The sequence below is a fragment of the Mycolicibacterium grossiae genome, assembly GCF_008329645.1.
Lineage (GTDB): Bacteria > Actinomycetota > Actinomycetes > Mycobacteriales > Mycobacteriaceae > Mycobacterium > Mycobacterium grossiae.
Window position 1 is genome coordinate 5545046 of the sequence record NZ_CP043474.1, and the last position, 55306, is coordinate 5600351.

At 70.2% G+C, this 55306-nt stretch carries 61 protein-coding genes and 1 tRNA gene (2 of these 62 cut by a window edge); 31 read left to right on the plus strand and 31 right to left on the minus strand.

All coding sequences use genetic code 11. The annotated features are described in order from the left end of the window. Positions 1–203, minus strand: the beginning of a protein-coding gene (locus tag FZ046_RS26490; protein WP_070351761.1) for a (2Z,6E)-farnesyl diphosphate synthase. The gene continues 592 nt to the left of window position 1, outside the view; the window shows 203 of its 795 coding nt (coding positions 1–203); it begins with the start codon at positions 201–203; the stop codon falls past the left edge of the window. A gap of 140 nt (positions 204–343) precedes the next feature. Between FZ046_RS26490 and trhA the strand changes: the two genes are divergently transcribed. After that, a complete protein-coding gene (trhA, locus tag FZ046_RS26495) occupies positions 344–1018 on the plus strand; it encodes a PAQR family membrane homeostasis protein TrhA (RefSeq protein ID WP_170292539.1) in 675 nt (224 codons plus the stop codon). Between the two features lie 5 nt (positions 1019–1023). Here the strand turns inward: trhA and FZ046_RS26500 are convergent, their stop codons facing one another. The 3 genes from FZ046_RS26500 to mca all read right to left on the minus strand — a co-directional run bounded on the left by FZ046_RS26500 (position 1024) and on the right by mca (position 2647). Next, the gene (locus tag FZ046_RS26500; protein WP_070351821.1) at positions 1024–1398 is read right to left on the minus strand and encodes a nuclear transport factor 2 family protein; all 375 of its coding nucleotides are present in this window, start codon (positions 1396–1398) and stop codon (positions 1024–1026) included. Positions 1399–1481: 83 nt separating this feature from the next. Next, positions 1482–1784 (minus strand): hypothetical protein, encoded by a 303-nt coding sequence (locus FZ046_RS26505; RefSeq protein ID WP_070351763.1) that lies wholly within the window; start codon positions 1782–1784, stop codon positions 1482–1484. Continuing rightward, positions 1781–2647: a mycothiol conjugate amidase Mca gene (gene mca, locus FZ046_RS26510; protein WP_070351764.1), complete on the minus strand. Its 867-nt coding sequence runs from the start codon at positions 2645–2647 to the stop codon at positions 1781–1783. Before mca ends, FZ046_RS26505 begins: the two co-directional genes overlap by 4 nt. A 129-nt stretch (positions 2648–2776) precedes the next feature. Between mca and FZ046_RS26515 the strand changes: the two genes are divergently transcribed. From FZ046_RS26515 to FZ046_RS26525, 3 genes are all read left to right on the plus strand, one after another. Then, the gene (locus tag FZ046_RS26515) at positions 2777–3220 is read left to right on the plus strand and encodes a DUF4307 domain-containing protein (protein ID WP_070351765.1); all 444 of its coding nucleotides are present in this window, start codon (positions 2777–2779) and stop codon (positions 3218–3220) included. Positions 3221–3475: 255 nt separating this feature from the next. Further along, positions 3476–3970, plus strand: coding sequence for a transcription elongation factor GreA (gene greA, locus FZ046_RS26520; RefSeq protein ID WP_070351766.1), 495 nt, complete (start codon positions 3476–3478; stop codon positions 3968–3970). Between the two features lie 81 nt (positions 3971–4051). Continuing rightward, positions 4052–4702, plus strand: a complete 651-nt coding sequence (locus FZ046_RS26525; RefSeq protein WP_070351767.1) for a GOLPH3/VPS74 family protein — start codon at positions 4052–4054, stop codon at positions 4700–4702. Between the two features lie 10 nt (positions 4703–4712). Here the strand turns inward: FZ046_RS26525 and FZ046_RS26530 are convergent, their stop codons facing one another. Then, entirely contained in the window at positions 4713–5891 is a 1179-nt protein-coding gene (locus FZ046_RS26530; RefSeq protein WP_070351768.1) for a cystathionine gamma-synthase, read from the minus strand. 32 nt (positions 5892–5923) lie between these two features. Here FZ046_RS26530 and FZ046_RS26535 point away from each other — a divergent pair, with 32 nt between their 5' ends. Further along, entirely contained in the window at positions 5924–7102 is a 1179-nt protein-coding gene (locus FZ046_RS26535; protein ID WP_099045821.1) for an acyl-CoA dehydrogenase family protein, read from the plus strand. On the opposite strand, the gene FZ046_RS26540 is transcribed toward FZ046_RS26535, so the two are convergent. From FZ046_RS26540 to FZ046_RS26560, 5 genes are all read right to left on the minus strand, one after another. Continuing rightward, positions 7086–7577, minus strand: coding sequence for an RDD family protein (locus FZ046_RS26540; RefSeq protein ID WP_070351769.1), 492 nt, complete (start codon positions 7575–7577; stop codon positions 7086–7088). The genes FZ046_RS26535 and FZ046_RS26540 overlap by 17 nt on opposite strands. Before the next feature lie 92 nt (positions 7578–7669). Continuing rightward, positions 7670–8722, minus strand: a complete 1053-nt coding sequence (locus FZ046_RS26545) for a DUF2189 domain-containing protein (RefSeq protein ID WP_070351770.1) — start codon at positions 8720–8722, stop codon at positions 7670–7672. Between the two features lie 69 nt (positions 8723–8791). Beyond that, on the minus strand, positions 8792–9367 hold the full coding sequence (locus FZ046_RS26550) for an Rv1078 family RDD domain-containing protein (RefSeq protein WP_070351771.1): 576 nt from the start codon (positions 9365–9367) through the stop codon (positions 8792–8794). 173 nt (positions 9368–9540) lie between these two features. Next, the gene (locus FZ046_RS26555) at positions 9541–10935 is read right to left on the minus strand and encodes a cystathionine beta-synthase (protein ID WP_070351772.1); all 1395 of its coding nucleotides are present in this window, start codon (positions 10933–10935) and stop codon (positions 9541–9543) included. Between the two features lie 29 nt (positions 10936–10964). Further along, positions 10965–12002 (minus strand): alpha/beta hydrolase fold domain-containing protein, encoded by a 1038-nt coding sequence (locus tag FZ046_RS26560; protein WP_070351823.1) that lies wholly within the window; start codon positions 12000–12002, stop codon positions 10965–10967. 279 nt (positions 12003–12281) lie between these two features. On the opposite strand from FZ046_RS26560, the gene FZ046_RS26565 reads away from it, so the two are divergent. Both FZ046_RS26565 and FZ046_RS26570 read left to right on the plus strand, forming a co-directional pair. Beyond that, entirely contained in the window at positions 12282–13160 is an 879-nt protein-coding gene (locus tag FZ046_RS26565) for an SGNH/GDSL hydrolase family protein (protein ID WP_083298025.1), read from the plus strand. A gap of 59 nt (positions 13161–13219) precedes the next feature. Continuing rightward, entirely contained in the window at positions 13220–14437 is a 1218-nt protein-coding gene (locus FZ046_RS26570; RefSeq protein WP_070351774.1) for an acetyl-CoA C-acetyltransferase, read from the plus strand. A gap of 60 nt (positions 14438–14497) precedes the next feature. Here FZ046_RS26570 and FZ046_RS26575 read toward each other — a convergent pair whose 3' ends face one another. Both FZ046_RS26575 and FZ046_RS26580 read right to left on the minus strand, forming a co-directional pair. After that, positions 14498–15343, minus strand: a complete 846-nt coding sequence (locus FZ046_RS26575) for an endonuclease domain-containing protein (RefSeq protein WP_070351824.1) — start codon at positions 15341–15343, stop codon at positions 14498–14500. A 188-nt stretch (positions 15344–15531) separates the two neighbouring features. Then, positions 15532–16392, minus strand: coding sequence for a Bax inhibitor-1/YccA family protein (locus FZ046_RS26580; protein ID WP_070351775.1), 861 nt, complete (start codon positions 16390–16392; stop codon positions 15532–15534). 184 nt (positions 16393–16576) lie between these two features. On the opposite strand from FZ046_RS26580, the gene FZ046_RS26585 reads away from it, so the two are divergent. The 3 genes from FZ046_RS26585 to FZ046_RS26595 all read left to right on the plus strand — a co-directional run bounded on the left by FZ046_RS26585 (position 16577) and on the right by FZ046_RS26595 (position 20197). After that, positions 16577–17623 (plus strand): enoyl-CoA hydratase/isomerase family protein, encoded by a 1047-nt coding sequence (locus tag FZ046_RS26585; protein WP_070351776.1) that lies wholly within the window; start codon positions 16577–16579, stop codon positions 17621–17623. 81 nt (positions 17624–17704) lie between these two features. Beyond that, positions 17705–18478 carry an enoyl-CoA hydratase gene (locus tag FZ046_RS26590; protein ID WP_070351777.1) on the plus strand — a complete coding sequence of 258 codons (774 nt, stop codon included), beginning with the start codon at positions 17705–17707 and terminating at the stop codon, positions 18476–18478. A gap of 51 nt (positions 18479–18529) precedes the next feature. After that, positions 18530–20197, plus strand: coding sequence for an alpha/beta hydrolase (locus tag FZ046_RS26595; protein ID WP_070351825.1), 1668 nt, complete (start codon positions 18530–18532; stop codon positions 20195–20197). Here the strand turns inward: FZ046_RS26595 and FZ046_RS26600 are convergent, their stop codons facing one another. Beyond that, positions 20198–20593: a rhodanese-like domain-containing protein gene (locus FZ046_RS26600; RefSeq protein ID WP_070351778.1), complete on the minus strand. Its 396-nt coding sequence runs from the start codon at positions 20591–20593 to the stop codon at positions 20198–20200. Position 20594: 1 nt separating this feature from the next. Further along, a complete protein-coding gene (locus FZ046_RS26605; RefSeq protein ID WP_070351779.1) occupies positions 20595–21128 on the minus strand; it encodes a cysteine dioxygenase in 534 nt (177 codons plus the stop codon). A gap of 115 nt (positions 21129–21243) precedes the next feature. Between FZ046_RS26605 and lpqV the strand changes: the two genes are divergently transcribed. Both lpqV and FZ046_RS26615 read left to right on the plus strand, forming a co-directional pair. Further along, positions 21244–21693: a lipoprotein LpqV gene (gene lpqV / locus FZ046_RS26610; RefSeq protein WP_070351780.1), complete on the plus strand. Its 450-nt coding sequence runs from the start codon at positions 21244–21246 to the stop codon at positions 21691–21693. A 34-nt stretch (positions 21694–21727) separates the two neighbouring features. Further along, entirely contained in the window at positions 21728–22216 is a 489-nt protein-coding gene (locus tag FZ046_RS26615; RefSeq protein WP_070351781.1) for a MarR family winged helix-turn-helix transcriptional regulator, read from the plus strand. On the opposite strand, the gene FZ046_RS26620 is transcribed toward FZ046_RS26615, so the two are convergent. Continuing rightward, on the minus strand, positions 22213–22959 hold the full coding sequence (locus FZ046_RS26620) for an SDR family NAD(P)-dependent oxidoreductase (RefSeq protein WP_070351782.1): 747 nt from the start codon (positions 22957–22959) through the stop codon (positions 22213–22215). The genes FZ046_RS26615 and FZ046_RS26620 overlap by 4 nt on opposite strands. Before the next feature lie 210 nt (positions 22960–23169). Between FZ046_RS26620 and FZ046_RS26625 the strand changes: the two genes are divergently transcribed. Next, on the plus strand, positions 23170–23394 hold the full coding sequence (locus FZ046_RS26625) for a hypothetical protein (RefSeq protein WP_070351783.1): 225 nt from the start codon (positions 23170–23172) through the stop codon (positions 23392–23394). 57 nt (positions 23395–23451) lie between these two features. Beyond that, positions 23452–24486 carry a patatin-like phospholipase family protein gene (locus FZ046_RS26630; RefSeq protein ID WP_070351784.1) on the plus strand — a complete coding sequence of 345 codons (1035 nt, stop codon included), beginning with the start codon at positions 23452–23454 and terminating at the stop codon, positions 24484–24486. 62 nt (positions 24487–24548) lie between these two features. Here the strand turns inward: FZ046_RS26630 and FZ046_RS26635 are convergent, their stop codons facing one another. After that, entirely contained in the window at positions 24549–25403 is an 855-nt protein-coding gene (locus tag FZ046_RS26635) for a patatin-like phospholipase family protein (RefSeq protein ID WP_246182867.1), read from the minus strand. Positions 25404–25533: 130 nt separating this feature from the next. On the opposite strand from FZ046_RS26635, the gene FZ046_RS26640 reads away from it, so the two are divergent. Next, the gene (locus tag FZ046_RS26640) at positions 25534–26577 is read left to right on the plus strand and encodes a zinc-binding dehydrogenase (RefSeq protein ID WP_070351785.1); all 1044 of its coding nucleotides are present in this window, start codon (positions 25534–25536) and stop codon (positions 26575–26577) included. A gap of 44 nt (positions 26578–26621) precedes the next feature. On the opposite strand, the gene FZ046_RS26645 is transcribed toward FZ046_RS26640, so the two are convergent. Further along, positions 26622–27677, minus strand: coding sequence for an NAD(P)H-dependent amine dehydrogenase family protein (locus tag FZ046_RS26645; RefSeq protein ID WP_070351786.1), 1056 nt, complete (start codon positions 27675–27677; stop codon positions 26622–26624). A 192-nt stretch (positions 27678–27869) separates the two neighbouring features. Here FZ046_RS26645 and FZ046_RS26650 point away from each other — a divergent pair, with 192 nt between their 5' ends. Together FZ046_RS26650 and FZ046_RS26655 are read left to right on the plus strand one after the other, a co-directional pair. Beyond that, positions 27870–29651 (plus strand): serine/threonine-protein kinase, encoded by a 1782-nt coding sequence (locus FZ046_RS26650; protein WP_070351787.1) that lies wholly within the window; start codon positions 27870–27872, stop codon positions 29649–29651. 66 nt (positions 29652–29717) lie between these two features. Beyond that, positions 29718–30917 (plus strand): lipid-transfer protein, encoded by a 1200-nt coding sequence (locus FZ046_RS26655; protein ID WP_070351788.1) that lies wholly within the window; start codon positions 29718–29720, stop codon positions 30915–30917. Here FZ046_RS26655 and FZ046_RS26660 read toward each other — a convergent pair. Both FZ046_RS26660 and FZ046_RS26665 read right to left on the minus strand, forming a co-directional pair. Further along, positions 30914–31246 (minus strand): DUF8129 domain-containing protein, encoded by a 333-nt coding sequence (locus FZ046_RS26660; RefSeq protein WP_070351789.1) that lies wholly within the window; start codon positions 31244–31246, stop codon positions 30914–30916. The two genes, FZ046_RS26655 and FZ046_RS26660, sit on opposite strands and share 4 nt — an antisense overlap. Continuing rightward, a complete protein-coding gene (locus FZ046_RS26665; RefSeq protein WP_070351790.1) occupies positions 31243–31665 on the minus strand; it encodes a hypothetical protein in 423 nt (140 codons plus the stop codon). The genes FZ046_RS26660 and FZ046_RS26665 overlap by 4 nt, the downstream gene beginning before the upstream one ends. Before the next feature lie 70 nt (positions 31666–31735). Between FZ046_RS26665 and FZ046_RS28210 the strand changes: the two genes are divergently transcribed. Continuing rightward, positions 31736–31864 (plus strand): hypothetical protein, encoded by a 129-nt coding sequence (locus FZ046_RS28210; RefSeq protein ID WP_256277764.1) that lies wholly within the window; start codon positions 31736–31738, stop codon positions 31862–31864. 4 nt (positions 31865–31868) lie between these two features. Here the strand turns inward: FZ046_RS28210 and FZ046_RS26670 are convergent, their stop codons facing one another. Then, positions 31869–33497, minus strand: a complete 1629-nt coding sequence (locus FZ046_RS26670; RefSeq protein ID WP_070351827.1) for a fatty acid--CoA ligase — start codon at positions 33495–33497, stop codon at positions 31869–31871. A gap of 141 nt (positions 33498–33638) precedes the next feature. Between FZ046_RS26670 and FZ046_RS26675 the strand changes: the two genes are divergently transcribed. Beyond that, entirely contained in the window at positions 33639–33959 is a 321-nt protein-coding gene (locus FZ046_RS26675; RefSeq protein ID WP_070351791.1) for a hypothetical protein, read from the plus strand. Positions 33960–34026: 67 nt separating this feature from the next. Next, positions 34027–34344, plus strand: a complete 318-nt coding sequence (locus FZ046_RS26680; RefSeq protein WP_070351792.1) for a hypothetical protein — start codon at positions 34027–34029, stop codon at positions 34342–34344. 70 nt (positions 34345–34414) lie between these two features. On the opposite strand, the gene FZ046_RS26685 is transcribed toward FZ046_RS26680, so the two are convergent. Continuing rightward, on the minus strand, positions 34415–35797 hold the full coding sequence (locus FZ046_RS26685; protein ID WP_070351828.1) for a cation:dicarboxylate symporter family transporter: 1383 nt from the start codon (positions 35795–35797) through the stop codon (positions 34415–34417). A gap of 121 nt (positions 35798–35918) precedes the next feature. Here FZ046_RS26685 and FZ046_RS26690 point away from each other — a divergent pair, with 121 nt between their 5' ends. Then, complete coding sequence (locus tag FZ046_RS26690) at positions 35919–37475, plus strand: sensor histidine kinase (protein ID WP_070351793.1); 1557 nt, start codon at positions 35919–35921, stop codon at positions 37473–37475. Beyond that, a complete protein-coding gene (locus tag FZ046_RS26695; RefSeq protein ID WP_070351794.1) occupies positions 37472–38158 on the plus strand; it encodes a response regulator in 687 nt (228 codons plus the stop codon). Before FZ046_RS26690 ends, FZ046_RS26695 begins: the two co-directional genes overlap by 4 nt. Before the next feature lie 4 nt (positions 38159–38162). On the opposite strand, the gene FZ046_RS26700 is transcribed toward FZ046_RS26695, so the two are convergent. The 4 genes from FZ046_RS26700 to FZ046_RS26715 all read right to left on the minus strand — a co-directional run bounded on the left by FZ046_RS26700 (position 38163) and on the right by FZ046_RS26715 (position 42756). Next, positions 38163–39107, minus strand: coding sequence for an MmpL3/TtfA transport complex stabilizer (locus FZ046_RS26700; RefSeq protein WP_246182868.1), 945 nt, complete (start codon positions 39105–39107; stop codon positions 38163–38165). 570 nt (positions 39108–39677) lie between these two features. After that, positions 39678–40451, minus strand: a complete 774-nt coding sequence (locus FZ046_RS26705) for a DUF3060 domain-containing protein (RefSeq protein WP_083298019.1) — start codon at positions 40449–40451, stop codon at positions 39678–39680. A gap of 68 nt (positions 40452–40519) precedes the next feature. Next, complete coding sequence (locus FZ046_RS26710) at positions 40520–41293, minus strand: amino acid ABC transporter ATP-binding protein (RefSeq protein WP_070351797.1); 774 nt, start codon at positions 41291–41293, stop codon at positions 40520–40522. Further along, a complete protein-coding gene (locus tag FZ046_RS26715) occupies positions 41290–42756 on the minus strand; it encodes an amino acid ABC transporter substrate-binding protein/permease (protein ID WP_070351798.1) in 1467 nt (488 codons plus the stop codon). Before FZ046_RS26715 ends, FZ046_RS26710 begins: the two co-directional genes overlap by 4 nt. A 219-nt stretch (positions 42757–42975) precedes the next feature. Here FZ046_RS26715 and FZ046_RS26720 point away from each other — a divergent pair, with 219 nt between their 5' ends. Together FZ046_RS26720 and FZ046_RS26725 are read left to right on the plus strand one after the other, a co-directional pair. Next, complete coding sequence (locus FZ046_RS26720; RefSeq protein WP_070351799.1) at positions 42976–43269, plus strand: hypothetical protein; 294 nt, start codon at positions 42976–42978, stop codon at positions 43267–43269. 64 nt (positions 43270–43333) lie between these two features. Then, positions 43334–44212: an LLM class F420-dependent oxidoreductase gene (locus FZ046_RS26725; RefSeq protein WP_070351800.1), complete on the plus strand. Its 879-nt coding sequence runs from the start codon at positions 43334–43336 to the stop codon at positions 44210–44212. Here FZ046_RS26725 and FZ046_RS26730 read toward each other — a convergent pair. Continuing rightward, complete coding sequence (locus tag FZ046_RS26730) at positions 44209–45054, minus strand: peptidoglycan recognition protein family protein (RefSeq protein ID WP_070351801.1); 846 nt, start codon at positions 45052–45054, stop codon at positions 44209–44211. The two genes, FZ046_RS26725 and FZ046_RS26730, sit on opposite strands and share 4 nt — an antisense overlap. A gap of 48 nt (positions 45055–45102) precedes the next feature. Beyond that, the gene (locus tag FZ046_RS26735) at positions 45103–45753 is read right to left on the minus strand and encodes a cutinase family protein (RefSeq protein ID WP_281288483.1); all 651 of its coding nucleotides are present in this window, start codon (positions 45751–45753) and stop codon (positions 45103–45105) included. A 623-nt stretch (positions 45754–46376) separates the two neighbouring features. On the opposite strand from FZ046_RS26735, the gene FZ046_RS26740 reads away from it, so the two are divergent. The 6 genes from FZ046_RS26740 to FZ046_RS26765 all read left to right on the plus strand — a co-directional run bounded on the left by FZ046_RS26740 (position 46377) and on the right by FZ046_RS26765 (position 53161). Then, positions 46377–46877 (plus strand): hypothetical protein, encoded by a 501-nt coding sequence (locus FZ046_RS26740; protein WP_149484347.1) that lies wholly within the window; start codon positions 46377–46379, stop codon positions 46875–46877. Positions 46878–47080: 203 nt separating this feature from the next. Then, positions 47081–48397: a DUF1800 domain-containing protein gene (locus FZ046_RS26745; RefSeq protein ID WP_070351803.1), complete on the plus strand. Its 1317-nt coding sequence runs from the start codon at positions 47081–47083 to the stop codon at positions 48395–48397. A 10-nt stretch (positions 48398–48407) separates the two neighbouring features. Beyond that, on the plus strand, positions 48408–49619 hold the full coding sequence (locus FZ046_RS26750; RefSeq protein WP_083298020.1) for a DUF1501 domain-containing protein: 1212 nt from the start codon (positions 48408–48410) through the stop codon (positions 49617–49619). Between the two features lie 110 nt (positions 49620–49729). Beyond that, the gene (locus tag FZ046_RS26755; RefSeq protein ID WP_070351804.1) at positions 49730–51028 is read left to right on the plus strand and encodes a glycosyltransferase; all 1299 of its coding nucleotides are present in this window, start codon (positions 49730–49732) and stop codon (positions 51026–51028) included. Further along, a complete protein-coding gene (locus FZ046_RS26760) occupies positions 51021–52205 on the plus strand; it encodes a glucosamine kinase (RefSeq protein ID WP_070351805.1) in 1185 nt (394 codons plus the stop codon). The genes FZ046_RS26755 and FZ046_RS26760 overlap by 8 nt, the downstream gene beginning before the upstream one ends. Next, positions 52202–53161 (plus strand): SIS domain-containing protein, encoded by a 960-nt coding sequence (locus tag FZ046_RS26765; RefSeq protein ID WP_070351806.1) that lies wholly within the window; start codon positions 52202–52204, stop codon positions 53159–53161. Before FZ046_RS26760 ends, FZ046_RS26765 begins: the two co-directional genes overlap by 4 nt. A 7-nt stretch (positions 53162–53168) precedes the next feature. Here FZ046_RS26765 and FZ046_RS26770 read toward each other — a convergent pair whose 3' ends face one another. Then, the gene (locus FZ046_RS26770; RefSeq protein ID WP_070351831.1) at positions 53169–53861 is read right to left on the minus strand and encodes a GAF and ANTAR domain-containing protein; all 693 of its coding nucleotides are present in this window, start codon (positions 53859–53861) and stop codon (positions 53169–53171) included. Positions 53862–54106: 245 nt separating this feature from the next. Continuing rightward, on the minus strand, positions 54107–54610 hold the full coding sequence (locus FZ046_RS26775; protein WP_070351807.1) for a nucleoside deaminase: 504 nt from the start codon (positions 54608–54610) through the stop codon (positions 54107–54109). 101 nt (positions 54611–54711) lie between these two features. On the opposite strand from FZ046_RS26775, the gene FZ046_RS26780 reads away from it, so the two are divergent. Beyond that, positions 54712–55083, plus strand: coding sequence for a malate dehydrogenase (locus FZ046_RS26780; protein WP_070351808.1), 372 nt, complete (start codon positions 54712–54714; stop codon positions 55081–55083). A 23-nt stretch (positions 55084–55106) separates the two neighbouring features. Here the strand turns inward: FZ046_RS26780 and FZ046_RS26785 are convergent. Then, positions 55107–55180: transfer RNA gene (locus tag FZ046_RS26785), tRNA-Leu, on the minus strand. 20 nt (positions 55181–55200) lie between these two features. Next, positions 55201–55306 carry the end of a tyrosine-type recombinase/integrase gene (locus tag FZ046_RS26790; protein ID WP_070351809.1) on the minus strand. The gene runs 1106 nt beyond the window's last position, so only the last 106 of its 1212 coding nucleotides appear in the window; the start codon falls outside the window, past its right edge — the gene reads right to left on this strand; its stop codon occupies positions 55201–55203.

Here is a 55306-nt window from a genome sequence, read left to right on the forward strand (position 1 = left end):
ATCTCGGCGATCTTCGCGGCCCCCACGCGGTAGCCGTAGCTGACGTCGTCGTGCCCGGTGGCCCGGGCCCAGCGGCGGTTGCCGTCGCACAGCACGGCGATGTGGCGCGGCAGGTCGTCGCGGGCCTTCGCCAGCTCCTGACGCAGCCGCATCTCGTAGAGCCGGTAGGCGGGCTCCTTGAGGCGCGGGGGAATGATCTCCACGGGTATCCAGACTACTGTTGATGGCCAAACCCCATGCTGCTTAGTGGAGGTGGAGTGCAGTGAATACGAGCAAGGCCGACACCGCCTTCGACACGGCCGACGAAGCACAGCAGCCGCCGCCGCGGAGCTACGCGGAGGACCTGCCCACTGCCGTCGCCGACGGCGTCGCGCAGTTCCTCGGCAAGCCCCGCGCGCGCGGCTGGATCCACGTGTACTCGGCGGTGGTCGCGACGATCGCGGGCGCGGCGCTGGTGTCGGTGTCGTGGTCGGTGGAGTCGACCCGGGCCGGTCTGGCGACGCTGCTGTACACGTTCACCATCGTCGCGATGTTCGCCGTCAGCGGCACCTACCACCGGGTCAACTGGCGTTCGCCGTCGGCGCGCAAGTGGATGAAGCGCGCCGACCACTCGATGATCTTCGTCTTCATCGCGGGTAGCTACACGCCGTTCGCCCTGCTCGCACTGCCGTCACAAAAGGGCATGGTGCTGTTCTGGATCGTCTGGGGCGGCGCACTGGCAGGCGTCCTGCTGAAGTGCTTCTGGCCGTCGGCGCCGCGCTGGGTGGGCGTGCCGCTGTACATCCTGCTGGGCTGGGTGGCGGCGTGGTTCATCGGGCCGATCATGGACGGCGCGGGCGTCGCGGCGGTCGTGCTGTTGATCGTCGGCGGCGCGCTCTACAGCATCGGCGGCGTGCTGTACGGGCTGAAGTGGCCGAACCCGTGGCCCACCACGTTCGGTCACCACGAGTTCTTCCACGCCTGCACCGCGGTCGCGGCGATCTGTCACTACATCGCGATGTGGTTCGCCGTCTTCTAGCGACGTCAGAGCTGGGTGACGTCGTCCTGCGACCAGTAGGCCTTCATCGAGGCGATCCGGGCGTCCTCGTCGAACGTCATGACGCTGATGATCTCGATGCGCATGCCGCCCGCGTCCCCGAACTTCACGGTGAGGTTCCAGAAGAAGGCAGCCTCGTGACCGAGGGCGCGCAGCGTGACCATCTCCGCGGAGCAGTTCGCGCCGGCGATGTTGGCGTAGAAACCGTGGATGGCCTGACGGCCGATGTGCACCTCGCCGCCGACCGGGTCCTCGACCGTGGCGTCGTCGGCGTAGAGGTTCGCGATGTCGTCGGTCGCACCCTTCTCGACGGCCTCGAGGTAGCGGTGCACGGTCTGGCGGATCTGCTCGGCGCTCGGCATGAGCCGCACGCTACACGGCGGCCGACGGGGCCGACGCGAGATCCGCGGCGGTGGTGACGGGCAGGTCAGCGGCAGGACCGGCGCTACGGGCCCGGGTCGCGACGGGGTCCGCCGGCGCCGCCGCCCGCGGCGTCCGGAGGGCCGACGGTGTGATCGTCGACGGTGCCGTCGTCGAGGGCCTGGTCGGGTTCGGGGTGCTCGGGATCGAACGATTCCGGAAGCCGCTTGAGGTGGCGGTTCATCGACCACACCAGCAGGAAGGTGCCGATCAACAGGACCACGACGACGAGCAGCCCGAACGGGCTCGCCTTGCCGAAGTCCGGTCCGGTCTCGCGGGGCGTGTCGTCGGCGAGCAGGCCCGCGACGAGCAGCAGCGAGTCCGTCACGGCTCGATCCCGGTGAAGAGGTCGTCCTCGGGCAGGGTCAGCGGCACCCGCGACCGTGCGATCTCGTACTCCTCAGTGGGCCACAGCCGCTGCTGCCACTCCATCGGGGTGGTGAAGAAGAAGCTGTTCGGGTCGATCTGCGTGGCGTGCGCCAGCAGCGCCCGGTCCCGCTGGTCGAAGTACTTGGCGCACTCGATGCGGGTGGTGACGCGCTTGGAGAGCAGGTCGTCGTTCGGGTCCCAGTTCTCCAGCCACTTGGCGAACGGGCCCTCCTGGCCGTGCCGGGCGAACTCGTCCTGTAGCACCTGCATGCGCTGCCGCAGGAAGCCGTGGTTGTAGTAGAGCTTCGCGACGTTCCAGGGCTCGCCCGCCTCGGGGTACAGCCGGTAGTCGCCGGCCGCCTCGTAGGCGGCGACGGATACCTGGTGGCAGCGGATGTGGTCCGGGTGCGGGTAGCCACCGGTCTCGTCGTAGGTGGTCATGACGTGCGGCTTGAACTCGCGGATGACCTTGACCAGGGCCTCGACGGGCTGCTCGATGGGCACCACGGCGAAGCAGCCGTCGGGCAGCGGCGGCAGCGGATCGCCCTCGGGCAGACCGGAGTCGATGAAGCCCAGCCAGTGGTGCTCGACGCCGAGGATCTCGGCGGCCTTCGCCATCTCGTCGCGGCGGATCTCGTGGATCCGGCCGTGCACCTCGGGCAGGTCCATCGCGGGGTTCAGGATGTCGCCGCGCTCGCCGCCGGTCAGCGACACCACCATGACGCGGGCACCCTCGTCGGCGTACTTCGCCATGGTCGCCGCACCCTTGCTGGACTCGTCGTCCGGGTGGGCGTGCACCGCCATCAGTCGCAGTTCACTCACTCGTGCCTACCTGCTCGCTTCACTCGTCGCGGACTCGTCGGTGGATTGCAACGCGTCCTGACGTCCTATAGTTCCAGTCCGAGTCCGCGCGTCCGAACTCAACCCGTCCCCGCGCACCCGAAGGGCCCCATGATCGAGCGCCCCGCCGCCCGCTACGGGCGTCAGCGTCTGTCGCGCCGCGCCCGGCGCCGCATCGCGATCGGGCTGACGCTGCTCATCGTCGCGGTGGGCGTGGTGATCGCACTCATCGGCTACCAGCGTCTCGGCACGGCCGAGGTGAAGGGCGAACTCAGCGCCTACCGCCTGATCGACGGACACACCGCCGAGGTGACGATCGGCGTCACCCGGCAGGACCCCGCCCAGCCGGTGGTGTGCATCGTGCGCGCCCGCTCGGTCGACGGCAGCGAGGTGGGCCGTCGTGAACTGCTGGTACCGCCGTCGGATCGGGACACCGTGCAGGTGACCACCATCGTGAAGACCACCCGCGAGCCGGCCGTCGGCGACGTCTACGGATGCGGCACCGACGTGCCGTCCTACCTGGTCACGCCGTCGCAGGCGCCGCCGGCCGGCTAGCGCCGGGGCCTGTGGGCGGACCGCCCGGGGCGGCGCGTCGGCGACCATTCGACCAACGCCGCGCAGCGAAACCGTGAAAAGCGGTTGACCTCGCGGTGGTATCATTGGCGCATACACGGTTCCGCTATGGGCCGTGTATTGCTGCATTTGCGTGGGGGGCAACGGCTGTGATCGCGGCAACACACGGCTTCGACGACCACAACCGACCGCGCTAGACGAACCGAGCGCGAAAGACCAAGACAGGAGCGCGACGAGATGACCGACACCCAGGTGACCTGGCTGACCCAGGAGTCGCACGACCGGCTCAAGGCGGAACTCGACGAGCTGATCGCCAACCGCCCCGTGATCGCGGCCGAGATCAACGACCGCCGCGAGGAGGGCGACCTCCGCGAGAACGGCGGCTACCACGCCGCCCGCGAAGAGCAGGGCCAGCAGGAGGCCCGCATCCGCCAGCTGCAGGAGCTGCTGAACAGCGCCAAGGTCGGCGAGGCGCCCAAGCAGTCCGGCATCGCCCTGCCCGGCTCGGTCGTCACCGTGTACTACGACGGCGACGAGTCCGACGAGGAGACCTTCCTGATCGCCACCCGCCAGGAGGGCGTCAGCGACGGCAAGATCGAGGTGTACTCCCCCAACTCGCCGCTCGGCGGTGCGCTGCTCGACGCGAAGGTCGGCGAGACGCGCGAGTACACCGTGCCCAACGGCAACACCATCAAGGTGACGCTGGTCAAGGCCGAGCCCTACCGCCCCTAGCCCCACCGGCCCGGAGCCCTTCCGCCCCGGCGCCCCAAGGCGGGTTGGACCGGGACCGTCGGCTGCTCTACGGTCCCTGTCGTGGCGCGGATCGCAGAGGACCTGTTCCTGCTCCTGCTCGACAACGCCGCAGCTCAACCGGCCCTCGAGCCGGACCGTCGCGGTCGGTTGCTCTCGGGCGCCATGCTGCTGGACCTCGCGCACGCGTGCCGCATCCGTCCCGCCGGCCCCGGCGATCCCGCCGACACCGGCCACCTGCTGGCGTTGGCCGCGCCGGGCCCGGTCGATCCGGTCGTCGCGCCCGCGGTCGAGCTGCTGACGCGCAAGCCGCTACGGGCGAAGACCGCGGTGGCGAAGCTCCGCAAGGGCGCCCAGGACCGGGTGGCCGCACACCTCGAACGGCTGGGCGTCGTCACTCGGGTGCCCGTCGGGCCGCGGGAGTTCGCCTGGCCGATCGCCGACCGCGCCCGGGTGGGCGCCGCGCGGGCCGCCGTGCTGGGCGCGCTGTTCGACGGCGCCGCACCGGCTCCGTCGACGGCGGCGATCGTGACGCTGCTGCATGCGGCGGACGGACTCGGCGCCCTGCTGAGCCTCAACGACCGCGGCTGGCGCTGGGTGCACGCCCGGGCCAGCGAGATCGCGAGCGGCAGCTGGGTCGACGAATCCCCCACCGGCCTGCCGGAGATGAACCTCGCGGTCACCGCGTCGGCAGTGCGGTCGGCCCTCTCCTAGAACCGGGCCGTCAGCGCTGCTGCAGCGCCGCGTCCAGGTCGGCGATCAGATCGCCGACGTCCTCGATGCCGACCGACAGCCGGACCAGGTCCTCGGGGACCTCGAGCTGGGAGCCCGCGGTGGACGCGTGCGTCATCGCGCCGGGATGCTCGATCAGCGACTCCACCCCGCCGAGCGACTCGGCGAGGATGAACACCTCGGTGCGGGCGCACAGCTCGAGGGCCGCCGCGCGACCGCCGGCCAAGCGGATCGAGATCATGCCGCCGAACCCGGACATCTGCCGCGCGGCGACGTCGTGGTTGGGGTGCCCGGGCAGCCCGGGGTACAGCACGGTGGTCACGGCGGGATGCTCGGCCAGGAACTCCGCGACCGTGGCGGCGTTGTCGCTGTGCCGCTGCATGCGCAGCACGAGGGTCTTCAGACCGCGCATCGTGAGGTACGCGTCGAACGGGCCGGGCACGGCGCCGGAGCCGTTCTGCAGGAAGCCGAAGGCGGCGTCGAGTTCCTCGTCGTTGGTCACCAGCGCTCCGCCGACGACGTCGGAGTGCCCGCCGATGTACTTGGTGGTGGAGTGCAGCACCACGTCGGCGCCCAGGGCCAGCGGCTGCTGCAGCGCCGGCGAGGCGAACGTGTTGTCCACCAGCACCTTCACCCCGTCGGGGGCGGCCAGCTCCGCGATCCCGGCGATGTCGGCGATCGTCAGCAGCGGGTTGGTGGGCGTCTCGACCCAGATCAGCTTCGTCTTCGGCGTCACCGCGGCGCGCACCGAGTCGAGGTCGGACTGCATGGCGGGCGAGTATTCGATGCCCCACTGCGTGAAGACCTTGTCGATCAACCGGAAGGTGCCGCCGTACGCGTCGTTGGGGATGACGACGTGGTCACCGGGCCGCAGGATCGCCCGCAGCGCGCAGTCGGTGGCGGCCATGCCCGAGGCGAACGCCCGACCGTAGTCACCACCCTCGACCGCGGCGAGCACCCCCTCGAGCGCCGTGCGGGTCGGGTTGCCGGTGCGCGCGTACTCGTACCCACTGCGCAGCCCGCCGACGCCGTCCTGGGCGAACGTCGAGCTGGCGTAGATGGGCGCGTTGACCGCACCGGTCGCCAGGTCGGGCCGGTATCCCGCGTGGATCGCCCGGGTGGCCGGACCGAAGGCCCGGTAGTGATCCGCTGCGCTGCGCCTTTCGCTCATGATGCTTCAGGGTAGCGGTGTAGAACTGACCCATGTCCACGTCTGCGACCGCCACGATCGAAAGCCTCCTCGACCTCGACTCGCTGCTGACTCCCGAGGACCTCGAGGTGCGGGCCATGGTCCGTGAGTTCGGCGAGCAGCGCCTGCGCCCGCACGTGGCGCAGTGGTTCGAGTCCGGCGAGGTACCGGTCCGCGATCTCGCGGTGGAGATCGGCAAGCTCGGCCTGCTCGGCATGCATCTGACGGGCTACGGCTGCAGCGGCTCGAGCGCCACCGCGTACGGCCTGGTGTGTCAGGAGTTGGAGGCCGTCGACAGCGGGTTGCGCAGCCTGGTCTCGGTGCAGGGGTCGCTGGCGATGTTCGCGATCCACCACTGGGGCAGCGAAGAGCAGCGCGAGGAGTGGCTGCCCGGGATGGCCGCCGGCGAGCTGATCGGCTGCTTCGGCCTCACCGAGCCGGACTTCGGCTCCAACCCCGGCGGCATGCGGACCACCGCGCGGCGCGACGGTTCGGACTGGATCCTCAACGGCTCGAAGATGTGGATCACCAACGCGTCGATCGCCGACGTGGCGGTCGTGTGGGCGCGCGCCGAGGAAGGCGTGATCGGCTTCGCGGTGCCGACGTCGACGCCCGGGTTCAGCGCGCGCGAGATGACGCACAAGATGTCGCTGCGGGCGTCGGTCACATCGGAGTTCAGCCTCGACGACGTCCGCCTCCCCGAGGACGCGAAACTGCCCGGCGCACGCGGGCTCTCGGGCCCGTTGGCATGCCTGTCCGAGGCGCGCTTCGGCATCGTCTTCGGCGCGGTGGGCGCGGCCCGGGACTGTCTGGAGGCCACGCTCGACTACGTCGGCACCCGCGAGGTCTTCGACAAGCCGCTGTCCGCCTATCAGCTGTCCCAGGCGAAGATCGCCGACATGGCCGTCGAGCTGGGCAAGGCGCAACTGCTCGCGCTGCACCTGGGACGGCTGAAGGACGACGGCAAGATCCGGCCCGAGCAGGTCAGCGTCGGCAAGCTGAACAACGTGCGCGAGGCGCTGAAGATCGCGCGCCAGTGCCGAACCCTGTTGGGCGCGAACGGCATCACGCTCGAGTACCCGGTGATCCGGCATGCCAACAACCTGGAGTCGGTGCTGACCTACGAGGGCACCTCGGAGGTGCACCAGCTGGTGATCGGCGAGGCGCTGACGGGGGTCAGCGCGTTCCGCTGACGCAGACCGTCGCCGCGAGCTTGTCGGCGAAACTCTGGTTGCGCCGGTCCCACAGCGGCCACAGGAACCCCAGCCCCAGCGTGACGACGTTGAGCAGTTGTCCCGCCGTTCGTGCCAGTGCCCACCAGAAACCTACCGGCGCACCGGTTTCCGCTCCGACGACGTACAGGCCGAACGCCGACTTGCCGACCGTCGCGCCGCGCCGGCCCTGTCGCCAGCCGGCGTTCCACACCAGGTAGCCGACGGCCAGTAGCCAAACCAGGCCGTAGGCCAGCGATCCCAGCGGACTGATGCCGTTGGCGCACTCGGCGCCGAGGTCCAGGGCGGAGGTGTCGGCATCGCACGCGCGGTTGCGGGTCAGCCACAGCACGCCCAGCGCGAGGCCGAACAGCACCGCGACCGGCAGCAGGTCGAGGACGAAGGCGCCCGCACGCCGCGGCCACGGCGCGTACCGGACATCGGTCGGAACGACCACTGCGCTTCCCCTTCCGGGCTCGGGTCTCCATCGAAACACGTCGGCCCCGCGGCGAGACACCGCGGGGCCGACGGTTCGGCGTCAGGGCCGGGTCACTGCGTGACCGGCGCCACCTGCCCACCGGTGAGGCGGCGGTAGGTGTACACCAGGAACAGCGCGGCGACGGGCGCGGCGACCAGCAGGCCGACGCCGCACACCAGCGCGCCGACGAACAGCGTCACCGCGTAGATCAACCACGCCAGCAGCGTCGGGACGAAGTGGGACTTCGTGATGTCGATGCTGGTCTTGATGCCGTCGATCGGCGACAGGTTGCGGTCGACGATCGACACCGTGGTGTAGAAGGCGAAGATCGACACGATGAGGCCGGGGATGACGCACAGCGCCGAGCCGATCGACGTCGCGATGCCGACCAGCAGGCTGGCCAGCAGCACGCTGCCGACGTTGCGCGGCTTGAAGAACGAGCCGATGGTCACCGGCTGGCCGTTGGCGATGTCGAGCAGTCCGCCGTAGTACGCGGACGCGATTGCGCCGGCCACCACGAACAGGATGAGGTAGCCGATCACCATCGTGATGATGCCGCCGGTGCTCAGTCCGCTGCTGTAGGAGAAGCTGACGCCGCTCTCGTAGGACTCGTAGGTGCTGGTCCCGTCGGAGCCGAGCGCGGCCGTCGCGGCGGTGATGATGCCGTACACGATGCCGAGGACGATGGCGTAGACCAGCGTCGGGACGATCAGTGCGACGGCGTTCTTGCTGAACTTGTTCCACGCCCAGCCGAAGGCCTCGCCCACGGAGTAGGGCTGCTGCTGGCCGCCGAAGCCGCCGGCGCCGTACCCGGGTGCGGGCGGCGGCGGGTAGTTGCCCTGCGGCGGAGGAGGGTAGCCCCCGGGCGGCGGGGGCGGGTACGCGCCACCGGGAGGCGGCGGGGGCGGGTAGTTGCCCTGCGGCGGAGGAGGATAGCTGCCGGGCGGCGGAGGCGGCGGCTGATATCCGGGAGGCGGGGACTGATACCCGGGAGGCGGCGGCTGGTAGCCGGGGGGCGGCGGCTGGTAGCCCGGGGGCGGCTCGTTGCCGCCGGCCTGCGGGGGCTGCTGCGGTTCGTAGCCGCCGCCTTGGGGCGGCGGGTAATTGCCGGGACGTTGTGTCATGAGGTGCTCACTCCTGTCGACTGCCGATGTCTCCGACCCGCAACGGGCGCCGGCGACGGATTGGGTGGGTTACAGCGGTACGCAGACGGTGGACATGATCTTGTCGGCGAAGGTCTGGCGCTTGGCGTCCCACAGTGGGAACAGGTAGCCGACGTAGCAGACGATCGAGTCGAGGACGTGCGCGATCTGGCGCAGCATGGACGGCCCGAATCCGATTGGCTGCCACGTCTTCTCACTGACCACCCGGAACCCGAGGATAGACTTGCCGACGCTGGAGCCCGTTCGCCCCTGCCGGTATCCGTAGTTCCACAGGACGTAGGCCAGTGTCAGCAGCGAGAACACGACGATCGACGCCTGCCCCGTCGTACTCGCGCCACACACCTGGGCGTCGGAGTAGGCGTCACCGAACAGGTCGCCGTACTCGGACTGCCCCAGCGTCACGCAGTCCCGCGTCGCAGCGAGGAGGGCATAGCCGATTCCGGTGATGAGGGCTGCGGGGACGTAGTCGATGATCCAGGCGAGGACACGCGTGAACCACGGGGTGTAGGCCTCGGCCGGCAGGCCCGGGCCGGGGCCGGGCAGGGACGCAGCGGAACTCGGCGGCGGGGCGGCGTTCCCCCAGACAGGTGGCGGGTGCTCCGTCATGGGCGCCTTCCGTTGCGTCAGCGGGGACCAAGCGGTGTAACCCTACCTGAGAACCGCGTCGGAAAAGCGGACAAGAATCGAAGTTCGGCAGCCACTGACATTTCGGCGGGGTAGCCGCAATCCTTACGCGAGCTAACGGCTTTCGCGTGTGCGGACGACGGCGAAACGCCTGTTCAGCGCCGCGTGTTGCCGTCGGACAGGAAGCCGAGCAGGTCGTGCCGGGTCAGGACGCCCACCGGCTTGCCCTCCTCCACCACCATGACGGCGTCGCACTCGCGCAGCGCCTTGGCGGCCGTGCTCACCAGCTCGCCGGCACCGATCAGCGGCAGCGGCGGACCCATGTGATCGGCCACCGCGTCGGCGAGCTTGGCCCGGCCTTCGAAAACCGCTGAGAGCAGGTCGCGTTCGGACACGCTGCCGGCGACCTCGCCGGCCATCACCGGCGGCTCGGCGCCGACCACCGGCATCTGCGACACCCCGTACTCCCGCAGGATGCCGACCGCGTCGCGCACCGTCTCCGCCGGGTGGGTGTGCACCAGGTCCGGCAGCGCACCGGACTTGCCGCGCAACACGTCTCCCACCGTGGGCTGCTGCACCGAGCCGTCGAGTCGGGTCCGCAGGAACCCGTAGGACGACATCCACGCGTCGTTGAAGACCTTGGACAGGTAGCCGCGCCCACCGTCGGGGAGCAGCACCACGACCACGGCGTCCGGGCCCTCGCGCTCGGCGACCCGGATCGCCCCGACGGCCGCCATGCCGCAGGACCCACCGACCAGCAGCGCCTCCTCGCGGGCGAGGCGCCGGGTCATCTCGAAGGAGTCCGCATCCGACACCGCGATGATCTCGTCCGGCACGGCCGGGTCGTAGGCCGAGGGCCAGAAGTCCTCGCCGACGCCCTCGACCAGGTAGGGGCGCCCGGTGCCGCCCGAGTAGACCGAACCCTCGGGGTCGACGCCGATGATCTTCACCCGGCCTCCGGACACCTCCTTGAGGTAGCGCCCGGTCCCGGTGATGGTGCCGCCGGTGCCGACGCCCGCGACGAAGTGCGTGATCTTGCCGTCGGTGTCGGCCCAGATCTCGGGGCCAGTGGTCTCGTAGTGGCTCTCCGGGCCCATCGGGTTGGAGTACTGGTCGGGCTTCCACGCGCCGTCGATCTCCGTGGTGAGCCTGTTGGAGACGCTGTAGTAGCTGTCCGGGTCGTCCGGCGCAACCGCGGTCGGGCACACGACCACCTCGGCGCCGTACGCGCGCAACACGTTTCGCTTGTCCTCGCTGACCTTGTCCGGGCAGACGAAGATGCACTTGTACCCGCGCTGCTGCGCGACGAGCGCCAGTCCGACGCCGGTGTTGCCGGACGTCGGTTCGACGATGGTGCCGCCGGGCTTGAGTTCGCCACTCGCCTCGGCCGCGTCGATCATCTTGATGGCGATGCGGTCCTTGGAGCTGCCGCCCGGGTTCAGGTACTCGACCTTCGCGGCGACGAGACCGGACCCCTCGGGCACAACGGAGGTCAGCCGTACCAGGGGGGTGTTGCCGATGAGTTCACTGACGTGGCCCGCGATCCGCATGGGTCCATCGTGTCAGGCCCGCGAACTCCTCACCAAGTGGCCTCGCGAATGTAGTCGCCGATCTGCTTGAGCGACCGCGTCGCCTCCTTGACCGCCGGGCCGCCGATCTGGAAGACGTGCATCTGACCGGGCCAGACCCGGACCTCGACGGGGACGCCGACCGCGGCGAGCATGTGCGCGGCCTTGCGTGCATCGCTGAGCAGCACCTCCGAGCCGGACACGTGGATCAGCGTGCGGGGCAGACCGGGCTCGATGTGGTCGAGCGGCTCGTAGACGTCCTCGCCCTGCTTGGCGTTGGCCGCCTCGATCAACTCGATCAGCGCGCCGAACGCCTGCGGCGGGAACATCGCGTCGGTGCGGATGTTCGGGTGCTGGGCCCGGCCCTCGTTGTCGAGTTCGAACAGCGGCGACATGGTGACCACCGCGGCGGGCAGCTCACCCTCGAGCTGCAGCTTCTCGGCCAGCGCGAGCGACAGGTACCCGCCGGCGGAGTCGCCCGCCAGCACGATCTGGTCCGGCTCGTAGCCCTTGAGGCGCAGCCAGCGGTAGGCGTCGTGGCAGTCCTCGAGCGCCTGGCCGATCGAATGCTTGGGGATCATCCGGTAGTTGACCACCAGGCAGGGGCTGTCGGAGAACTTGGACAGCGCCGTCACCATCCGCCCGTGGGTGTTGACGCCGCAGGTCAGGAACGCGCCGCCGTGCAGGTAGAGCACGACGCTGCGCTTGCCGTCGGCGGGGAGGACGCCGGCCGCGCGCACCAACTGCGCGGTGCAGTTCGGCAGCGAGATCGTCGCGCGAATGGTGCCCGGCGCCGGACGCAGTGCACGGGCCGCGAAGTCCAGCACTCCCCACGGCCAGGGCAGACGCGGCGCGAGGCTACCGACGACGAGGGTTGGCTTGATGGTCAGCGAGGCGCCCAGGGCAAACAGCCGGGCAGCCAGACTCGGACCGTCTTCGACCACCTCGACCGGCGCTCCGTCACTGACCGGGAACCGTCGGCCCTTGTGCGCCCTAGCTGGACCGACCCGCGGACCAGCTACGCCGGGGACCTTGCTCGGTGCCGTCATCGCCACCACCTTCTACGCCGATGTAGAGCCTGTTCCTGCTATTACTTAGCCTGACCAGGTAATTTAGCTTGGCACGGCCCGATTCGTCCGTCGATTGCGAGAACCTCTTCGTTCCGGAGTTGATACCGCAACGTAACCGTCCCCTCGGGTGCGCTCTCTGTAACCCGTGGATCGCCGTTCTAAACTGACTGCGTGGGCAAACCATCCCGGGGGGCTCGTACGTCGACCGTCGCCGTGGCGGCGGCCGCCACGCTGGGGTCGGGCTACTACGGCCTCCGCATGCTCCTGAGCGGGCAGGCCGACCAAGCCCGGCAGATCATCCCGAAGGCGTGGGACGTCCCGCCGCGCGCGGACGGCGTCTACTCCCCCGACGGCGGCCCGGTGGAGAAGTGGTTCCGCGGGGTCCCCTTCGACCTGCACCTGATGATCTTCGGCGACTCGACCGCCACCGGCTACGGCTGCACGAACGCCGACGAGGTGCCCGGCGTCCTCATCGCCCGCGGCCTCGCGGCGGAGTCCGGCAAGCGGATCCGACTCAGCACCAAGGCGATCGTCGGCGCCACGTCGAAGGGTTTGTCCGGGCAGATCGACGCGATGTTCGTGGCCGGCCCCCCGCCCGACGCGGCGGTCGTGATGATCGGCGCCAACGACGTCACCGCCGTCAACGGCCTCACGCCGTCGGCCCGCCGGGTGGGCGCGGCGGTGGCCCGGCTGCGTGCCAGCGGCGCCGTCGTCGTCGTCGGCACCTGCCCGGACTTCGGCGTCATCACCGCCATCCCACAGCCGCTGCGGCTCGTCGCCCGGACCCGGGGGCTGCGACTGGCGCGGTTGCAAGCCGCCGCGGTGCGCAGCGCGGGCGGCGTGCCGGTCCCCTTCTCCGACCTGCTGGCGCCGGAGTTCTACAAGGCGCCCGAGGTGCTGTTCTCCTCCGACATGTTCCACCCGTCGGCGGCGGGCTACGCCCTGGCCGCCCAGCAGCTGCTGCCCGCGCTGTGCGAGGCGCTCGAGGTCTGCTCGTCGGAGACCGAGACCGACGAGCCGCTGGAGTCCCGCTCGGCCGACGGCGGCCCGTTGCTGGCCCGGCTGAGCAGCGTCAGCCGGCTGTGGCGGCGCACCACGGGCGTACCCGCGCCGATCGTCGCTCCGGCGACGGGCTAGGTTCGGATCAGCTCTCGACCAGCCGGCGCATCCCGCGCCGTTCCCGCCTAGGAGACCCCATGCCCGAAGCCGTCATCGTCGCCACTGCCCGCTCGCCGATCGGCCGGGCCGTCAAGGGGTCGCTGGCCACCATGCGTCCCGACGACCTCGCCGCGCAGATGGTGCGCGCCGCGCTCGACAAGGTGCCGTCGCTGGACCCGCGCGACATCGACGACCTCATGATGGGCTGCGCGCAGCCCGCCGGTGAGGCCGGCTACAACATCGCCCGCGCCGTCGCCGTCGAACTCGGCTACGACTTCCTGCCCGGCACCACGGTGAACCGGTACTGCTCCTCGTCGCTGCAGACCACCCGCATGGCGTTCCACGCGATCAAGGCCGGCGAGGGCGACGTGTTCATCTCGGCCGGCGTCGAGACGGTGTCGCGCTTCGGCGTCGGCGCAGCCGACGGTGCGCCGAACAGCAAGAACGCGCTCTTCGACGAGGCGCAGGCGCGCACGGCAAAGCAAGCCGAGGGTGCCGACGAGTGGCACGACCCGCGCGAGGACGGGCTGGTTCCCGACGTCTACATCGCCATGGGTCAGACCGCCGAGAACGTCGCGCTGCACACCGGCATCAGCCGCGAGGATCAGGACCACTGGGGCGTGCGGTCGCAGAACCGGGCCGAGGACGCGATCAAGAGCGGCTTCTTCGAGCGCGAGATCTCCCCGGTCACGCTGCCCGACGGCACCACCGTCACCACCGACGACGGCCCGCGTGCGGGCACCAGCTACGAGAAGGTCAGCCAGCTGAAGCCGGTGTTCCGGCCCAACGGCACCATCACCGCCGGCAACGCCTGCCCGCTGAACGACGGTGCCGCCGCCGTGGTCATCATGAGCGACACGAAGGCCAAGGAGCTGGGCCTGACGCCGCTCGCCCGCATCGTGTCGACGGGCGTGTCCGGCCTGTCGCCGGAGATCATGGGCCTCGGCCCGATCGAGGCGATCCGCAAGGCGCTCGGCAAGGCGGGCAAGCAGATCTCCGACATCGACCTCGTCGAGATCAACGAGGCCTTCGCCGTCCAGGTGCTCGGCTCGGCACGCGAACTCGGCATCGACGAGGACAAGCTGAACGTCTCCGGTGGCGCCATCGCCCTCGGCCACCCCTTCGGCATGACCGGCGCCCGCATCACCGCCACCCTGCTCAACAACCTCGCCACCCACGACAAGACCTTCGGCATCGAGTCGATGTGCGTCGGCGGCGGCCAGGGCATGGCGATGGTCGTGGAGCGCCTCTCTTAAATCCCCCCCTCCCTTCGCCGAGACTGCTGTGAGATCGCGTTCGCGGCCTGAACTGCGATCTCACAGCAGTCTCGGTGTTCGAGCTGCGTGCACACGCCGCACGATGTCAGGTGCGCGGTCGTCGGCGGTCACGCGGACGACCCGCCACCGGAGCGATTGCAAGTACTCCATGCGGATGATGTCGTGTCGATAGCTCGCCCGGTCGGTGCGGTGGTGCTCGCCGTCGTACTCCACGGCGACGGATACGTCGTCCCACCCCATGTCGAGGTAATAGCGGGCCCGTCCGTTGACACCGAGCACGGGGATCTGCGTCCGCGGACGTGGGAAGCCGGCGTCGAGTAGCACGAGTCGCAACCACGTCTCCTTCGGCGACTCCGCCCCGGCGTCGTGGATGGCGAGCGCCGCGACGAGTTGGCGCACGCGGCGCGCACCGCGATGCCGCTTCGCCAGTGCAAGCACGTCATCGACGTCGAATCGGGTGGCGTTGCCGAGAGCATCCAGTCGGCACACCGCGTCCAGGAAGCTCCGGCGTCGGCCGATGTCGAACGCCGTCCGCGTGACGGTGGTGATGCGCATGTCGGCCACGGACGTGTACTCGTCCTGGTGCAGGCGATAGTCGTACGTGCGCAGCCCCTCCGGCCGGCGGGCGTTCGGCCAGATCACTTCCACCGGAAGCGCATCGTCGACCCATTTCGCGCCATGCATCGCGGACGCCGTCAGCCCGGCGAGTACGCCCTCACGATGCGACCACAGCCACGCGGCGCGTGCCCGGTGCGTCAGTGTCGGCGTGACGTCGCGGTGGAGATATACATCGGGGAAGAGCAGGACGTAGTCACGGCGCAGCTCGTGCTTGCGGACGAGACCACTGTCGAATGCCTCACTGCCGAGGAAGGGCTGGCGGTGGATGTACACGCGTCCACCGTCGCCCCAACCCTTGCGCCGAGTCTGCTGTCAGATCGCAATCTGTGGATGAATCGCGATCTGTTAGCAGTCTCGGCGCACCCAAAGCACTCCAAGCACTCCAGGCCCCCAAGCCCCCCCGAAAAGGCGAAAGCCCGGCACGGGACACGTGCCGGGCTCTCGGGGTAGGGCTACTAGTCGCTGTTGAAGTACGACAGCAGCCGCAGGATCTCGAGGTACAGCCACACCAGGGTGACGGTCAGGCCGAGGGCGACGCCCCAGGCGGCCTTCTCCGGCGCACCGGCGCGGATCATCTGATCGGCCGCGTCGAAGTCCAGCAGGAAGCTGAACGCCGCGAGCGCGATGCAGACCAGCGAGAAGATGATCGCGATGGGTCCGCCGCTGCGCAGGCCGAGGCCCTCACCGCCGCCGACGCCGAACATGCCCAGCACCAGGTTGCCCAGCGCCAGGATCAGCACGCCGAACATGCCGGCGACCAGCATGCGGGTGAACTTCGGGGTGACGCGGATGGCGCCGGTCTTGTAGACCACCAGCATGCCGACGAAGACGCCGATCGTGCCCAGGATCGCTTGGCTGATCAGGGCGCCGGCATTGGCGCCGGACACCACCAGGTTGGCCAGGATGAACGAGATCGAGCCGAGGAACAGGCCCTCGAGCGCCGCGTAGGACAGCACGATGGCGGGGCTGTCCTGCTTGCGGCCGAACGTCGCGATCATCACGAGGACGAAGCCGCCCAGGCCGCCGACGAGCGCGAACGGCGCCGCCAGGGACAGGTTGGATGCCACCAGGAAGTAGGACACGACCGCGACCGCCGAGAGGACGGCCAGCGTGATGCCCGTCTTGGTGACGACGTCATCGATGGTCAGCGGCCGGGACACGCCCGTCTGCCGCTGATCGGGGTACTGCTGCGCCGTGTAGGGGTCGGCGTGTACCGCCTGGGCACCGTAGCCGGCTGCTCCGGTACCGAACTGCGCGTATCCGCCCTGCTGCCCCTTGGGCAGCGAACGGAACACCGGGTTGCTGCTCTCGCGCACCGTCGGATCCTCTCCTGTGCTCTGGTGTCGTCTGCTGACGAACACCTCATCAACGACCAGCGTGGCAGACATGGTTCCCCGGCGTCGACTTTCGTCGGCCGAATATTGCGAGAATGCTGTGAAACCTCTCAGGCGGGCGGCACCCGTCGCCCGGCTCCGCAGGCCGACGATCTAGATTGCAGGCGTGGCGGAAAACGAGGATCTCCTAGTAAGTGTCGAGAACGGCGTCGGACGGCTGACGCTCAACAGGCCCAAGGCGATCAACTCGCTCACCGACCACATGGTCGCCGGGATCGCGAAGGCGTTGGAACGCTGGGCCGACGACGACGCCGTGCACACCGTGCTGCTGACCGGCGCCGGTGAGCGCGGGCTGTGCGCCGGTGGTGACGTCGTCGCGATCTACCACGACGCCCAGGTGGGCGGTGCCAAGACCCGCGCCTTCTGGCACGACGAGTACGTCCTCAACGCCCGCATCGCGAACTATCCGAAGCCGTACGTCGCGGTGATGGACGGCATCGTGATGGGCGGCGGCGTCGGGGTGAGCGCGCACGGCAGCGTCCGCGTCGTCACCGACACCACCAAGGTCGGCATGCCCGAGGTCGGCATCGGCTTCATCCCCGACGTCGGCGGCACCTACCTGCTCTCGCGGGCGCCGGGCCGGCTGGGTCTGCACGCGGCGCTCACCGGCGCACCGTTCACCGGGGCCGACGCGGTCGCGATGGGCTTCGCCGACCACCTCGTCCCGCACGACGCGCTCGATGCATTCGCCGCCGCGGTGGTCGCCGACGGCGTCGACGCGGCCCTGGCCACCCATGCCGTCGAACCTCCCGCGAGTCCGCTACTCGCGCACCGGGACTGGATCGACGAGTGTTACGCCGGCGCGTCGGTGAGCGACGTCCTCGCCGCGCTGCGCAGCCAGGGCAGCGAGCCCGCGACCGCCGCCGCGGACCTCATCGCGTCCCGCTCACCGATCGCGCTGTCGGTGACCCTCGCCGCCGTGCGCCGCGCCGCCGACCTCGACACGCTCGAAGACGTGCTGCGACAGGAGTTCCGGACGTCGGTCGCGGCGCTCGCCTCGCACGACCTGGTCGAGGGCATCCGCGCGCTGCTCGTGGACAAGGACCGCAATCCGCAGTGGAAGCCCGCCACCCTCGAGCAGTGCTCCGAGGATGACGTCGAGGCCTACTTCGACTCCGCCGACCCCGATTTGACCTTCCCCGGACAGGAGTGAACATGAGCGACTACGACGGTGACGACGAGTGAGGATCGCAGTGAGGGACGAACGAGGACCGCAGCGAGAAGGAGCCGAGTCATGAGCTACGAGACCATCCTGGTGACGCGGACCGACCGCGTCGCGACCATCACGCTCAACCGGCCCAAGGCACTGAACGCGCTCAACAGCCAGGTGATGGCCGAGGTCACCGGCGCGGCAGCCGAACTCGACGCCGACCCGGGCGTCGGCGCGATCATCCTCACGGGCAGCGAGCGGGCGTTCGCGGCGGGTGCCGACATCAAGGAGATGGCGGACCTGTCCTTCGCCGACGTCTTCGCGCGCGACTTCTTCGCGCCGTGGGCCGACTTCGCCGCGACGCGGACGCCGACCATCGCCGCGGTGGCGGGCTACGCGCTGGGCGGCGGTTGCGAGCTGGCGATGATGTGCGACGTCCTGATCGCCGCGGACACGGCGAAGTTCGGGCAGCCGGAGATCAAGCTCGGCGTGCTGCCCGGCATGGGCGGCAGCCAGCGCCTCACCCGCGCGATCGGCAAGGCCAAGGCGATGGACCTCATCCTCACCGGCCGGAACATGGACGCCGAGGAGGCCGAGCGCGCCGGGCTGGTGTCCCGCGTCGTCCCCGCGGACGCGCTGCTCGACGAGGCCAACGCCGTCGCCGCGACGATCGCCGGCATGTCGCTGTCGGCGGCGCGGATGGCGAAGGAGGCCGTCGACCGGGCGTTCGAGACCACGCTGTCCGAGGGTCTGCTCTACGAGCGGCGGCTGTTCCACTCGTCCTTCGCCACCGAGGACCAGACCGAGGGGATGGCGGCGTTCGTCGAGAAGCGCACGCCGGAGTTCCGCCACCGTTAGCATTCGCGGGTGACCGACACCGACACCAAGGCCTCTCCGCAGGAGCCCGTCGTGCCGGTCGAGCCCGACACCGCGGCACCCGCGCAGCCTGCCTGGTGGCTGCGGCACTACACCTTCTTCGGCACGGCCACCGGCCTGGTGTTCATCTGGCTGTCGCTGTCACCGTCGCTGCTGCCGCGCGGACCACTGTTCCAGGGTCTCGTCAGCGGCGCCGCAGGCGCTTTCGGCTACGGCCTCGGCGTCTTCGGCGTCTGGCTGGTCCGGTTCATGCGGTCGAAGGACAGCTCGCCGCACGCACCGCCGCGGGCCTGGCTCGCCCTGATCGTCGTGGCGGTCATCGGCCAGGCGCTGGCGATCGTCTGGTTCCACCAGTGGCAGGACGACGTCCGCGACCTGATGGGCGTGCCGCGCATGACGTTCTGGGACCACCCGCTCACGGCCGTGCTGTCGATCGTCTTCCTGTTCGCGTTCGTGGAGGTCGGCCAGCTCATCGGCCGCCTGGTCCGGTTCCTCGACGCCAAGCTCGATCGCATTGCGCCGCCCCGGGTTTCGGCCGTCGTGACGGTGACGGCGCTGCTGGCGCTGACCATCGCCCTGCTCAACGGCGTGGTCGCGCGGGTGGCGATGGACGTCATCAACTCGACGTTCTCGGCCGCCAACGACGAGACCGACCCGGACATCGCGGCGCCGACGACGGGTTTGCGGTCCGGCGGTCCCGGCTCGCTGGTGAGCTGGGAGTCGCTGGGCCACCAGGGCCGGATGTTCATGGCGAACGGTCCGACGGTGCAGCAGCTGAACGCCTTCAACGGCGGCAACGCCGTCGAGCCGATCCGCGCTTATGCGGGACTGAATTCGGCCGACGGCATCAAGGCCACCGCGGCGCTGGCGGCGCGCGAACTGGTCCGCACCGGCGGCCTGCAGCGCCGAGTGATCGCGGTCGCCACCACCACCGGGACGGGCTGGATCAACGAGGCCGAGGCCACCGCGCTGGAGTACATGTTCAACGGCGACACCGCGATCGTGTCGATGCAGTACTCGTTCCTGCCGAGCTGGCTGTCGTTCCTGGTGGACAAGGAGAACGCGCGCCAGGCCGGCCAGGCACTGTTCGAGGCGGTCGACGAACTGGTGCGCGCTCTGCCGGAGGACCAGCGCCCACGCCTGGTGGTGTTCGGCGAGAGCCTGGGCTCCTTCGGTGGCGAGGCACCGTTCCTGGCGCTCAACAACCTGGTGGCCCGCACCGACGGCGCGCTGTTCTCCGGACCCACGTTCAACAACACGATCTGGACGGATCTGACCGCCAACCGCGACCCCGGGTCACCGGAGTGGCTGCCGATCTACGACCGGGGCGAGAACGTGCGCTTCGCCGCGCGCGCGGAGAACCTCAACCGGCCCGCGGACCCGTGGGGCGAGCCGCGCGTGGTGTATCTGCAGCACGCCTCGGACCCCATCGCGTGGTGGACACCGGATCTGCTGTTTCAAAGGCCCGACTGGCTCGCCGAACCGCGGGGCCAAGACGTTTCGCCGGAGATGGAGTGGATTCCGGTCGTGACGTTCCTGCAGGTGTCGGCCGACATGGCCGTCGCCGTCGACGTTCCCGACGGGCACGGGCACGTCTACGTGCGCGACGTCGCGAACGCCTGGGCGGCGATCCTGCGGCCGCCGGGCTGGACGCCGGAGAAGACCGAACGGCTGCGGCCGATGTTGCGCTCCGACGAGTGATCAGTCGAGTCGGGGCAGCACGCCGTTCGCCTTGAGCGCCTGGTAGCCGCCGATGACGTCGGTTGCCTTCGCGAGCCCGAGGTCCTGCAGCGCGGCGGCCGCGAGGCTGGAGGTGTAGCCCTCCGAGCACAGCACCACCCATTCGACGTCGTCGCCGACGGCCTCGGGAATGCGCGCGTCGCTCGTCGGGTCGCAGCGCCACTCCAGCACGTTGCGCTCGATCACCAGTGCTCGTGCCACCTCGCCCTCTCGGGCCCGCTGTGCCGCTGGTCGGATGTCGACGAGCAGCGCCCCCCGCTCGAGGGCAGCGGGCACGTCATCCGCCTCGATCCGCTGAAGGCGTGCGCGGGCCGCGGCCAGGACGCCGTCGATGCGGCTCGAACCACCCGTGGTCACCTCAGTCGCCCTCCGGCTTGTCGGTCAGCTCGGTCCGATTGCGGCGCAGCGTATTACGTGCCGTCACGTCGTAGTAGGACATCGCCGTCAGCGGTGGCGAGTAGGCGTGCACGGACAGCGTCGGCCCGCTCACGGTGACGGTCTCCGGCGCCCACACCACGTCGTGCACCCAACCGAGGGGGAAGCCCGCCTGATCGCCGGCCTCGAGGTGGCGGGTGCGCAACGCGTCACCGTCCCACCGTGTTTCGTCCAGCGCGCCGGAGACGACGGTCAGCGCGCCGAGCGAGCCGCCGTGGTCGTGCAGCTGCGTGGAGCGCTCGGGCACCCAGCTGATCAGCCAGACGTCCAGTTCGTCGTCACCGTGCAGGCGGGTGAACCAGCGCTCGTCGGTGGGCGGTCCGCCGGCGGGCAGCAGGCGTTCGTAGCGCCCGGACAGGACGTGCTCGGCGGCACGGTCGGTGGCGAGCAGCAGATCGGGAAGCCGCAACCGGGTGGGTGCGACGGTGGACGGGGGCGCAAACGAGACGACGGACATGGCGGGAGACTCCCAGGGGGTACGGACGGGTCGGGGGACGGGGCGTCAAGCCCGACAACACTCCCGACAGGTGGTCCGCTCCAGCACGTCGGCGAGTGTTGCATAGATTGGCGGCATGCGCACCAACCCCGTGACGATGTGGACGGCCGCGACGGCCATCGGCGCTGCCCTCCTCTCCGGTTGTTCCTCGGGGACCGACTCGGGTGGTACCCAGCCATCCCAGAGCCAGTCGCCCGCGTCGTCGTCGGCGCCGGCCACGACCGAGACGCACGTTGCCGAGCCCGGCCAGGTCGGCGTCTCCCCGGGCGGCGTCACGACCGCGGTCGGCGCGCCGGCCGCCTCCACCGAAACCGAGTACTTCCAGGCCTGCTCAGCGGCCAAGACGTGGATGACGCAGCAGGGCGGGGACCTGAAGGGGCAGTTCGAGCCCTACCTGAAGGACCTGCAGACGACGGACTCGGCGGGCCCGGGGACGTTCAACACCCCGTGGTCGGCGTTGCCGCCGGAGCGCCAGGCCGCGGTGATCGTCGCCGCGGAGGCGGCAGCCGACGACCTGTGCGGCTGACGGTTTCGAATCACGGCTAGCGAAACCCCGGCCGATGCCTGACGACGAGTACCCGCTGAGCCCGCCGCAGCAGCGCGCCTGGCTGAGCTACATGCGGGTGTACCACCGTCTCGAGTACGAGATGAATCGGCAGTTGCAGAACGAATGTGGGCTGTCGCTGGGGGATTACACGGTGCTCAATGCGTTGTCCCAGGCCCCGGACCGGCGCATGCAGCTCACCGCGTTGGCGACCACCATCGGGTGGGAGCGCAGCCGGCTGTCCCACCACCTGGTGCGGATGACGGCGCGCGGGCTCGTCGAACGCGCGTCCTCGGCGACCGACGGGCGCGGCACCGACGTGGTGCTCGCGGACGCCGGGTGGGACCAGTTGACGGCGGCCGCGCCGAAGCACGCGGCGTGGGTTCGTGCGGCGTTCTTCGGCGACGTGGCCGCCGACGGCGTGGATGCCCTCGCGCGGATTCTCACCGAGGTCTACGAGAACCTGTTGCGCGAGGGCACCCTGCCACGTCCGGACGTGATCTAGACCTGGTTGGCGCCGCCGTCGACGAAGACCTCGGAACCGGTCATGAAGCTGCTGGCGTCCGAGGCCAGGAAGGCGACGACGTTCGCGAGTTCGCTCGGCCGACCGACGCGGTGCATCGGCAGCGAGGCCGCCTGGGCGTCGAGCAGTTCCTGCTCCTGCCCGGGAGGCGCCAACTCGGTCAGCCCGGGCGTCTCGACGGGTCCCGGCACCAGGGTGTTGACGCGGATGCTGCGGCCGGCGAGTTCGGCTGCCCAGGTGCGGCCGAACGACCGGACGGCCGCCTTGGACGCGGCGTAGGCGCCGAACGCCGGGGTGCCGCGGGTGGCGGCGGTCGATCCGGCGAGGATGACCGACGCGCCCTCGTTGAGCAGCGGGAGCATCTTCTGCACGGTGAACACCGTGCCGCCGACGTTGCGGTTGAAGGTGTCGGTCAGACGCTGGGGCGTTTCCTCCTCCAGTGTCGCGAACTCGCCGCCGCCCGCGTTGGCGAACAGGACGTCGAGCCCGGCGCCGCGCTCGCGGATGGCGTCCGCCAGCCGGTCCAGGTCGGCGGCGACGGTCACGTCGCTGGCGACGCCGGTGACGCCGCCGCCGATCTGCCGCGCGGCCTCGTCGACGCGGGATTGCGTACGGCCGGTGATGAATACGTGCGCGCCCTCGGCGGCGAGGCGGTGTGCGGCCGCGAGCCCGATGCCCGAGGTGCCGCCCGTGACCAGAGCCGTCTTTCCATCCAGAGATCCCATGTCCTTCTCCTGTCCTCGTCAGGCGGTGGTTCCCGCCTGCTGCCCGACTCAACTACGTGACATGTCACGGTATTCCGCGGTTCGCTGTCGCTTAGCTTGGCAAACAATCGACGGTTGAGCGACGCGAAGAAATTAGCCGATCTACGTGTAGTGGCGTGCATCACAAAACGCGATATGCTGTGTCCCGCATCACTGTCGGAGAGGACGGGCATGATCGGATCGCATGACGACGGGTTGGACACGTCCAACACCGCACTTCCCCCCGCCGCCGGCGGGTCGATCAACGGCATGCGGGTCCTCATGGGCCTGCTGCTGCTCCTGATCGCCGTCGCCGCGATCAGTGGTGTCGTGGTGGCTCTGACCAGCGGCCAGCCCACCGTGGCCTTCATCATCGGCCTCGTCTCGGTCGCGTTCTTCAGCCGCGTCGGCTGCTGAACCCCGACACCTGACCTCACGCGGGAGCGGGAGGCCGCACCGGGCATGATGTGACGCATGCGCGTGGCATTGGCGCTCGGCAGCGGCGGCGCCCGGGGATACGCTCACATCGGCGTCATCAACGAACTCCGCGACCGCGGCCACGACGTCGTTGGCGTCGCCGGATCCTCCATGGGCGCCCTGGTCGGCGGCCTGCATGCGGCCGGCAAACTCGACGAGTACACCGCGTGGGCCAGCTCACTCACCCAGCGGGCCGTCCTCCGGCTGCTCGACCCCTCGTTGACCGCCGCGGGCGTCCTGCGGGCGGAGAAGATCCTCGACGCCGTCCGGGAGATCCTCGGCGACGTGCGGATCGAGGAGCTGCCGATCCCGTACACCTCCGTCAGCACCGACCTGATCGCCGGCAAATCGGTGTGGCTGCAGCGCGGCCCGGTCGACGCCGCGATCCGCGCCTCGATCGCGATTCCGGGCGTCATCACGCCGCACGTCCTCGACGGCCGGCTGCTGGCCGACGGCGGCATCCTCGACCCGCTGCCGATGGCGCCGATCGCGGCGATCAACGCCGACCTCGTGATCGCGGTGAGCCTCAACGGCGACGACCCGCAGCACTCCCGCTTCCGTCCCGAACCCGAGGACCACGCACCCGACGCCCGTTCCACGGGTGAACTGCTGAGCCGCATGTGGCGCAACACCACCGCGTTGCTGGACACGACGGCCGCGCGCGCCGTGCTCGACACCCCCGCCGCGCGCACCGTCCTGAGCCGATTCAGCGCCGCCGCCGAGGCCGACGCGGAGGACGCCGTCGAGGCCACCGACGCGGAGATCGCGGCCGCGACGACGGACGCGGATCCCCTGCCCATGCCGGTGCCCAAGCTCGGTGGCTTCGAGGTGATGAACCGCACCATCGACATCGCCCAAGCCGCCCTGATGCGGCACACCCTGGCCGCCTATCCTCCGGACCTGCTCATCGAGGTGCCACGCAACGCCTGCCGCAGCCTCGAGTTTCACCGTGCGGCCGAGGTCGTGGAGATCGGCCAGGAACTCGCCGCGCTGGCGCTCGACACCTTCGTCGGCCGCGCGGGTGCCGACTGACGCGTCGGGGCCCGAGGAACCCCGATTGACGCTTCGGGGCCCGAGGTACACCGACTGACGCGTCAGGCGCCGAGAAAGCCCGCCACCCGCGCGGCTTCCCGCCGTCCCTGCGCCCGCCCGGCGTGCGCCGAGGGTGCCCGGCAGGCCGGGTCGAGCGGGTTCGGCCCGAAGGCGGCGAGCGCCTCGTCGTCGGCGAAGATCCCGAGCGCGCGGCCGCCGAAGCCGGCGACCTCCGCCGCTGCTCCGGCGCCGAACGGCGACGGCGAGTCCTCCCCCGATGGGAGCAGCGCCACCACCGTGCCGCAGTCCGCCGCCGCCACCAGATTGACGGTGCTGGCGACGCCGCCGTCCATGAAGCGCCGATCGCCGACCGTGACCGGTGGCCACGCGCCGGGCACCGCGCAGCTCGCCGCCACCGCGTCGACCAGGGGCACCCCCGACGACGCGTCCAGCACCACGAGTTCACCGGTCTCGATGTCCACCGCGGTCACCCGAAGCACCCGGTTCGGCCAGGCGTGCGACGGCAACCGGTGCTCGATCACCCCGCGTCGCACGGCTTCCGGCACGGTGTCGGCTGCCGCCGCGATGGCCCCGATCCGCTGCAACTTCTCGGTCGCGGTGAGGCCGGGCGTCAGCACCGCCCCGGCGAACGACTCGGTGAGCGTGGCGATGTCGACACCGGAGTCGATCTCGAAGGTCGTCGGCGAGACCTGGCGGGCGAAGAGTTCGTCGAGCGGAGTGCCGCTGGACACCTGCGCGGCGACCGTCGAACCGGCCGACGTGCCGACCAGGACGTCCGCCGCCAGCAGCGTCCGCGCCGCCGCGGGTTCCGCGTCGGCGATGCCGCACAGCACACCGGTCTCCCAGGCGATGCCCGCCAGTCCGCCGCCGGCGAGTACCAGTCCACGCGTCGTCACGGGAAGCGAGTCTGCCAGCGGCCCGCGGACGCCGTGCGGGCCGTCGGCCCTCGTTGCCCACCCGCGCGGCGCTGCGCCATGATGGCGGGAGCAGCCCAGGAGCACTGGACCGCCTGACGAACGGAGCGAGATGGCCGACACCATGCGGGCCCAGCGGTTCTACGCGGACTCGAAAACCGTTGCCGTGGAGGACGTCCCGATCCCCCAGCCCGGCCCGGGTGAGGTGCTCGTCAAGGTGGCCTTCTGCGGCATCTGCCATTCCGACCTCAGCCTGATCAACGGCACGTTCCCGTCGCAGCTGCCCGTGGTCACGCAGGGACACGAGGCGTCGGGCACCATCGCCGCGCTGGGCCCCGGCGTCACGGGATGGGCGGAGGGCGACCGCGTCGTCGTCGCCGCGGGCAAGCCGTGCCTCGAGTGCCCGAACTGCCGGCGCGGCGACATGTCGAACTGCCTGCGCATCCGGCTGATGGCATTCGCCTACGACGGGGCGTGGGCCGAGTACACCGTCGCCCAGGCGTTCGGGCTGACCAGGATCCCGGACAACGTGCCGCTCGAGCAGGCTGCGATCCTCGCCGACGCGGTGTCGACGCCGTTCGGCGCCGTCGTGCGGACCGCCGACGTCGGCATCGGCGAATCGGTTGGCGTGTGGGGTGTCGGCGGCCTCGGCACGCACGTCATCCAGCTCGCCCGCCTCGTCGGCGCCGCCCCGATCATCGCCGTCGACGTGAAGCCCGCCATCCTGCAGCGCGCGCTGGACGTGGGCGCCGACTACGCCTTCGACGCCCGCGACGACGCGCTTCCCGCCAAGATCGCCGAGGCGACCGGCGGCCTCAACCTCAACGTCGCCTTCGACGCGGTCGGCATCGCGTCGACGTTCGAGCAGGCGCTCAACGCGCTGACCGTCGGCGGCCGACTCGTCGGCATCGGGATGAGCGCCGACGTGCCGAACATCGGGCCCACGTCGATCTTCAACCTGTTCAAACGTCAGGTACTCGGCCACCTCGGCTATCAGAACGCCGACATCGGCACTCTCGCCACGCTGGTGTCCCGCGGCCGCCTCGATCTGTCCCGGTCGATCAGCGCCGTCGTCGGACTCGAGGACGTGGCCCGCGGCATCGAAATGCTGGAGAACGCCGAGGGCGACCCGATCCGCATCCTCGTCCAGCCCTGACCGACGCCCGCGCCGCTGCTCCAATTTCCGCCGAACGGCGGGGGCTAGCGGAGGTGGGGCGCAGCCTTGCCGCTGACGAGCGGCAGGTCGAGGTAGGTGGCGATGCCGGGTGATGCGGCGCAGACGGCGGGCACGGAGTTCACGCAGTGCGCGGCGGTCGCGACGATGCCGTTGTTCGACTCCAGGCCGGCCGCGACGGACTCGGGTTGGAAGCCCTTGACGACGACGCTGAAGTCCGGGTCGCCCTTGGCCTCCATCTCGTAGCGCTCGCCGGCCGCGCCGAACGACCAGGGCGGGTCGAGGTTCTCCTGCCCCATGAGCCAGTTGACCGTGACCCGGACGACGACCTCGTCGCCGACGAGCGCCTCCCAGTGGAACTTGCGCCCGGCCACCTGGCCCGGATCGATCGTCCCGAGCGGGCAGGCGATCGGTGCGGTGGCGACGGCAACCTCCTGGGTGGCACGGATCCGCGGGTCGGCGGCGAAGCCGATCTGATCGACGATCATCTTGACCGACTGGATGAAGCCGCCGTCGAGCAGCTTCTGCATCGGTCCGCTCAGCGCCTTGTCCGGGGTGTCGCCGAAGCCCATCACGTAGCGCAGCACGTCGGGTGCGTCGTAGGTCCGCAGATCCGAGAACTCCTCGGCGCGAACGAAGGTCACGCCCGTCGACATGATCGACATCATCAGCGGGAACTTGTCGCTGATGCCGCCGGGGGCGATTCCGGTGCCGTGCAGCGTGACGCCGCCCTCGAGTGCCGCCGCCCGCAACGGTGCGCCGTCGGTCTCCCCCGGATAGAACCAGCCCACCGGCGTCACGACGTTCTTGCCCGAGCGCAGCAGCGCCGCCACCTCGTCGGGGTTGGGCACCAGGGGCGCGTAGACGACGGCGTCCGCGTCGAGGGCCAGGATCGCGTCGACGTCATTGGTCGCCGTGACGCCGAGTGCCGCCGAGCCGATCAGGTCGCCGACGTCACGCCCGCTCTTGGCCTCCGAATGCACCCAGCACCCCGCCAGTTCCAGGTCGGGATGGTCGAGGACGCCCCGGATCGCGGCCACGCCCACTCCTCCGGTCGCCCACTGCACCACGCGCAACGCCATGCCGCCGCCCTTCCGAGGAACTGGAACACGTTCTAGTCAAGACATACACCACGCGGGCGCGGCGGGCGGGTGGTTCGGCGCCGTCGACTCCGCAGCGCCTGCGGATCCCCTGTCCGTCCCTCGTGGACGCACTAGGGTGCAAGCTGGCACTCGACCCGCTGACCCGGTGCCGACGATCCGAGGAGACGGCGCATGAGCGAGCCGGCGTCGCGCGAGGGTACCCAGTTCGGGCCCTACCGCCTGCTGCGGCTGATCGGCAAGGGCGGCATGGGTGAGGTCTACGAGGCCCAGGACACCGTCAAGGACCGCATCGTCTCACTGAAGCTGTTGTCGCAGAACGTCTCTGACGACCCCGTGTTCCGTACCCGGCTACAGCGCGAGGCGCACGCGGCCGGACGGCTGCAGGAGCCGCACGTCGTGCCGATTCACGACTACGGCGAGATCGACGGCACGCTGTACGTCGACACGAGGATGATCGACGGGTCTGATCTGCGACAGCTGCTGAGGGGCTTCGGGCCGCTGACCCCGGCGCGCGCCGTCGCCATCGTCCGGCAGGTGGCATCGGCGCTCGACGCCGCCCACGCGAGCGGCATCCTGCACCGCGACGTCAGGCCCGAGAACGTCCTCGTCACCCGTGACGATTTCGCCTTCCTGGCGGACTTCGGCATCGCGAGCGCCGTCAGCGACGAGAAGCTCTCCGAACTCGGCACCGCAGTCGGCACGTACGCCTACACGGCGCCGGAACGGTTCTCCGGCGGGGAGGTCACCCCGCGCGCCGACGTGTACGCGCTGACCTGCGTGCTCCACGAGTGCCTGACCGGCGCGCAGCCGTTCGTCGCCGACAGTGTCAGCTCCGTCATCACGGCACATCTGATGCAGCCGATCCCGCAGCCGAGTGTTCTACGACCCGGTGTGTCAACGGCATTCGACGCGGTGATCGCGCGCGGCATGGCGAAGCAGGCGGCGGACCGCTACGCCTCGGCCGGCGAACTGGCGATGGCCGCGACCGAGGCCCTCACCGCCCGAGACCAGGACCAGGCCGCGACCATCCTCGCCCGCGGGCAGGCCGCCACCACCATGTCCGGCCCGGCGTCCGACCCAGTCCCGGGCCCCATGCCCGACCCGGCGCCCCTGCCACCGGCCTACGCACCGACCGCGTACGGCGCAACCATGCCACCGCCGCACTACGGTCCGCCGCCGGGCAGCTACCCCCAGCCCTACGGCGCCACCCCGCCACCCCCGCCCTACGGCGCCACCCCGCCAGCCCCGCCCTACGGCCCACCGCCGTGGCAGCCGTACGGTCCCCCGCCGGCCCCGTTCGGCGGCCCGCCGGGGCCAAATGCGACTCGCGCAGACAAGGTTCCGTGGCTTCCGATTGCCGCGGTCGTCGGCGTCGCGGTCATCGCACTCACCGCGATCGGCGTCGTCCTGGTGACGCGGTCGAACGACGCGGCGTCGGGTCCCGGTACGCCCACGGCGGCGTCGACGCCGAGCAGTGCACGCCCGTCGACGTCGCGGAGCAGGACGCCGACCACCCGGCCGGAGGCGCCCAGCGCATCCGCCGACGCACTGCTGGCCCTCATCCCGTCCACCTACCCGACCAGCGTCTGCGAGGTCGCCTCGCCGCCGGCCCCCGGCGCACTGGCGACGGTCGACTGCGGGCAATCGACGCAGCCGGGCGGCCCGAATGCCGCGCGGTATTCGCTGTTCGGCGACCGCGATCAGCTCGATCAGCACTTCAACGAGTCGATCGCCGAGAACGACGAACTGTTCCGCTGCCCCGGCAGCGCCACCGAGTCGCCCGCCGACTGGAACTACGAGCGCGCACCCGACGTCGTCGCGGGTCAGGTGGCGTGCGGAACGTATCAGGGCAACGCCGACGTGATGTGGACCCAGCACGACGAACTCGTGCTCGCCGACGTGCAGAGCACCGACATGAACGCGTTGCACGACTGGTGGTTGAACTACAGCTGAGATGACTCCGGGTTCCCCGGCGTCGGTGGGTTACGTTGCCCTGACACGCAAGCGGAGGGAGCTGCCATGGCCAGGAACGCCAACCGGGTATTCGTCGCCGGAGTCGGGATGACGAGGTTCGAGAAGCCCGGCCGCCGGGAGGGCTGGGACTACCCGGACATGGCCCGCGAGTCCGGCACCAAGGCCCTCGCCGACGCCGGCATCGCCTACACCGAGGTCGAGCAGGGCTACGTCGGGTACTGCTCGGGAGACTCCACGTCGGGGCAGCGTGCGCTGTACGAACTCGGCATGACCGGCATCCCGATCGTCAACGTCAACAACAACTGCTCGACCGGGTCGACGGCGCTGTACCTGGCCGCTCAGGCGATTCGCGGCGGACTCGCCGACTGCGTCCTGGCGCTCGGGTTCGAGAAGATGCAGCCGGGCTCCCTCGGCGGCGGCGCCGAGGACCGCGAGTCGCCCCTCGGCCGGCACGTCAAGGCCCTGGCCGAGATCGACGAGTTCGGCTTCCCGGTGGCGCCGTGGATGTTCGGGGCGGCCGGCCGGGAGCACATGAAGAAGTACGGCAGCACGGCCGAGCACTTCGCGAAGATCGGCCACAAGAACCACAAGCATTCGGTGAACAACCCGTACGCCCAGTTCCAGGAGGAGTACTCGCTCGACGACGTCCTGGGCGCGCGGATGATCTCCGATCCGCTGACCAAGCTGCAGTGCTCACCGACGTCGGACGGCTCCGGCGCGGCGGTCCTGGTGAGCGAGGAGTACGCAGCCACGCACGGGCTGGCCGAGCGGGCCGTCGAAATCGTGGGTCAGGCGATGACCACCGACTTCGCCAGCACCTTCGACGGCAGCGCCCGCAACGTCATCGGCTACGACATGAACGTCCAGGCCGCCCAGCGGGTGTACGAGCAGGCCGGTCTCGGACCGGAGGACTTCCAGGTGATCGAGCTGCACGACTGCTTCTCGGCCAACGAACTCCTGCTGTACGAGGCGCTGGGCCTGTGCGCCGAGGGCGAGGCGCCCGCGTTGATCGACGGCGGCCAGACGACCTACGGCGGCCGCTGGGTGGTGAACCCGTCGGGCGGGCTGATCTCCAAGGGCCACCCGCTGGGGGCGACCGGCCTGGCACAGTGCGCCGAACTCACGTGGCAGCTGCGCGGGGACGCCGACGCCCGTCAGGTGGACGGCGTGACCGCCGCGTTGCAGCACAACATCGGCCTCGGCGGGGCGGCGGTCGTCACCGCCTATCAGCGCGCGGTCCGCTAGGGCTTGCCGCGCGCCGGCGTCTGGTTGGCGACGCCGTGCCGCAGCGGCGACGTGGCCTGCGCCGCGGTGGACTCCTGGACGGGCGATCCGCCCGACGCGCCCTGCACCGGGGGCGCGTTCGTCGGGTCACCCGGCGACGGCAGGGCGCCGTCCTCGAGTTCGCGCTGGCGCGCCTCGAGGATCTCCAGCACCGGCACGCGGGCGGCGTGGCCGGCTTCGTGGGTGAGCACCGCGTTCAGCTGCTCGGCATCGAGTGAGCGGATGCGGTGGCGCAGATCCCCCAGCGAGAGCTGGTCGAAGTCGGGGATGGGCAGGTCGGTGTCGCTCATGGCTCGTCGCTCTTCCTCGTCACGTCCTCGACCACCGGGAACAGCGATTCGCCGTCCTCCGGTGCGCCGTCGATCTGGCCCCGGTGCACGCCGGCCTCGCTGGTCGCCGCGTCGGAGCCGTCGATGGCCCCCTCCGCGTCGACCACCTCGTCGGCGTCGGCGTCGCGCTCGTCGATCGTGTCCGCGGTGACGTCGGGCTCCTCCTCCGCGAGCCGCTGGTCGAGCGATTCGCCCTCGCGCTCCTCCTCGGCGGACATCCCGAACTTGGTCACACCGCTCCACCCCTCGGGCGGATCCACGACCTCGTCGCCGTCGTCATTGAGGACGTCATCGGAGTCGGTCGACTCCATTGGGCTCAGCATGTCCTCGGCGCCGCCCAGATCGTTGGCGGTGGTGGTGTCGACATCGTCGGTGCTCATGGCAGAGGGATTAGCCGTCTCGCGCACCGTCAAACGGATTGCGCGCGCCGCGTCTGGGTACGTCGGTCACATGAGCAGACCCGACTCCGTGGGATCCGGCAACGGGGACCCCGATGCCGATCCCGACATGACCAGTTCCACCACCGAGCAGCCGAACCAGGCCGAGGGCGACGACGTCGACGCCGAGGACGGCGGCTAGCGAGCTACGGCCCGACGACCTCGTAGGCCCCGTCGGCGTACCGGGCGCGGATCGTCTTCTTGTCGTACTTGCCCACGCTGGTGCGCGGGACGTGGTCGACGAAGGTCCACCGCTCCGGCAGCCACCAGCGGACGACCCTGTCGGCGAGGAAGTCGCGCAGTTCGTCCGGGGTCGCCGATGCGCCGTCGTGCAGGACGACGACCGCGAGCGGGCGTTCCTGCCAGCGGTCGTCCGGGACGCCGACGACAGCGGCCTCGAGGACGGCCGGGTGGCCGATGAGGTGGTTCTCCAATTCCACCGAGGACACCCATTCGCCGCCGGACTTGATGACGTCCTTGGCCCTGTCGGTCAACGTGACGTAGCCCGCGGCTTCCACGGTGCCGACGTCGCCGGTGCGCAGCCAGCCGTCGGCGAACTTCTCGGCGTCGCGACCGAGGTGGTAGCCGCCGGTGATCCACGGGCCCCGCACCTCGATCTCCCCGACGGTCGTGCCGTCGCGGGGCAGTTCCGTACCGTCGTCGGCGACGACGCGGACCTCGACGCCGCACGTCGGCCTGCCCTGGGTGGCGCGCTGGCGCCAGCGCTCCTCCCCCGTCGCGTCGGGCATCGGCGCGGCGACCGTGGCGACCGGCGACGTCTCGGTCATGCCCCACGCCTGTTGGACGAGCACGCCGTGACGCTCCTCGAACGTCCGCATCAGGGTCACCGGGACCGCCGACCCGCCGCAGGAGATCAGGCGTAGCGACGAGATGTCGTGTCCCGGTTCGCGGTCGAGGTAGGTCGCCACGTCGTTCCAGATGGCCGGCACGGCGGCCGCGAGGGTCGGTCGGTGCGTCTCGATGGCGTGCACCAGGGACGCGGCGTCGGTGAACCGGTCGGGCAGCAGCAGGTCGGCACCCGCCATCAGCGCGGCGTACGGCAGGCCCCAGGCGTTGGCGTGGAACATCGGGACGATCGGCAGCACGCGATCGGCGACGCCGACGCCCAGCACGTTCGTGGTGCACGTCGCCATGGTGTGCAGGAACGTCGACCGGTGGCTGTAGACGACGCCCTTGGGGTTGCCGGTGGTGCCGCTGGTGTAACACATTGCCGCAGCATCGGTTTCGTCGAGCGTCGGCCACGGGTGGTCGGGCGACTGTCCGCCCAGCAGCTCGTCGTAGCGCAGCACGGTCAGCCCGGCGGCGTCGAGCGCCGACGGGTCGCCGTCACCGGTCAGCACCACAGTGCGCACGGTGCGCAGCAGCGGCAGCACGGGCGCGAGGAGACCCAGCAGCGACGCGTCGGCGACGATCACCCGGTCCTCGGCCTCGTTGGCGATGAACGCGATCTGTTCCGGCGCGAGCCGGATGTTCAGCGTGTGCAGGACCGCGCCCATCGCCGGCGCCGCCAGGTACACCGCGAGATGCTCGGTGGTGTTCCACAGGAAGGTGCCCACCCGCTCGTCCCCGGTGATGCCGAGACCGCGCAGCGCGTTGGCGAGCCGGCCGACCTCGTCGCCGAGGTCGCGGTAGGACGTCGTGCGGTAGCGGCCGTCGCCGAGCGCCGAGGTCACCGTGCGGTCCCCGTTGACGCCCTGGGCGTGCCGCAGGATGGTCGTGACGGTCAGTGGAACGTCCTGCATCGTGCTGCGCATCGTCATCCCTTCGGTTGGCCGCGATGCTAGCGCCGGCGCGTTCGCCGTCGGCGCAATTCGCCGCTCACCTGCAACGTCCGCACCGCCGCGGGCGATACGTCAGGTGTCGGGAACCACGTGAACCAAGAAGGGGGCGCACCCATGCGTCCAGCCATCGTCCTCGCCTCGTGCCTCGCGTCCGCCGCCGTCGCCCTGCTCGGGCCCACGGCGGTCGCGCACGCCGAAGAGACTCCGCAGCAGACCATCTCGCGCCTGCAGGACTCTGGCTACACCGTCAACGTCGACCGCGTCGGCAGTGGCGCCCTCGACGACTGCGTCGTCACCGGCGTGCGCAATCCCCAGACCGTCACCGAGTACATCCGCGTCGCGGACGGCCGCAACGCCGACGGCAGCATCGACTGGGACGTCGTGCCGGTGATCAAGAGCAAGTCGATCTCGGTGTCGCTGGACTGCACCCGGTGACCGCCGGAGTTCCCAGCGGGCTCCCAGTGAGGGATGATCGAACATCACACGACGGAAGGCACTGAGCATGCGCACGACCAAGACGCTGATCGCCGCGACCCTCGGCATCGTGGGCGCCGCGCTGGTGCCGACGGGCCTGGCGAGCGCCGACGACGGCGAAACCGCCGGCGAGGTCATCGCCCGCCTGCAGTCGCAGGGCTACACGGTGAACATCGACAAGGTGGGCACCGGCCCGATCGATCAGTGCACGGTGACCAGCGTCCGCAACCCGCAGACCGTGTCGCAGCTGGTCCCCTACATCGGACCCGGGCTCGGCGGCAACGGCAACCGGCTGCTCGTCCCGCAGGTGACCAGCCAGACGGTGTCGGTGTCGCTGGTCTGCTGACCGGCGCACGAAGAAGGGCCCGGCCTCCCGCGGTAACCGCCGGGCGGCCGGGCCCTTCTCGTCGGTGCGGCTAGGCCGGTTCGGGCACCCGCTTGCCGGTGGGCTCCTCGTCCACGCGGCCGTGGTCGTCGTCCACCATCGTCAGCTCGTCGAAGGGATCGTCGCCGCGCAGCACGGCATCGACGCGGTCCTTGTCGACGGTGTGCGTCCACGACCCCACCAGCAGCGTGGCGACGGCGTTGCCCGAGAAGTTGGTCAGCGCACGGGCTTCGGACATGAAGCGGTCGATGCCGACGATCAGGCCGACGCCGTCGAGCAGGTCTGGCCGGTGCGCCTGCAGGCCGCCGGCGAGGGTCGCCAACCCGGCGCCCGTCACCCCGGCCGCGCCCTTCGACGCCACGATCATGAACACCAGCAGGCCGATCTGCTCGCCGAGCGACAGCGGGTCGCCCAGCGCGCCGGCGATGAACAGCGACGCCATGGTCAGGTAGATCGCCGTGCCGTCCAGGTTGAACGAGTAACCGGTGGGCACCACCACGCCGACCGTGGTGCGCTCGACGCCCAGGTGCTCCATCTTGGCGATCAGGCGCGGCAACGCGGATTCCGAGGACGACGTGGACACGATGAGCAGGTACTCGCGCGCCAGGTAGCGGACCAGCTTGAAGATCGAGACCCCGGCCACCACGCGCAGCAGCACGCCCAGCACGCCGAAGACGAACAGGATGCAGGTGATGTAGAAGCCGAGCATGAGGCCGAGCAGCTGCGTCACCGCGGTCCAGCCGGTCTGCCCGACGACGTTGGCGATCGCGCCGAATGCGCCGATCGGCGCCAGCCACAGGATCATCACCAGGACCTTGAACACCAGCTTCTGCAGCGACGCGATGGCGCGCAGCGCCGGCTCGCCCGCGCTGCCCATGCCCTGCAGCGCGAACCCGACGAGCAGCGCGATGAACAGCGCCTGCAGCACGCTGCCGGCCGTCAGCGCCGAGAACATCGTCTCCGGGATGATGCCCTGCACGAAGTCCAGCAGACCGCCGGACTCGTGGGCGGTCTCGGCGTACTGAGCGCCCTTGGCCGCCGCGCTCTCGGAGAGCTGCAGACCGCTGCCCGGGTGCAGGATGTTGCCGACCACCAGGCCGATCGCCAGGGCGAACGTCGACATCACCAGGAAGTAGACGAACGCCAGGCCGCCCACCTTGCCGACCGTGGCGGCCTTGCGGACCGAGCCGATGCCCAACACGATGGTGCAGAAGATGACCGGCGCGATCATCATCTTGATGAGGTTCACGAACATCGTGCCGAGGACGCCGACGCTCTTGCCGACCTCGGGGGCCAGCAGGCCCACCACCACACCGGCGACGACGGCAACGATGACGCCGATGTACAGCCAGTGCGTACGGTCCTTCTTGCGGGGCGGATCGGGTGGGGCCGCAGCGTCGAGCTGGTTGGCCATGGCGTTCTCCTCGGGCTCGGTGAGCAATGGGTCTGCAAGGATGGTGTTCCCTCAGGTGACCCAGGTCACGCTTTTGTTCATTTAGTTCGTGTCGTGAACGTTTCGGCAGTGGAGGTGCGCCGTGCGCAGCTGGTGGCCGCGCTCGCTGGCCGGCCAGGCCATCGCGCTGCAGGTCGTCGTCATCACCGTGGTCGTGCTGGTCGGCAGCGCGTTGGCGCTGCTCGACGCACGGCACGACGGTGAGGAGGCTGCTCGTCAGCAAGTGGTGAGCATCGCGACGGCGCTGGCCGACGCGCCGTCGACGGCTGCGGCGATCGAGTCCGGCCGGGCCACCGAGGTACTGCAGCCGGTGACCGAGGCCGTGCGGACCAACACCCAGATCGCCTTCATCACGATCATGGCGCCCGACGGCACGCGCTTCACTCACACCGATCCCCGACAGATCGGCGGCACGTATCTCGGCACGATCGCACCGGCGCTGCGCGGCGAGACGCTGACCGAGGTGTACACCGGCACGCTCGGCCCGTCGGTGCGCGCCGTGGCGCCGGTGCGCGGCGGCGACGGTCGCGTCGTGGGCCTGGTGTCGGCGGGCATCACGCAGCAGACCCTGGCGCAGCGGTGGCGCGAACAGATCCCGGCGATCCTCGCCGTCGGTGCCGGCGCGTTGGCGGTGTCGCTCGTCGGCGTGTGGGCGATTCGCCGGCGCCTGCTACGGCAGACGCACGGTCTGCGGCCCGACGAACTGCGCGTGATGTACGAACACCACGACGCGATCCTGCACTCCGTGTCCGAGGGTCTCATCGTGCTCGACGGCGACCGCGTGGTGCTGGCCAACGACGAAGCCCGTCGGTTGCTCGGCCTGCCCGCGGGGCGGGTGAGCGCCGACGACCTGCCGGAGTTCCTGCGCGACGCCGAACCGGGCGTGCGCGACGAGGTGCACGTGACCGACGAGCGCGTGCTGGTGGTCAACCGGTCCCGCGTGCTGGGGCAGCGCTCGGAGGTGGTGACCGTCCGCGACCGCACCGAATTGCAGGGTGCGCTCGGGGAACTGACGTCGCTGCAGGTGCTCACCGATTCGCTGCGCGCCCAGGCGCACGAGGCGGCGAACAAGCTGCACACGGTGATCACGATGGTGGAGATGGGTCGCCCCGCCGATGCGGTGACCTTCGCGACGGAGGAACTGGCGCTGTCGCAGCGGCTGGTCGACCGGTTGTCCGCCGACGTCGGCGAACCGGCGCTGGTCGCGCTGCTGCTCGGCAAGACCGCCCAGGCCGACGAGCGCGGCATCGCGCTGACCGTCACCGAGGACACCCACCTGCCGTCGTCGAGCGACGAACTCCCGCTCTCGGCGCAGGAGATCGTCACCGTGCTCGGCAATCTCGTCGACAATGCCATGGAGGCGTGCGACCGCGACGACCCGTGGGTGGAGGTGACCGTGACCCTGGACGCCGCGGCGCTGGTGATCCGGGTGGCCGACAGCGGCCCCGGCATGGACGCGGACACGTTCGCCCGGGCGATGCAACGGGGGTACTCGACGAAGTCGGGCGACGACGCCGGTCAGCACGGCCTGGGTCTGGCTCTGGTGGCGCAGGTGGTGAAACGCCGCGGCGGCACGCTGACCGCCGACGTGACCTACGGTTCGGTGGTCACCGTGACGGTGCCGGGCGGCGCCTCGTGATCCGCGTGCTCATCGTCGAGGACGACGTCCTGATCGCCGAGGCGCACCTGACGTATCTGCAACGGCTGGAAGGGTTTTCGGCCGCCGGGGTGGTACACACCGCACGGGATGCGATGCAGGCCGCCACCGCGGCGACCACCGGGGACGCGCCGATTGACCTGGTGTTGCTGGACATCGGACTGCCCGACGCCAGCGGGATCAGCCTGGCGTCGGCGTTGGCGGGCTTGCGTCCGGCGCCCGACATCATCGCGATCACCTCGGAGCGCGACCTCGAGATGGTGCGCGCCGCGGTGGCGCACGGGGCGCTGGCATATCTGCTGAAGCCGTTCACCTTCGCCGCTTTTCGCGACCGGCTGGAGCGCTACCAGCGCTACCGCACCGCGCTGCCGGCGGGCGTGGACGCCGCCAGCCAGGCGGAGGTGGACCGGGCGCTGGCCGAACTGCGGGTGGCGACGGACAAGTACGCGTCCCCGAAGGGCGCGGCACCGGCGACCCACGACGAGATCGCCCGCGCGGTCCGGGACACCGATGACGGCCTGACCGCCGACGAGGTGGCCAGACGCGTGGGGGTGTCGCGGGTGACGGCGTGGCGGTACCTCGAGCGGTTGGCCGACGACGGCACCATCACGCGACTGACGGACTACGGCAAGGGCCGGCCGAAGACCCGCTACCAGTGGCGCTGACCGGTCAGGCCGGGGCCAGCTCGCGCACCGTCGGCGCGGCGGCCGGGTTGGCGGCCATCATCGGCGCGTACACCATGGGGGCCGGCGCGGCAACGGCGAACGCGGTGACGGCGCCGTCGTAGTCGGCGACGTAGAGCCGGTGCAGTCCGACGGCCACGCAGGACGGCCGGGCGCCCACCGTGATGGTGTCGATGACGTCCAGAGTCGAGGTGCTGAGCACCAGCACGCGGTCGTAGTCGACGACGTAGGCGCGGGTGCCGTCGACCGACAGGGCGAGCTGCGTCGGCAGCGTGGCGACCTCGGCGCTGGCCATGATGCGGCCGGCCACCAGGTCGACGACGTGCAGGACACCGCGATCGTTCAGGTCGGAGGTCAGCACGTAGGCGGTGCTGTCCAGGCCGATGGCCAGACCACGGATCGCCGCGCCGATCTCCACCGTCCGCTGCACGCGTCCGCTGTCGAGGTCGACGATGACGAGGCGGCTCCCGCGCGCGTCGGACGTGGCGGCATAGAGGCGGCGGCCCGCCGGGTCGACCTGCATGGCGTCGATCTGGACGTCCTCGCCCTTGGCGAGGAAGATGGTGCCGGTGCGGCCGGTGACCACGTCGATGACGGCGACGTCCACGCCACCGTCGGCGGCGCGACCCGCGAAGATGCGCTTGCCGTCGGGGCTCGTGGTCATCGCGGTCACGCTGTAGGACAGCGGGAACGACTTCGTGACGGAGCCGTTGCGGGTGTCGAACACCGCGACCGCGTCGTAGGAGATGGACGCGACGCCGACGTAGGCGCGGTCGCCGGCCACGGCGAGCGCGAACGGCTCGCGTGCGCTCATCCCGCCGCGGACACTCAGGTCGCGAGCGTCGAGGACGGCCACCGAGTGATCGCCGTAGTTGGTGACGACCAGATTCGCGCCGTCGACCGCCATGTCGGCGATTGGTCCGTGTCCCACGGACGCAGTCGCCTGCGAGTCCGTCGTCTGCTGGCTCACCGTCGCCGTGGTGGCGGTCGCACCGTCAGCGCGCACGAAGCCATTAGCCATTCTGTGTGACACCTCCGCCGGCTTCGTCTGCGCCGGCCTAGATTTCGAGTCGGTCAACGCCCAACCTCGGGGCGGTCTTCGTCGAGTGTAGCGACGGAATCCGACGTTCCAAGGTGCCATGAGAGCCGCAGTGGCGCACGCGTTCGAAACCTCTCAGTACTCGCTTAGAAAACTCTTCGTTATCGAGTTGTTATGTCGAGCCAGCAACGCGTCTTCACCGCTGTAACAGCGGTTTTCGGGTCAGCGCAACGGCAGTTCGCGGAGTGGCGAAGGCCACCCGTAACGCCGATTCTTAACCTTCGACGAGCAAGTGAGTGCTAGATCACAGGGCGACACGGCGCCCCGGGCACGAACTCCTGCGGCGTGATTGACGCATGTGACAGAGGAGGTCCGCGGGGCTGCCCGTGATGGCCGGGCCGCGGGGCGAAGGGTTTGCCGGCCGCGCTTCGTTCACCGGACGTTCACCGCGAGAGTGGTGGCTCAACCGCGTTCGACGGTGTTGCCCGAGCCGGAGGTGGCGACTTCGGGATCGCCGTCGCGGAAGACGACGCGGTTGTCGAAACCCGACACGCTGATCGTCACGCTGGCGTCGAGGTTCACCACGTTGTTCATGCCCGACACGTTCACCGCCGTGCACCGTCCCGTGATGGTGACGGTGTTCTCCACGCCGCTGATGCTGACGAGGTTGTCGTCGCAGAGCACGACGTGCGCGTCCTCGATGCCCGAGACGGTGATGGTGCTGCCGGGGGGCGCCGTCCGCGCGGTCGGCGACGCGGGCGGCATGGAGGGCAGCACGGACGGTGCGGTCCGACCCGGCGTTGGCGTCGTGCCGCCGCCGGGCGCGATCCGCTCATCCGGCGCCAGCGTCGCGCCGCCGCCGGCGATGTCCGGTCGCGGACCCGGTGCGGTCGGACCGTCGCGGCTCATCAGGAAGAAGGTGACGACCCCGGCGATCGTGACTGCCAGCACCGCGATGGCGATGGGCACGACGACGGCGGCCCGGTTTCCGGACGTCGTGGAGGTGACGCCGCCCGGCTCGGGGTACGGCACCGTCGGCGGCGTCCAGGACGGGTAGCCGAGCGGCGGGTAATCGGGAGGCGGCGGGTAACCGGGTGGCGGCGGGTAGGAGCCGGCGTCGGGCGGCACGTAGGCGACGTCGGCGGCGCGCGTGGCGTCGATCTCGGACGCCCGAGCCATCTCGCTGAGGGGCTGTTCCAGCTGTCGGATCCGCGCCTCGGGATCGTCCTCGGTCACGCCCGGAATCGTCCCACGGAACGGGTGTCCGGTCGGCCCAGTCGACGGGCGTGCATGGTTCGGCGGGCTCAGAGCACCTTCGACAGGAATTCCCGAAGCCGCGGGTGCTTCGGGTTGTCGAACACCTCGGCCGGGGTGTCGTCCTCGACGATGACGCCGTCGGCCATGAACAGCACGCGGGAGGCGACCTCCCGCGCGAAGCCCATCTCGTGGGTCACCACGACCATCGTCATGCCGCCGTTGGCCAATTCGCGCAGCACCTCCAGCACGTCGCCGACCATCTCCGGGTCCAGCGCGCTGGTGGCCTCGTCGAACAGCATGATCGACGGGTTCATGGCCAGCGCACGGGCGATGGCCACGCGCTGCTTCTGCCCGCCGGACAGCGTCGCCGGTTTCACGTGGGCCTTCTCGGCGAGGCCCACCTGCGCGAGCAACTCGAGCGCCCGCTTCTCCGCGGCGCCCTTGTCCATCTTCTTGGTCAGCAGCGGCGCCAGCGTGACGTTCTGCAGCACCGTCATGTGCGGGAAGAGGTTGAAGTGCTGGAACACCATGCCGATGTGCTGGCGCACCTCGTCGAGGTCCACCTTGGGGTCGGTGAGGTCGAAGTCGTCGACGATCACCCGGCCGCCGGAGATGTCCTCCAGCTTGTTGAGGCAGCGCAGGAACGTCGACTTGCCCGAGCCCGACGGGCCGATCACGCAGACCACCTCGCCGTGGGTGACCGTCGTGTCGATGCCGTCGAGCACCACCAGGTCACCGAAGGACTTCCGCAGTCCCTCGATGCGGATCTTGACGGTGCCCTCGGCCTCGGCGGCCGCGGCGTCCGGTACGAGCTGGTTCATTTCGCCCTTCCTCCCACGAGCCGGTGCTCGATCCTGTCCGACAGCTTGGTCAGCGCCATGATGACGACGAAGTACACGATGCCGATGATCAGCCACATGGTGAACGACTGATAGTTGCGGGCGATGATCAGGCGGCCGGTCTGCGTCAGCTCGGCGATGCCGATCACCGACAGGATCGACGTGTCCTTCAGCGTGATGACGAATTGGTTGACGTACGACGGGATCATCGTGCGGATCGCCTGCGGCAGAATGACCTTGCGCATCGTCGGCAGGTAGCCGATGCCGAGGCTACGGGCCGCCTCCATCTGCCCCTTGTCGACCGATTGGATTCCGCCGCGCACGATCTCGGTCATGTACGCCCCGGCGTTGAGCGACAGCGTGATGATGCCGGCGGTCAGCGCGGTCATTTGGAAGCCGAGCGCCGACGGGATGCCGAAGTAGATGAAGAACGCCTGCACCAGAAGCGGTGTGCCGCGGAAGACGTCGACGTAGGTGGTGCCGATCGCACGGAGCCAGATCGAGCGCGAGACGCGGAACAACCCGAAGACGATGCCGAGCACCAGTGCGATGGCGATCGAGACGACGGTCAGGATGAGCGTCATCTTCAGGCCCTGCATCAGGATGGGGAACGTGCTGGCGAGCAAGCCGAAGAACGAGTTGTCGGCGTCGTTGGCCGACTCGCCGAGATAGCTCTCGATGATCTCGTCGTAGCGGCCGGAGGACTTGAGGTTCTTCAGCCCCTCGTTGAACTGCTGCAGCAGCTGCGGGTTCTGGCCCTTGTTGACCGCGAAGCCGTAGCTGGAGCCCTTCTCCTTGGGCGTCACCGTCTTGAACCCGTTGCCCTGCTGGATGCCGTAGTTCAGCACCGGATAGTCCTCGAAGATCGCGACCGAGTTACCGGTCTTCACCTCCTCGAACATCGATGCGGAATCGGCGAAGGACACCACCTCGAAGCCGTACTTCGCGCGGATCGATTCGGCGAATTCGGCCCCCTCGGTGCCGTTCTTGACCGCGACGCGCTTGCCCTTGAGGTCCTCGTAGCTCTTGATGTCGTCGTTGTCGTCCAACACCGCCATCTGCACGCCGGACTCGAAGTACGGGTCGGAGAAGTCGAACACCTTCTTGCGTTCGTCGGTGATCGACATGCCGGCGATGACGCCCGCGGCCTGGTTGGCCTGGACGGCCTGCAGCGCGGCGTCGAAGCCGAGCGGTTTGATGTCGACGGAGAAGTTCTGGTCCTTCGCGATGTCGCGGATCAGGTCCATGTCGATGCCGACGAGATTGCCGCTGCCGTCCTGGAATTCGAAGGGCGCGAACGTCGTGTCGGTGGCGATCACGTAGTTCTCGCCGTCGGCGCGCGCGTGCGGCGCGACCAGCGTCGCCATGCCGAGTGCGCCCGCGACGAGTGCGATGACGGCGACCGCCACCCGTCGATGGTGCTGCCGTGCCCTGCCGGTTCGCATGCTCCGTCTCCTCGTCGCCGTGTGCGGACGTCACACGCTAGCCCGCGGCGGCGGCGCCTCGCGGACGTTTCGGTCGCCGGCGACCGGCGCGGCGCGGACCTGCGGTCGATCTCCACGGGATCTCCACACGGCCTTCATGCGCGGACACCGGGCTCCGGGACAGCATCGAAGCCGACGACGGGCCACGAGGATCCGTCGGATGGCGAGAAGGAGACGGACGTGAAGACCACCATCATCACCACACTGGCGACGGGCGCGGCGGCCGCCGCTGCGCTGCTCGGCCCCGCCACACCGGCGCTGGCGGCCTCATCGGCGGAGTTGACCATCGCGCAACTGGAGGCGCAGGGCTTCGAGGTGAAGACCAGCCGCATCGGCAGTGCGCCGATCGACCAATGCGAGGTGTCCTCGATCGGCAAGGGCCGCGAACAGAAGCGCCTTGAGCGCTTCGGCGACGACCTCATCGAGGTCGTCGTCAAGCGCACCATCGCGGTGACGCTCGACTGCTCGCGCTGACGGGAATCAGCGGCGGCGTCGCGGCGTCGTAGGTGCGGGGGTCGAGCGAGCGAAGGAGTCGTGCATGCGCGTAGGAGTGGTGTTCCCGCAGACGGAACTCGGCGGCGATCCCGGGGCGGTCCGGGCCTACGGCGAACGGGTGGAGAGCCTCGGGTACGCCCACGTCCTGGTGTACGACCACGTCCTCGGCGCGGACGCGACGGCGCACGCCCCCTGGAACTGGCCGTACGACGTCCACACCACGTTCCACGAGCCATTCGTGCTGTTCGGGTTCCTGGCGGCGGTGACGCAGTCCGTCGAACTCGTCACCGGCGTGATCATCCTCCCGCAAAGGCAGACCGCGCTGGTCGCCAAGCAGGCCGCCGAGGTGGACCTGCTGACCGGCGGCCGCCTGCGCCTCGGCGTCGGAGTCGGCTGGAACGCCGTCGAGTACGAAGCCTTGAACGAGGACTTCTCCAATCGCGGCGCGCGCTCGGTGGAACAGATCGAGGTGCTGCGCCGCCTGTGGACCGAGCAGGTGGTGACCGTCGAGGGCGAGCACCACCACATCACCGCCGCGGGCATCGCACCGCTACCGGTGCAGCGTCCGATCCCGGTGTGGCTGGGAACGGCGTCCGCGCCGGGCTACCGCCGGGTGGGACGCATCGCCGACGGGTGGTTTCCGATGGTCGAACCTGGGCCACGGCTCGACGAGGCCCGCACGATCGTGGACCGGGCGGCCACCGATGCAGGGCGCGACCCCGCGGCCATCGGCATGGAGGGCCGGGTGTCCTGGACCGGTGACGAGGACGCCGTGGCAGCCGAGCTGGCCGCGTGGGCGGAGGCCGGTGCGTCGCACGTGTCGGTGAACACCATGGGCGCCGGGTTGCGGACGGTGGATGAGCACCTCGAGGTGCTCGCCCGGGTGGCGACCCTGGTGCCCCATCCCCCGGTGAGCGGCTAGCCGACGAGGCGCAGGCGCAGCGCCGCCGCCGTGGCGGGACCGACGACGCCGTCGACCGTCAGACCCGTTGTGCGACGCTGGAACTCGCGCACGGCCGCCTCGGTCGCGGCGCCATAGACGCCGTCGATGGCGAGGTCGCCGGCGTAGGCACGGTAGGCAGCCCGCAGACGTCGCTGCAGTTCGGCGACCTGAGCGCCGACGACGCCGCGGTAGAGGAGCACGTCGGCATACTCGCCGACCGGAACCGGCGGTCGCGGGGTGGACGTCGAGTCGGTGAGCGTCCCGATCCGCGCCTGCACGTCGGCACGCAGCAGGTCCATGTCGATGGCACCCGGATCCCACTTGCCCTGTGCGCGACCGGCGTACTCCTTGTGGCCGATCGTCCGCGCCGAGTTCTGACCCAGCCGGCGGTTGATCGCCGCACAGCAGCGGACCAGCGCGTCGTACTGGGCGTCCGGCCAATTCGTGCGATGCGGCGCCGTCGGGCTGGTGCCGCTGTTGGCGCATTCGATGCCGACGGTGTGCCAATTGCCCGTGTTCGTCGCCAGCCAGGGGTACGTCCCGACCCCGGCGTGCCAGGCCACGCCGGCAGCGACCAGCGTGACGGTGCCGTCCGGCGCGACGTGCAGCTGTGACAGCGGCCCGGCGAGGTCGGGCCGACCGTCGGCGATCGATGCCGCCGTCGCCTGCGCCGAGCCGGTGTGGTGCACCATGACGCCGCGGACGTCGCGGAAGTCACCGTGGCCGCGGGTCCGCCAGCCGGGGTGTTCGACCAACCGGACGTTCTCGGCGCGTAGGACGTCGGGCAACCACACCGGATCGCCGGTCCACACCCGAGGCACCGGCGCGTCCTTTCGAGTCGATGCCGAGCGCGCCGCGGCGCGCGGCCCTCAGAGCTTGCCGACGACGAACGTGGCGGCCTGCCACGTCTGACCCGAGGGGGCGTAGGCCATGTGGGCGAGCGGGTTGAAGCCGCCCTCCCAGCAGATCGGGTCGGTCGGGATGCACACGTCGAGGTACCGGTCGGCGTACCGTCCGCCGACGGACGGCGACAGACCCGCGTCCAACGACCTCGCGTACGCCGTCTTGGGACGGCCGAAGTCGACGACGGCGGCGACGTGGTCGGCGACCTTCGGCGGCATGTCGGTGGTGGCGATGTCCATGACCGCTGCGCCCTGCGAGTAGCCGCCCAGCACGATGCGGGTGCCGGGGCAGGTGGCGGCCATGGATTCGATGTGACCGCGTGCGTCGCCGACGCCGGCCGCGATGCTCGCGTTGAAGTCGTTGTTCGCCGGATAGTTCACGGCGTAGTCGCCGACCGACCGCGCGCCCGCCTGCTGCCGGATGGAGTCGACGAAGGACTGGCCGACGCCTCCGAGGCCCGGGGGTTCGTCGGTACCGCGGGCGAACACGACGTCGACGTCCGGACACTCGGCAGCCGCGGCGGGCGGCGCGAGCGCCACCACGGCGGGCACGGCGAACACCGCTGCGGAGGCGACCACCATGGGGCGCCAGGCCTGGCGCATCTTCGTCTGCTTCATAGCGTCTACATCGTATAGACGGCGCCGGATGTGACACGTCGCTGCGCGCGGCGGACGCATCGATGCCGGTCGGACCGAGCGCGCGCCGAGCATCAACCGCATCCGCGCCCTGGGCAGTTTGCTACTGGCAACGTCGAGCTAATTCACGCGAACGACAGATACGGACGCGACGCCATTCCCAGCGCAGGGCCGTGGCGAAAACTTGAGCAAATGAAATATCCGCACCGTGAACGAATACCTTTTCGCGAAGCGTCGGCGAGACCACGGATCTAGGCGGGCCGGACACGACGCGGCCTGATCATCGATCCAGCCTTCCACCGCAGCGTGCAGCACCCTGGGGTGCATCGATGCCAGGACGGCGTCACCGCAGGTCCCGCAGGGTCCGAACGCCGGCCGCGCTTACCGACCGCACCCCATCCGCCGGGCGGCCGGATCGTTGACGCGCGCGTCGATCATCCGCAAATGGATCGTTAGCTGCCAGCTAAAAACAAACCTTCGAAATTTTTTCGACGTTGGTGGTTTCGGTCACAGCCGCATCGGTAACTTCTGGGGGGTCCTGAAATTCGTTGCTGAAAGGGAGACAGCTCATGGACCAGATCCGTGATTCATTCGGACGTCGCATCGTGTCGGGGGTTGCACTGGCGGGAGGTGCGGCCGTCCTCGCGACCGGCATGGCACTCGCCGGGGCGAGCACCGCCTCCGCGGACGTCCAAACCAACGTCGTGCGCGACGGCAACAAGGTGGCGCCGCAGAGCACCGCCCGCGTCGCCGCTGCGGCCGACAACAATCCGATCAGCGCCATCGGCACCGTGCTGCAGAACGCTCAGATCCAGCTGGGCACCGCGGGCCAGAACGCGATCACTCAGACCGGCACGGCCGTCAGCAATGGCCAGGTCCAGGTGGGCACGGCGGGCACCAACGCCATCAGCCAGACCGGCACGGCCATCAGCAATGGCCAGACCCAGGTCGGCACGGCAGGCACCAACGCCATCAGCCAGACCGGCACGGCCATCAGCAATGGCCAGACCCAGGTCGGCACCGCGGGCACCAACGCCATCAGCCAGCTCGGCCAGGCCGGCAACGGCGTGCTCGGCGCCATCGGCGGCCTGTTCAACAGGGGATAAGCCTCGGCAACGGAGGGATGGCGGCTGCGCGACGCGTTCGCGCAGCCGCCTTCCCTCGTCCAGGGGAGGACGCGTCGCCGGGCAGGTGAACCGCTGGAGAGCCGTGGCATATTGACGGCCGGTGACGCTGCGCCACGGACAGGCCTTACGCTGGTCTCCGGGCGCGGTTGTGATGCGCATTACACAGGTGGGGGTCTGGTTCCGTGAGTGGTCAATCGCCGCGGTGGCAATCCGCCGCGCGACTCCTCCGCCGCACCGGCTTCGGCGCCACCGGACCCCAGATCGACGCCATCGCGACGCAGGACCGGTCGGCCTACCTCGATCGAATTCTCAGCGTGGATCCCGACCGTGATCCCGGCGCGCTGGCCACGCCACGACCCTCGCCGCCCGCACCGCCGCTGCCCGGCAAGGACGCCCAGGCCCGCGAGGTCGAGGCCTTCATGACCATTCTGGGCACACAGATGCACGATCTCACCGGGTGGTGGGTCCGCCGGATGGCGGCCGTGGAGGAGCCGGTGCACGAGAAGCTGACGCTGTTGTGGCACAACCACTTCGCGACCTCGGCGCAGAAGGTCCCCGTCGCCGAGTGGATGAGCCGGCAGAACCAGACGTTGCGCACGCTCAAGCTCGGCGACTTCCGCACCCTCGCCGTCGCGATGCTGTCCGACGCGGCGATGCTGTACTGGCTCGACGGCGTCGGCAACACCGCCGCGAAGGCCAACGAGAACCTGTCCCGCGAGTTCATGGAGCTGTTCACGCTCGGCCACGACAATGGATACTCCGAGATGGACGTCCGCGAGGGCGCGCGGTCGCTGACCGGGTGGTACATCGCGCCGGGCGGGCAAACCGCGGTGGCGTGGGACCTGCACGACCGCGCCACCAAGACCGTCCTCGGCCGCACCGGCAACTTCGACCACGCGGAGTTCTGCGACGTCGTCCTCGGGCAGCCACAGTCGGCCGAGTTCGTGGCGGGGCGGCTCTGGCGCCAGCTGGCATCCGACGAGCCCGCGTCACGGCCGACGCTCGACCGGCTGCTGGCGGCCTACGGCCCGGGCCGTGACCTGCGCGCACTGACCAAGGCGGTGCTCGTCGACCCGGAGTTCGACGCGGCGGCGGGCAGCATGGTGTGCGCGCCGGTGGAGTGGATGGTCGGCGTCATCCGAACCCTGCAGGTGCCTCTGGCAGACCAGCAGCTGCTCGACGCGATCTTGGTGGCCCTCACGGTGATGCGTCAGCGGCCCTTCTATCCCCCGGACGTGAACGGCTGGCCGCACGGGCATGCGTGGCTGTCGACCATCAGCACCGCCGCACGCGTGTGGGCGGCGGAGAAGTTCTCCCGCCTCGGCAACCTCGCTGTGGTCGAGGACGCCGCGCCCACCGATCGCGTCGACGCGGTGGGCTACCTCATCGGCGTGGGCGCCTGGACCGACCGCACTGCGGCGGTGCTCGCCGACCTCGCCGACGATCCGCCACGCCTGGTGGCCGCCGCCGTCAACAGTCCCGAATACTTGACGGTGTAGGGGTTTCGCCGTGGTCGAGATGAATCGTCGCAAGTTCCTGATCGCCGGTGCCGGCGTGGGCGCCGCCGGGCTGCTGTCCGGGATCACCGCCGTCACGCTGCCCGATCTGCTCGATGCGGGCCGCCACCAGCCGCTGCCCGAGCACAGCGGCATCCTCGTCATCGTCACGCTGTACGGCGGCAACGACGGCATCAACACCGTCGTTCCGTACACCGACAACGCCTATCACGACGCTCGGCCCGATCTTGCCTACGCGCCGGAGGAGGTGCTGCCGCTGGACCGGCAGCTCGCGCTGAATCCGGCGCTGACGGGCATGGCCGAGATGTGGAAGCGCAACAAGCTGGCCATCGTGCGCGGCGTCGGCTACCCGAAGCCCGACCGCAGCCACTTCCGGTCGATGGACATCTGGCAGACCGCATCGCCGACGGCGCCCGTGCCGACCGGCTGGGTCGGCCGCTGGCTGGATGCCGGCGGCGACGATCCGCTGCGCGCCATCAACGTCGGCGCGGTGCTTCCCCTCATGGCCGTGGGCGAACGCCGCGTCGCCTCCGCGCTGTCGGAGACCATCCCCCGCATCCCGACCGACATCGCCGCCACGCTCAGCGCACTGGGCGACGACGACCCGCGCGACACCCCCGCGATGCGGGCGGTGCGGAGCACCTACCGCGCCACCCGGACGACCGAGCCGGAGTTCGGCCGGGTGATCAAGGGCATCGATCCCACCGCGGGCAGCCGGGACGCCGACGTCGACTCGCTGGCCGCCCAACTCGACGTCGTCGCCCGATGCGTCAAGGCTGCGGTGCCCACCCGGGTGTACATGGTGTCGCTCAACGGTTTCGACACCCATGCCGACGAGCGCGGCACCCAGGAGGAACTGCTCCGTACGTTCGACGACGCGGTCACGCCGTTCCTCGCGCAGATGCGCACCAACATGTACGGACGCAACCTCGTCGTGATGGCGTACTCGGAGTTCGGCAGGCGCGTCGCCGCCAACGCCTCGCAGGGCACCGACCATGGCGCCGCCGGCCCGGTCTTCGTCATGGGCGCGCCGGTCAAGGGCGGCTTCTACGGTGACGAGCCGAGCCTCACCGATCTGAACGACGGTGACCTCAAGACGACCACGGACTTCCGCGACGTCTACCACGAACTACTGACCAAGACGCTGCAGACGGATCCGGAGCCCGCCATCGGCCCGGGCCGCCGCGACATCGGCTTCCTGTAGGCCGCTCCCTCGTCACGCCGCGAGGTGCCCTCGTCGGCAGTAGGCTCGACCGGACCCGCCGACCAGGAGGACCACGCTTCGATGACGACCCCGCGACACCGCTGACGATCATGTTCTGGCCGGAGTCGGCGTACGGTCCGACGAATCAGTGCATCGGCTTGGCGGCGATCCTGCGCGAGCGCGGGCACACCATCGTCTTCGCCGCCGAGAGTTCGTGGGCGGGCAAGCTCGCGCCGTTCGGCTTCATCGAGGAACTCGTCGACCTCGCCGAACCCGCGCCCGACGGGGCCGGCGACGACGCCGGAGCGTTCTGGACCGACTTCATCGCCGAAACCGCGCCGGAGTTTCGCAAGCCCACCGTGGAGCAGCTGGAGTCCTTCATCGAGCCGACGTATCGGGCGCTCGTCGACGGGGCGAAGTACTGCGAGCCGCGGCTGCGCGAAATCGTCGCCACGCACCGCCCCGACGTCCTGGTCGAGGACAACGTCGTCCTCTTCCCCGCACTTGCCACGTCCGGGGCGCCGTTCGTGCGGATCGTGTCGTGCAGTCCGCTGGAGGTTCCCGGACCCGGTGTGCCGCCGCCCTTCTCGGGATTACCGAGCGCCGACCCGGCAGCGTGGCCGGCGTACCGCGCCGAGTTCGAACGCACCCACCGCGCGCTCTGGGAGGACTTCGACGCGTGGGTACGGGAGCAGGGCGGCCCCGCGCTCCCCGACCTGGAGTTCATGCCGCGCGGCGGCGCCGCGAACCCGGCCGCCAACCTCTACGTGTACCCGGCAGAGGCCGACTACCTCGACGCGCGGCCGCTCGACGAGAGCTGGACCCGCATGGACTCCAGCGTCCGCGAGACCGACGACGAGTATCCCTTGCCCGCGCGGGTCGCCGACCGGCCGGACGGCAGTGCACTGATCTACCTGTCCCTGGGGTCCCTCGGCGGCGCGGACGTCGAACTCATGCAGCGACTCATCGACGTGCTGGGCACGACGCGACATCGCTTCATCGTCAGCAAGGGTCCGCAGGCGGAGCGGATCACGCTGACCGACAACATGGTCGGCGCGCAGATGCTGCCGCAGACGTCGGTGATCCCACAGGTCGACCTCGTCATCTCCCACGGCGGCAACAACACCGTCACCGAGACGCTGCACTTCGGCAAGCCACTGGTGGTGCTGCCGCTGTTCTGGGACCAGTACGAGAATGCCCAGCGCATCGACGAACTCGGCCTCGGCATCCGGTTGGACACCTATCGGTTCGCCGACGAGGACCTGACCGGTGCGGTCGACCGGCTGCTCGCCGATACCGCCCTGCGCGACCGCCTCGCCGCGATCGGTGCAGCCATCCGCGCCCGCGACGGCCTGCGGATCGGCGCGGACGTCATCGAGCGGGTGGGCCGCGAGTACCGGGGTGGCTGAGCCGGTCGACGCGCTCGACCTCGGCGACGGCGCTCGCCTGGCGATCGTGCCGACCGCCGAAGGGCTCTCGGCCGTACCGATGGTGCGCGACGGTGGGTGGCGGCGCGCGCATCCCGGTGACGGGGGCGCCGAGGCGCTGCTCGGCGTGCTGGCCGACGTCGACGAGTCGAAGACGTTCGGCGCATTCACTATTCGTGGATGGTCGTCGCGTACCGCGCGCGGCGAACGGGCGGTGGGTGTCGACCAGACCAACGAGTCCGTCATCGTCGGGAACGCCGCCGTGGTCAAGTGGGCGACGCACCTGCAGCCCGGGCCGCACCCCGCACCGCACCGTCTCGCGGTGCTGCGCGCCGCGGGCTTCACCGGCATGCCGCAGCCGTGGGGCCTGATCACCTGGGCGCCGGACGGCGCGGCGGAGACGCTGGCCGCCAGCGTCGACGAATACCTGCCCGGGGCCGTCGACGGTTGGACCTGGGCCGTCGACCTCGTCACCCGGGCCGCGTCGGGTCCCGACGTCACGCCCTTGACGGCCGCCGCCGGTGACGTCGGCGTCCTCGTCGCCGAGATGCACGACGCGCTGGCATCGACGACCACCGTCGCCTCGGCGGCAGACGCCGCGCGGTGGCGCGACGAGGCCCTCGCAGTCCTCGACGCTGCGTGCGCCGTCCACGACGGGGCAGCCGCCCATCGCGGCGAGATCGCTGGTTTACTCGCGGTTTTCGGCACGCTGGCTGGTACGGCAGTGCTCGACGGCCACGGCGACCTCCACGTCGGACAGGTGCTGCGCAGCGGCGGACGCTTCGTCGTCACGGACTTCGACGGCAACCCGGTGCTGCCCGCCGGTGAGCGGGCGCTGCCGATCCCCGCGGCGCTCGACGTAGCCGGCATGGCACAGTCGCTGACGCACGGCGCCATCGTGGCGCGCCGGTACACCGACCTCGACGCCGCCCGCGTAGCCGAGGTCGATGCGGCAGCGCGAACGGCGTTCCTGACGGCCTACCAGAGCCGGCTTCGCGGCCTCGGCCGCGACCCTCAGTTGAAACCGGTGACGCTGCGGGCCTTTCGCCTGCAGCAGGTGCTGCGCGAGATCGTCTACGCCGCGCGGCACCTGCCCCGCTGGATGTACGTGCCCGACGCCGCACTGCCCGCCCTGCTCGAGGAAGGACGCACCCCGTGAAAGCCGATGGGTTCCTTGCAGACCTCCGGCGCAAGCCCGAGGTGCTGCGCACGCTCGCCGAGCGACTGGCCGACGAGAACCCGTGGGCGGCGGTCGTGCCGCCCGACGTCGACCGGGTGGTGCTCCTCGGCATGGGGTCCTCGGCGTACGCCGCCGGGGTGGCCGCGGCGCGGATGCGCGGACGCGGCATCATCGCGGTGTCGGAACTCGCATCGTCGCAGTTGCTGCCCGACTGGGGACCGCGGACGCTGGTGGTGGCGACCTCGGCGAGCGGCGGTTCGGTCGAGACGCTCGACGCGCTCGACCGCTTGGGCAGCGGAGTCCGGACGGTGGCATTGACCAACACCCCCGGCTCGGCGATCACCTCCCGGTGTGGCGCGGTGGTGATGCTGGACGCCGAGCCCGAGATCGGCGGCGTCGCGTGCCGCAGCTATCAGCACACCGTGGCACTGTTGCTGGCGCTGGAGGCTTACCTGACGGGTGCGTATTCGGATGCCGTCGCGGCGTCGGTCGCCGCGGCGGCCGATGCGTCGGAGCATCTGCTGGGCACCGAGGAGGCGTGGCGGCCGGAGGTGTCCGAGCTGCTGCTGGGTCCGACGGGAACCCACCTGGCGGCGCCGGCGCATCGCTTCTGTTCGGCGCAGCAGGGCGCGTTGATGCTGCGCGAGGGACCGCGGCTGGCCGCGGTGGGCTGCGAGACCGGCGACTGGAGTCACGTCGACGTCTACCTCACCAAGACCACCGACTACCGGCTGCTGGTCTTCGCCGGGTCGCCTTGGGAACCGCAGCTCGCGGAATGGACGTCGGCGCGGGGCAGCACCGTCGTCGCCGTGGGCGGCGACGTGCCGGGCGCCGGATGCGTGGTGCGCTACCCCGGCGACGAGGACGACGACGTACGCCTGCTGACCGAGGTGCTGGTGCCGGAACTGGTCGCCGCCCGGGCGTGGGCGGACTGAGCGCCGGCTACTGCGGCGGGTGATCGAGGGCGATGAGCCGCTCGGCGACGTCGACCAGTTTGGTGTTCGACTGCTGGGAGAGCTTGCGCAGCAGTTCGAACGCGGCAGCGGCATCGATGCTGAACCGTTCCATCAGCACGCCCTTGGCCTGGCCGATCACGTCGCGGCTCGCCAACGCGCTGCGGAATTGGTGCTCGCGGCGCATCAGGTTCCAGGCGACCGTGGTGTGCGCGGCGAAGATCAGGCCGACCTCGACGGATTCCTCGTCGAAGACACCCTCGGACTCGGCGTAGAAGTTCAGCGCCGCCAGCGCGCTGCCCTCTTGGAAGAGGCGGAAGGAGATGACAGACCGTACCGGCGTGCGCTCGATGGCTGCGTCGCGGTAGCGCGGCCAGCGGGTCTCGCTCGCGAGGTCGTCGATGCGGATGGTGTGCTGGTCCCACGCCGCCGACAGGCAGGGGCCCTCGTTCGCATCACGCTGGATGTCGTCGAGCACCGTCGCGTAGTCGTGCGTCGCGGCGAGTGTGTTGATGCCCGCTTCCTCGACCATGGTGATCCCGCCGTACCGGGCGCCGGGGACCGAGGCGACACTGGAGGCGTTGATCTCGCGCAGCGCCGTCTCGAGGTCCACGTCACCGCGTTGCTGCAGTTCGTTTACCTGCTGCAGCATCGAGTACATGTGTTCGCGCTCGACGGACATGGCGTGGTCCGGCCAGTCCGCGTCGCGCGGCCCCTCGCTGGATTCGCTGGACTGTGCGATCAATGGTCTCGCGTCTCCCCTCTGTGCAGCCCTCTCCGCCGGCGGACAGCCTGCTACAGCGGGAGGGGCTGCTTCCTCGGCTCACCACTATTCCACCGGAGCGGCGAGTGCGGCAACGAGTCGCGTTTGGACTCGTTGTCTTCGCGATGCGGCTTGTCGCTGACGCCTTATCGTCGAGGGCCGCTTCAGTCGGTCTCCGGCACGTCGGCGACGTGACGGTCGCCGCCGTTGCGCTCCTGCCACTCGGCGTAGACGCGCAGCGCGTCCTCGCGGCGTTCGTGGCGCATCGGCATGCGACGGTCCTCCGCGGACTTGGAGAATTCGTCGTAGAAGGTGCTCAACTCGAAGTACTTGCGGTCGTCGACGTAATGCGGCTCGTACTCCTCGCGGGTGGTGAGGAAGACGACCTCGTCCGGCGAGCAGTAGTAGAGGGCGCCGAGGCACATCGGGCACGGGTGGGCCAGGACGTAGATCGTGGCGCCGACGAGGTGCTCGGTGCCGAGGCGGGTGCAGGCCTTGCGGATGGCGAGGATCTCGGCGTGGGCCGTCGGATCGTGCGTCTGGGCAACCTGGTTCGCGCTCTCGGCAAGCACGTCGCCGTTGCGGACGATCACCGTGGCGAACGGCCGACCGCCGTCGGCGACGTTCCGGCGGGCGAGATCGATGGTGCGCTGAGCGAAGTCGGTCACGGTCGCGATGCTAGTGGCGCTTCGGCGTGCGGACTCGGACGCGTGCGGGCGCCGTCGGCGGGTACACGCCGGGTCCTTGGAATCAACGGGAGGACGAATCGATGACCCATGCCACGGCAGCGCGTACCGACGGACTGGCCCGCGGACTCGGGTTCGCCAGCCTCGGTCTGGGCGCCTCGGAGTTGCTCGCCCCGGACGCGGTGGCGTCGCTCGCGGGCGTGCGACCGACCGGGAGGACCCGCACCGTCATCCGTGCGCTGGGCGCCCGCGAGTGCGCCCACGGTGCCGCGGTGCTCGCCGGGTCGCCGACGCTGGTCTGGACCCGGGTGCTGGGCGACGTCCTCGACGTGGCGCTGCTGCTGAAGGGCCTCGCCGGCCGTGGCGCCGACAAGCGTCGCGGTGCCATCGCACTGGCCGGGCTGTCGGTGATCGGTGCGGCAGACGTGTATGCGGCGAAGGGGCAGTTGAGTTAGCGCGGGACGACTCGTTTCCGTCGTGCCCCCAGTCGGACTCGAACCGACACTTGGCGGATTTTAAGTCCGCTGCCTCTGCCAATTGGGCTATGGGGGCTTTGCAGCTCAGAGGACACTTTAGGCCGTTTCAGCCTTTCCGTGGCGTCCTGAATACCGCAGTGATACCGCAGTGCTGTCGATGGCCTTGCCCAGCGCATCGGCCACACCGCTCAAATCGTCGTTG

Bases quoted from the DNA above. Each gene is read 5' to 3' on its own strand.
- FZ046_RS26500 (WP_070351821.1), bottom strand. From the start codon at position 1,398: ATGCCGAGCGCCGAGCAGATCCGCCAGACCGTGCACCGCTACCTCGAG.
- FZ046_RS26515 (WP_070351765.1), top strand. From the start codon at position 2,777: ATGATCGAGCGCCCCGCCGCCCGCTACGGGCGTCAGCGTCTGTCGCGC.
- greA (WP_070351766.1), top strand. From the start codon at position 3,476: ATGACCGACACCCAGGTGACCTGGCTGACCCAGGAGTCGCACGACCGG.
- FZ046_RS26530 (WP_070351768.1), bottom strand. From the start codon at position 5,891: ATGAGCGAAAGGCGCAGCGCAGCGGATCACTACCGGGCCTTCGGTCCG.
- FZ046_RS26535 (WP_099045821.1), top strand. From the start codon at position 5,924: ATGTCCACGTCTGCGACCGCCACGATCGAAAGCCTCCTCGACCTCGAC.
- FZ046_RS26545 (WP_070351770.1), bottom strand. From the start codon at position 8,722: ATGACACAACGTCCCGGCAATTACCCGCCGCCCCAAGGCGGCGGCTAC.
- FZ046_RS26550 (WP_070351771.1), bottom strand. From the start codon at position 9,367: ATGACGGAGCACCCGCCACCTGTCTGGGGGAACGCCGCCCCGCCGCCG.
- FZ046_RS26555 (WP_070351772.1), bottom strand. From the start codon at position 10,935: ATGCGGATCGCGGGCCACGTCAGTGAACTCATCGGCAACACCCCCCTG.
- FZ046_RS26560 (WP_070351823.1), bottom strand. From the start codon at position 12,002: ATGACGGCACCGAGCAAGGTCCCCGGCGTAGCTGGTCCGCGGGTCGGT.
- FZ046_RS26565 (WP_083298025.1), top strand. From the start codon at position 12,282: ATGCTCCTGAGCGGGCAGGCCGACCAAGCCCGGCAGATCATCCCGAAG.
- FZ046_RS26570 (WP_070351774.1), top strand. From the start codon at position 13,220: ATGCCCGAAGCCGTCATCGTCGCCACTGCCCGCTCGCCGATCGGCCGG.
- FZ046_RS26590 (WP_070351777.1), top strand. From the start codon at position 17,705: ATGAGCTACGAGACCATCCTGGTGACGCGGACCGACCGCGTCGCGACC.
- FZ046_RS26605 (WP_070351779.1), bottom strand. From the start codon at position 21,128: ATGTCCGTCGTCTCGTTTGCGCCCCCGTCCACCGTCGCACCCACCCGG.
- lpqV (WP_070351780.1), top strand. From the start codon at position 21,244: ATGCGCACCAACCCCGTGACGATGTGGACGGCCGCGACGGCCATCGGC.
- FZ046_RS26615 (WP_070351781.1), top strand. From the start codon at position 21,728: ATGCCTGACGACGAGTACCCGCTGAGCCCGCCGCAGCAGCGCGCCTGG.
- FZ046_RS26620 (WP_070351782.1), bottom strand. From the start codon at position 22,959: ATGGGATCTCTGGATGGAAAGACGGCTCTGGTCACGGGCGGCACCTCG.
- FZ046_RS26625 (WP_070351783.1), top strand. From the start codon at position 23,170: ATGATCGGATCGCATGACGACGGGTTGGACACGTCCAACACCGCACTT.
- FZ046_RS26630 (WP_070351784.1), top strand. From the start codon at position 23,452: ATGCGCGTGGCATTGGCGCTCGGCAGCGGCGGCGCCCGGGGATACGCT.
- FZ046_RS26640 (WP_070351785.1), top strand. From the start codon at position 25,534: ATGGCCGACACCATGCGGGCCCAGCGGTTCTACGCGGACTCGAAAACC.
- FZ046_RS26645 (WP_070351786.1), bottom strand. From the start codon at position 27,677: ATGGCGTTGCGCGTGGTGCAGTGGGCGACCGGAGGAGTGGGCGTGGCC.
- FZ046_RS26650 (WP_070351787.1), top strand. From the start codon at position 27,870: ATGAGCGAGCCGGCGTCGCGCGAGGGTACCCAGTTCGGGCCCTACCGC.
- FZ046_RS26655 (WP_070351788.1), top strand. From the start codon at position 29,718: ATGGCCAGGAACGCCAACCGGGTATTCGTCGCCGGAGTCGGGATGACG.
- FZ046_RS26660 (WP_070351789.1), bottom strand. From the start codon at position 31,246: ATGAGCGACACCGACCTGCCCATCCCCGACTTCGACCAGCTCTCGCTG.
- FZ046_RS26665 (WP_070351790.1), bottom strand. From the start codon at position 31,665: ATGAGCACCGACGATGTCGACACCACCACCGCCAACGATCTGGGCGGC.
- FZ046_RS28210 (WP_256277764.1), top strand. From the start codon at position 31,736: ATGAGCAGACCCGACTCCGTGGGATCCGGCAACGGGGACCCCGATGCC.
- FZ046_RS26670 (WP_070351827.1), bottom strand. From the start codon at position 33,497: ATGCGCAGCACGATGCAGGACGTTCCACTGACCGTCACGACCATCCTG.
- FZ046_RS26675 (WP_070351791.1), top strand. From the start codon at position 33,639: ATGCGTCCAGCCATCGTCCTCGCCTCGTGCCTCGCGTCCGCCGCCGTC.
- FZ046_RS26680 (WP_070351792.1), top strand. From the start codon at position 34,027: ATGCGCACGACCAAGACGCTGATCGCCGCGACCCTCGGCATCGTGGGC.
- FZ046_RS26685 (WP_070351828.1), bottom strand. From the start codon at position 35,797: ATGGCCAACCAGCTCGACGCTGCGGCCCCACCCGATCCGCCCCGCAAG.
- FZ046_RS26710 (WP_070351797.1), bottom strand. From the start codon at position 41,293: ATGAACCAGCTCGTACCGGACGCCGCGGCCGCCGAGGCCGAGGGCACC.
- FZ046_RS26715 (WP_070351798.1), bottom strand. From the start codon at position 42,756: ATGCGAACCGGCAGGGCACGGCAGCACCATCGACGGGTGGCGGTCGCC.
- FZ046_RS26725 (WP_070351800.1), top strand. From the start codon at position 43,334: ATGCGCGTAGGAGTGGTGTTCCCGCAGACGGAACTCGGCGGCGATCCC.
- FZ046_RS26735 (WP_281288483.1), bottom strand. From the start codon at position 45,753: ATGAAGCAGACGAAGATGCGCCAGGCCTGGCGCCCCATGGTGGTCGCC.
- FZ046_RS26755 (WP_070351804.1), top strand. From the start codon at position 49,730: ATGTTCTGGCCGGAGTCGGCGTACGGTCCGACGAATCAGTGCATCGGC.
- FZ046_RS26770 (WP_070351831.1), bottom strand. From the start codon at position 53,861: ATGTCCGTCGAGCGCGAACACATGTACTCGATGCTGCAGCAGGTAAAC.
- FZ046_RS26780 (WP_070351808.1), top strand. From the start codon at position 54,712: ATGACCCATGCCACGGCAGCGCGTACCGACGGACTGGCCCGCGGACTC.